The 57,671-nt window shown below is 26.9% G+C and carries 53 protein-coding genes and 8 tRNA genes (1 of these 61 cut by a window edge); 26 read left to right on the top strand and 35 right to left on the bottom strand.

Going from position 1 to position 57,671, the window contains the following annotated elements; genetic code table 11:
• Positions 1 to 48: 48 nt before the first annotated feature.
• The 15 genes from rplL to ileS all read right to left on the bottom strand — a co-directional run bounded on the left by rplL (position 49) and on the right by ileS (position 9,224).
• Positions 49 to 426: a 50S ribosomal protein L7/L12 gene (rplL, locus tag H0H47_RS02320; protein WP_185865882.1), complete on the bottom strand. Its 378-nt coding sequence runs from the start codon at positions 424 to 426 to the stop codon at positions 49 to 51.
• Between the two features lie 42 nt (positions 427 to 468).
• Positions 469 to 1,020 (bottom strand): 50S ribosomal protein L10, encoded by a 552-nt coding sequence (gene rplJ, locus H0H47_RS02325; protein ID WP_185865883.1) that lies wholly within the window; start codon positions 1,018 to 1,020, stop codon positions 469 to 471.
• Positions 1,017 to 1,712, bottom strand: a complete 696-nt coding sequence (gene rplA / locus H0H47_RS02330; RefSeq protein ID WP_185865884.1) for a 50S ribosomal protein L1 — start codon at positions 1,710 to 1,712, stop codon at positions 1,017 to 1,019. The genes rplJ and rplA overlap by 4 nt, the downstream gene beginning before the upstream one ends.
• 22 nt (positions 1,713 to 1,734) lie before the next feature.
• Complete coding sequence (gene rplK / locus H0H47_RS02335) at positions 1,735 to 2,172, bottom strand: 50S ribosomal protein L11 (RefSeq protein ID WP_185865885.1); 438 nt, start codon at positions 2,170 to 2,172, stop codon at positions 1,735 to 1,737.
• A gap of 9 nt (positions 2,173 to 2,181) precedes the next feature.
• A complete protein-coding gene (gene nusG / locus H0H47_RS02340; RefSeq protein ID WP_185865886.1) occupies positions 2,182 to 2,736 on the bottom strand; it encodes a transcription termination/antitermination protein NusG in 555 nt (184 codons plus the stop codon).
• A 9-nt stretch (positions 2,737 to 2,745) separates the two neighbouring features.
• Positions 2,746 to 2,931 (bottom strand): preprotein translocase subunit SecE, encoded by a 186-nt coding sequence (secE, locus tag H0H47_RS02345; RefSeq protein ID WP_185865887.1) that lies wholly within the window; start codon positions 2,929 to 2,931, stop codon positions 2,746 to 2,748.
• A 39-nt stretch (positions 2,932 to 2,970) separates the two neighbouring features.
• A tRNA-Trp gene (locus H0H47_RS02350) sits at positions 2,971 to 3,043 on the bottom strand.
• Between the two features lie 16 nt (positions 3,044 to 3,059).
• Positions 3,060 to 4,247: an elongation factor Tu gene (gene tuf / locus H0H47_RS02355; RefSeq protein WP_185865888.1), complete on the bottom strand. Its 1,188-nt coding sequence runs from the start codon at positions 4,245 to 4,247 to the stop codon at positions 3,060 to 3,062.
• 31 nt (positions 4,248 to 4,278) lie between these two features.
• Positions 4,279 to 4,350 (bottom strand) — tRNA-Thr (locus H0H47_RS02360).
• Positions 4,351 to 4,372: 22 nt separating this feature from the next.
• Positions 4,373 to 4,445 (bottom strand) — tRNA-Gly (locus tag H0H47_RS02365).
• A 17-nt stretch (positions 4,446 to 4,462) separates the two neighbouring features.
• A tRNA-Tyr gene (locus tag H0H47_RS02370) sits at positions 4,463 to 4,546 on the bottom strand.
• Between the two features lie 11 nt (positions 4,547 to 4,557).
• Positions 4,558 to 4,631 (bottom strand) — tRNA-Thr (locus tag H0H47_RS02375).
• 84 nt (positions 4,632 to 4,715) lie between these two features.
• Positions 4,716 to 5,360: a lipoprotein signal peptidase gene (locus tag H0H47_RS02380; protein WP_185865889.1), complete on the bottom strand. Its 645-nt coding sequence runs from the start codon at positions 5,358 to 5,360 to the stop codon at positions 4,716 to 4,718.
• Position 5,361: 1 nt separating this feature from the next.
• Complete coding sequence (locus tag H0H47_RS02385) at positions 5,362 to 5,757, bottom strand: TraR/DksA family transcriptional regulator (RefSeq protein ID WP_185865890.1); 396 nt, start codon at positions 5,755 to 5,757, stop codon at positions 5,362 to 5,364.
• 20 nt (positions 5,758 to 5,777) lie between these two features.
• Positions 5,778 to 9,224, bottom strand: a complete 3,447-nt coding sequence (ileS, locus tag H0H47_RS02390; RefSeq protein ID WP_185865891.1) for an isoleucine--tRNA ligase — start codon at positions 9,222 to 9,224, stop codon at positions 5,778 to 5,780.
• A 63-nt stretch (positions 9,225 to 9,287) separates the two neighbouring features.
• Here ileS and mutS point away from each other — a divergent pair, with 63 nt between their 5' ends.
• The 3 genes from mutS (at position 9,288) to H0H47_RS02405 (ending at position 12,078) form a co-directional block, all read left to right on the top strand.
• Positions 9,288 to 11,861 (top strand): DNA mismatch repair protein MutS, encoded by a 2,574-nt coding sequence (gene mutS / locus H0H47_RS02395; protein WP_185865892.1) that lies wholly within the window; start codon positions 9,288 to 9,290, stop codon positions 11,859 to 11,861.
• A 50-nt stretch (positions 11,862 to 11,911) separates the two neighbouring features.
• Positions 11,912 to 11,984 (top strand) — tRNA-Gly (locus tag H0H47_RS02400).
• A gap of 9 nt (positions 11,985 to 11,993) precedes the next feature.
• A tRNA-Leu gene (locus H0H47_RS02405) sits at positions 11,994 to 12,078 on the top strand.
• Here the strand turns inward: H0H47_RS02405 and guaB are convergent.
• Positions 12,060 to 13,535, bottom strand: a complete 1,476-nt coding sequence (gene guaB / locus H0H47_RS02410) for an IMP dehydrogenase (RefSeq protein ID WP_185865893.1) — start codon at positions 13,533 to 13,535, stop codon at positions 12,060 to 12,062. The genes H0H47_RS02405 and guaB overlap by 19 nt on opposite strands.
• A 205-nt stretch (positions 13,536 to 13,740) precedes the next feature.
• Between guaB and H0H47_RS02415 the strand changes: the two genes are divergently transcribed.
• Positions 13,741 to 14,019 carry a hypothetical protein gene (locus H0H47_RS02415; RefSeq protein ID WP_185865894.1) on the top strand — a complete coding sequence of 93 codons (279 nt, stop codon included), beginning with the start codon at positions 13,741 to 13,743 and terminating at the stop codon, positions 14,017 to 14,019.
• A 73-nt stretch (positions 14,020 to 14,092) separates the two neighbouring features.
• Here H0H47_RS02415 and rplS read toward each other — a convergent pair whose 3' ends face one another.
• From rplS to H0H47_RS02460, 9 genes are read right to left on the bottom strand one after another with little or no spacing between them, the layout of a single operon-like run.
• The gene (gene rplS, locus H0H47_RS02420; RefSeq protein WP_185865895.1) at positions 14,093 to 14,437 is read right to left on the bottom strand and encodes a 50S ribosomal protein L19; all 345 of its coding nucleotides are present in this window, start codon (positions 14,435 to 14,437) and stop codon (positions 14,093 to 14,095) included.
• Between the two features lie 6 nt (positions 14,438 to 14,443).
• Entirely contained in the window at positions 14,444 to 15,832 is a 1,389-nt protein-coding gene (gene glmM / locus H0H47_RS02425; RefSeq protein WP_185865896.1) for a phosphoglucosamine mutase, read from the bottom strand.
• A gap of 56 nt (positions 15,833 to 15,888) precedes the next feature.
• A complete protein-coding gene (locus H0H47_RS02430; protein ID WP_185865897.1) occupies positions 15,889 to 17,127 on the bottom strand; it encodes an ABC transporter permease in 1,239 nt (412 codons plus the stop codon).
• Positions 17,128 to 17,134: 7 nt separating this feature from the next.
• The gene (dnaB, locus tag H0H47_RS02435; RefSeq protein WP_185865898.1) at positions 17,135 to 18,652 is read right to left on the bottom strand and encodes a replicative DNA helicase; all 1,518 of its coding nucleotides are present in this window, start codon (positions 18,650 to 18,652) and stop codon (positions 17,135 to 17,137) included.
• Between the two features lie 47 nt (positions 18,653 to 18,699).
• Entirely contained in the window at positions 18,700 to 19,650 is a 951-nt protein-coding gene (locus H0H47_RS02440) for an acetyl-CoA carboxylase carboxyltransferase subunit alpha (RefSeq protein ID WP_185865899.1), read from the bottom strand.
• 15 nt (positions 19,651 to 19,665) lie between these two features.
• Positions 19,666 to 20,427, bottom strand: coding sequence for a succinate dehydrogenase/fumarate reductase iron-sulfur subunit (locus H0H47_RS02445; protein ID WP_185865900.1), 762 nt, complete (start codon positions 20,425 to 20,427; stop codon positions 19,666 to 19,668).
• A 3-nt stretch (positions 20,428 to 20,430) separates the two neighbouring features.
• Positions 20,431 to 22,467: a fumarate reductase/succinate dehydrogenase flavoprotein subunit gene (locus H0H47_RS02450; RefSeq protein ID WP_185865901.1), complete on the bottom strand. Its 2,037-nt coding sequence runs from the start codon at positions 22,465 to 22,467 to the stop codon at positions 20,431 to 20,433.
• Positions 22,468 to 22,481: 14 nt separating this feature from the next.
• Positions 22,482 to 23,153 (bottom strand): succinate dehydrogenase cytochrome b subunit, encoded by a 672-nt coding sequence (locus tag H0H47_RS02455; RefSeq protein ID WP_185865902.1) that lies wholly within the window; start codon positions 23,151 to 23,153, stop codon positions 22,482 to 22,484.
• 33 nt (positions 23,154 to 23,186) lie between these two features.
• Positions 23,187 to 24,359: a cysteine desulfurase family protein gene (locus tag H0H47_RS02460; RefSeq protein ID WP_185865903.1), complete on the bottom strand. Its 1,173-nt coding sequence runs from the start codon at positions 24,357 to 24,359 to the stop codon at positions 23,187 to 23,189.
• A gap of 223 nt (positions 24,360 to 24,582) precedes the next feature.
• Here H0H47_RS02460 and rny point away from each other — a divergent pair, with 223 nt between their 5' ends.
• From rny to lpdA, 3 genes are read left to right on the top strand one after another with little or no spacing between them, the layout of a single operon-like run.
• Complete coding sequence (rny, locus tag H0H47_RS02465; RefSeq protein ID WP_185865904.1) at positions 24,583 to 26,154, top strand: ribonuclease Y; 1,572 nt, start codon at positions 24,583 to 24,585, stop codon at positions 26,152 to 26,154.
• Between the two features lie 12 nt (positions 26,155 to 26,166).
• Positions 26,167 to 27,141 (top strand): deoxyhypusine synthase family protein, encoded by a 975-nt coding sequence (locus tag H0H47_RS02470; RefSeq protein ID WP_185865905.1) that lies wholly within the window; start codon positions 26,167 to 26,169, stop codon positions 27,139 to 27,141.
• Between the two features lie 40 nt (positions 27,142 to 27,181).
• A complete protein-coding gene (gene lpdA / locus H0H47_RS02475) occupies positions 27,182 to 28,600 on the top strand; it encodes a dihydrolipoyl dehydrogenase (RefSeq protein WP_185865906.1) in 1,419 nt (472 codons plus the stop codon).
• 9 nt (positions 28,601 to 28,609) lie between these two features.
• Here lpdA and ung read toward each other — a convergent pair whose 3' ends face one another.
• On the bottom strand, positions 28,610 to 29,266 hold the full coding sequence (ung, locus tag H0H47_RS02480; protein WP_185865907.1) for a uracil-DNA glycosylase: 657 nt from the start codon (positions 29,264 to 29,266) through the stop codon (positions 28,610 to 28,612).
• A gap of 54 nt (positions 29,267 to 29,320) precedes the next feature.
• The gene (locus H0H47_RS02485) at positions 29,321 to 29,653 is read right to left on the bottom strand and encodes a 4Fe-4S binding protein (RefSeq protein WP_185865908.1); all 333 of its coding nucleotides are present in this window, start codon (positions 29,651 to 29,653) and stop codon (positions 29,321 to 29,323) included.
• Between the two features lie 32 nt (positions 29,654 to 29,685).
• Between H0H47_RS02485 and H0H47_RS02490 the strand changes: the two genes are divergently transcribed.
• Entirely contained in the window at positions 29,686 to 30,735 is a 1,050-nt protein-coding gene (locus H0H47_RS02490) for an acyl-CoA reductase (protein ID WP_185865909.1), read from the top strand.
• Positions 30,736 to 30,748: 13 nt separating this feature from the next.
• Here H0H47_RS02490 and ribD read toward each other — a convergent pair whose 3' ends face one another.
• The 4 genes from ribD to H0H47_RS02510 all read right to left on the bottom strand — a co-directional run bounded on the left by ribD (position 30,749) and on the right by H0H47_RS02510 (position 32,895).
• Positions 30,749 to 31,777, bottom strand: a complete 1,029-nt coding sequence (ribD, locus tag H0H47_RS02495) for a bifunctional diaminohydroxyphosphoribosylaminopyrimidine deaminase/5-amino-6-(5-phosphoribosylamino)uracil reductase RibD (protein ID WP_185865910.1) — start codon at positions 31,775 to 31,777, stop codon at positions 30,749 to 30,751.
• The gene (locus H0H47_RS02500) at positions 31,774 to 32,550 is read right to left on the bottom strand and encodes a shikimate dehydrogenase family protein (protein WP_185865911.1); all 777 of its coding nucleotides are present in this window, start codon (positions 32,548 to 32,550) and stop codon (positions 31,774 to 31,776) included. Before H0H47_RS02500 ends, ribD begins: the two co-directional genes overlap by 4 nt.
• Positions 32,551 to 32,583: 33 nt before the next feature.
• Positions 32,584 to 32,781, bottom strand: a complete 198-nt coding sequence (rpsU, locus tag H0H47_RS02505) for a 30S ribosomal protein S21 (RefSeq protein ID WP_185853231.1) — start codon at positions 32,779 to 32,781, stop codon at positions 32,584 to 32,586.
• A gap of 39 nt (positions 32,782 to 32,820) precedes the next feature.
• Positions 32,821 to 32,895: transfer RNA gene (locus tag H0H47_RS02510), tRNA-Val, on the bottom strand.
• A gap of 62 nt (positions 32,896 to 32,957) precedes the next feature.
• On the opposite strand from H0H47_RS02510, the gene recG reads away from it, so the two are divergent.
• The 7 genes from recG (at position 32,958) to H0H47_RS02545 (ending at position 41,304) form a co-directional block, all read left to right on the top strand.
• Positions 32,958 to 35,024 (top strand): ATP-dependent DNA helicase RecG, encoded by a 2,067-nt coding sequence (gene recG / locus H0H47_RS02515; RefSeq protein ID WP_185865912.1) that lies wholly within the window; start codon positions 32,958 to 32,960, stop codon positions 35,022 to 35,024.
• A gap of 12 nt (positions 35,025 to 35,036) precedes the next feature.
• Entirely contained in the window at positions 35,037 to 37,160 is a 2,124-nt protein-coding gene (locus H0H47_RS02520) for an ATP-dependent helicase (protein ID WP_185865913.1), read from the top strand.
• 17 nt (positions 37,161 to 37,177) lie between these two features.
• Entirely contained in the window at positions 37,178 to 38,188 is a 1,011-nt protein-coding gene (locus H0H47_RS02525) for a cation diffusion facilitator family transporter (protein WP_185865914.1), read from the top strand.
• A gap of 19 nt (positions 38,189 to 38,207) precedes the next feature.
• Positions 38,208 to 38,816, top strand: a complete 609-nt coding sequence (locus H0H47_RS02530; RefSeq protein WP_185866313.1) for a DUF4290 domain-containing protein — start codon at positions 38,208 to 38,210, stop codon at positions 38,814 to 38,816.
• A 2-nt stretch (positions 38,817 to 38,818) separates the two neighbouring features.
• Positions 38,819 to 40,135, top strand: a complete 1,317-nt coding sequence (murA, locus tag H0H47_RS02535; RefSeq protein WP_185865915.1) for a UDP-N-acetylglucosamine 1-carboxyvinyltransferase — start codon at positions 38,819 to 38,821, stop codon at positions 40,133 to 40,135.
• A 289-nt stretch (positions 40,136 to 40,424) separates the two neighbouring features.
• Positions 40,425 to 40,907 carry a transcription elongation factor GreA gene (gene greA / locus H0H47_RS02540; RefSeq protein WP_185865916.1) on the top strand — a complete coding sequence of 161 codons (483 nt, stop codon included), beginning with the start codon at positions 40,425 to 40,427 and terminating at the stop codon, positions 40,905 to 40,907.
• Positions 40,900 to 41,304, top strand: coding sequence for an HIT family protein (locus H0H47_RS02545; protein ID WP_185865917.1), 405 nt, complete (start codon positions 40,900 to 40,902; stop codon positions 41,302 to 41,304). Before greA ends, H0H47_RS02545 begins: the two co-directional genes overlap by 8 nt.
• Positions 41,305 to 41,309: 5 nt before the next feature.
• Here H0H47_RS02545 and H0H47_RS02550 read toward each other — a convergent pair whose 3' ends face one another.
• Positions 41,310 to 42,080, bottom strand: coding sequence for a type III pantothenate kinase (locus tag H0H47_RS02550; protein ID WP_185865918.1), 771 nt, complete (start codon positions 42,078 to 42,080; stop codon positions 41,310 to 41,312).
• 124 nt (positions 42,081 to 42,204) lie between these two features.
• Between H0H47_RS02550 and H0H47_RS02555 the strand changes: the two genes are divergently transcribed.
• Together H0H47_RS02555 and H0H47_RS02560 are read left to right on the top strand one after the other, a co-directional pair.
• Complete coding sequence (locus H0H47_RS02555; protein WP_185865919.1) at positions 42,205 to 43,020, top strand: alpha/beta fold hydrolase; 816 nt, start codon at positions 42,205 to 42,207, stop codon at positions 43,018 to 43,020.
• A gap of 5 nt (positions 43,021 to 43,025) precedes the next feature.
• Positions 43,026 to 43,613 carry a 5-formyltetrahydrofolate cyclo-ligase gene (locus H0H47_RS02560; protein ID WP_185865920.1) on the top strand — a complete coding sequence of 196 codons (588 nt, stop codon included), beginning with the start codon at positions 43,026 to 43,028 and terminating at the stop codon, positions 43,611 to 43,613.
• On the opposite strand, the gene rseP is transcribed toward H0H47_RS02560, so the two are convergent.
• A complete protein-coding gene (gene rseP, locus H0H47_RS02565) occupies positions 43,603 to 44,934 on the bottom strand; it encodes an RIP metalloprotease RseP (RefSeq protein ID WP_185865921.1) in 1,332 nt (443 codons plus the stop codon). The genes H0H47_RS02560 and rseP overlap by 11 nt on opposite strands.
• Before the next feature lie 105 nt (positions 44,935 to 45,039).
• Between rseP and H0H47_RS02570 the strand changes: the two genes are divergently transcribed.
• Both H0H47_RS02570 and feoB read left to right on the top strand, forming a co-directional pair.
• Positions 45,040 to 45,285 (top strand): FeoA family protein, encoded by a 246-nt coding sequence (locus tag H0H47_RS02570; protein ID WP_185865922.1) that lies wholly within the window; start codon positions 45,040 to 45,042, stop codon positions 45,283 to 45,285.
• Positions 45,267 to 47,324 (top strand): ferrous iron transport protein B, encoded by a 2,058-nt coding sequence (gene feoB, locus H0H47_RS02575; protein WP_185865923.1) that lies wholly within the window; start codon positions 45,267 to 45,269, stop codon positions 47,322 to 47,324. The genes H0H47_RS02570 and feoB overlap by 19 nt, the downstream gene beginning before the upstream one ends.
• A gap of 133 nt (positions 47,325 to 47,457) precedes the next feature.
• Here feoB and H0H47_RS02580 read toward each other — a convergent pair whose 3' ends face one another.
• Entirely contained in the window at positions 47,458 to 48,447 is a 990-nt protein-coding gene (locus tag H0H47_RS02580; RefSeq protein ID WP_185865924.1) for a D-alanine--D-alanine ligase, read from the bottom strand.
• A 73-nt stretch (positions 48,448 to 48,520) separates the two neighbouring features.
• On the opposite strand from H0H47_RS02580, the gene H0H47_RS02585 reads away from it, so the two are divergent.
• Positions 48,521 to 49,402 carry a PASTA domain-containing protein gene (locus H0H47_RS02585; protein ID WP_185865925.1) on the top strand — a complete coding sequence of 294 codons (882 nt, stop codon included), beginning with the start codon at positions 48,521 to 48,523 and terminating at the stop codon, positions 49,400 to 49,402.
• Positions 49,403 to 50,428: an RluA family pseudouridine synthase gene (locus tag H0H47_RS02590; protein ID WP_185865926.1), complete on the top strand. Its 1,026-nt coding sequence runs from the start codon at positions 49,403 to 49,405 to the stop codon at positions 50,426 to 50,428. It abuts the gene before it with no gap.
• On the opposite strand, the gene mgtE is transcribed toward H0H47_RS02590, so the two are convergent.
• The gene (mgtE, locus tag H0H47_RS02595; RefSeq protein ID WP_185865927.1) at positions 50,420 to 51,772 is read right to left on the bottom strand and encodes a magnesium transporter; all 1,353 of its coding nucleotides are present in this window, start codon (positions 51,770 to 51,772) and stop codon (positions 50,420 to 50,422) included. The genes H0H47_RS02590 and mgtE overlap by 9 nt on opposite strands.
• Positions 51,773 to 51,892: 120 nt before the next feature.
• Here mgtE and leuS point away from each other — a divergent pair, with 120 nt between their 5' ends.
• The 5 genes from leuS to asnS form a co-directional block, all read left to right on the top strand.
• The gene (gene leuS, locus H0H47_RS02600; RefSeq protein WP_185865928.1) at positions 51,893 to 54,691 is read left to right on the top strand and encodes a leucine--tRNA ligase; all 2,799 of its coding nucleotides are present in this window, start codon (positions 51,893 to 51,895) and stop codon (positions 54,689 to 54,691) included.
• A 111-nt stretch (positions 54,692 to 54,802) separates the two neighbouring features.
• Positions 54,803 to 56,233, top strand: coding sequence for a Glu/Leu/Phe/Val family dehydrogenase (locus tag H0H47_RS02605; RefSeq protein ID WP_185865929.1), 1,431 nt, complete (start codon positions 54,803 to 54,805; stop codon positions 56,231 to 56,233).
• Positions 56,234 to 56,297: 64 nt separating this feature from the next.
• The gene (gene pyrH / locus H0H47_RS02610; protein WP_185865930.1) at positions 56,298 to 57,014 is read left to right on the top strand and encodes a UMP kinase; all 717 of its coding nucleotides are present in this window, start codon (positions 56,298 to 56,300) and stop codon (positions 57,012 to 57,014) included.
• Between the two features lie 5 nt (positions 57,015 to 57,019).
• Entirely contained in the window at positions 57,020 to 57,574 is a 555-nt protein-coding gene (gene frr / locus H0H47_RS02615; RefSeq protein WP_185865931.1) for a ribosome recycling factor, read from the top strand.
• Positions 57,574 to 57,671 carry the 5' end (the start) of an asparagine--tRNA ligase gene (gene asnS, locus H0H47_RS02620; RefSeq protein ID WP_185865932.1) on the top strand. 1,312 nt of this gene lie beyond the right edge of the window, so the window shows 98 of its 1,410 coding nt (coding positions 1-98); it begins with the start codon at positions 57,574 to 57,576; its stop codon lies beyond the right edge, outside the window. The genes frr and asnS overlap by 1 nt, the downstream gene beginning before the upstream one ends.

Genomic DNA, 57,671 nt, shown 5'->3' on the forward strand with positions numbered 1-57,671 from the left:
ATTTTAATTTAATGGATATTTATAAAATTTTAAAACAAACTATATATATTATTTCAATTCAACTTCAGCTCCTATTTCTTCAAATTTATTTTTTAAATCTTCCGCTTCTTTTTTGTTTACAGATTCTTTAAGAATACTAGGAATGTTATCTACTAAATCCTTAGACTCTTTAAGTCCCTTTCCAGTTATTTCTTTCACCAGTTTTACCACGGATAATTTAGAATTACCGGATGATTTCAAAATTATATTAAAAATACTCTTTTCCTCTTTTTTGTTTTTAGATATTTTCTCTTCAAGAAGAGAAATATTTTCAGATTTTTCCAAATTAGATGGCTCTATTCCATATTCTCTTTTTAAAATTGAGGCTAATTCATTAACTTGTTTAACAGTTAAATTCACTAATTGTTCTGCCAGCTTTTCTATCATATTATTATTTTTTAATAGTTCTTTAAAGGAATTCCCAGATTTCTATTCTTTTATCATGGAAGAATTAGAAGATAAAGTTTCTAATATTCCACATATTTTCTGTTTTGTTGAGTTTAAAAAAGATAAAATAATATCTTTCATTGGAAATTGTAAAATATGTAATATCTCAACGAGAATATCTTCTTTGGATTTAATGTTTATCAGAAGATCCAAGTCTTTATTTCCAAAATAAAAAGATTCCTGGACATAAGCTCCTTTTAAATATGGTTTTTCTATTTTTTCTTGAATATGAAAATTTTTTATAATTTTTGAAGCCATATTTTTCTTTCCAAAATTTGTAAATAAAATAGTAGTATTTCCATTCAAGATAGAAAAAAATGAATCAAATTTTTTGTTTTTTGTATTTTCTAAAGCTTTTTTCAACAAATTATTTTTTACTACTTTCATTTTAATATTGAACTCATGAAAATTTTTTCTAAGAACAGATATCTGATTAGAATTTAAATTGGATATATCAAGAAAATATATAGTTTCATTATTGTATAATATAGAAACTAATTCCAACAGTTCTTTTTCTTTTCTTTTTTTATTCATGCGTTAAAAAAACTTTTTGAATCCAATGAAATACTATTACTCATTGTAGTAGATAAATGAATACTCTTAATGTAAACACCTTTGGAAGTGGAAGGTTTATTCCGAATAATTGTTATCATAAATTCTTTTATGTTATCCAGCAAATATTGATTCGAAAAAGAAACTCTTCCTATTGAAGAATGAACAATTCCATAACGATCTGTTCTAAAAGAAATTCTACCAGACTTAATCTCTTTAATGGATTTTCCTGGATTTGTAGAAACGGTATCCATTTTAGGATTAGGCATCAAACCCTTTGGACCTAATATTTTCCCTATAGATCCTAATTTATTCATAACAGAAGGAGTAGCGATAATAATATCAATATCTGTCCATCCAGATTTTATTTTCTCAATAAAATCTAATCCTACATAATCTGCTCCAGCTTCTTTAGCTTCTGATTCTTTTTCTTTATTTACCAAAGCTAAAATACAAATATTTTTACCTGTTCCATGAGGCAATTTTACCGTTCCTCTAACCATTTGGTTGGGTAAACGAACATCTATACCAAGATGTACAGAAATATCAACAGATGCATCAAATTTTACAAAATTTATTTCCTTGATAAAAGGAACTGCTTCTTCCAAAGAATATTTCTTTTTAGAAATTTTTTCTATAATTTTTTTTCTATTTTTAGTTAATTTTTTTGACATACGAAAATAAATGGAATATTTTTTAGAGATCTACTTCTATTCCCATAGATCTTGCAGTACCAGAAACCATAGATATGGCAGATTTAATTGAAATACAATTCAAATCTTCCATTTTATTTATTGCAATCATCTTAATTTTATCCAAACTTATTTTTCCAATTTTGGATCGATTAGATTCTTTAGATCCTTTTTCTTTTTTCATCATGTTCAGTAATTGAACAGAAACCGGAGGTTTTTTGATTATGAAAGAAAATGATTTATCTTCATATACAGTGATCACAACAGGACATATTTCTCCTTTTTTCTCTTGAGTACGAAAATTGTATTGTTTACAAAATTCCATTATATTGACTCCTGAACTCCCAAGAATAGGACCAATTGGTGGAGCAGGACTAGCTTTTCCTCCATTGATCTTTTGAATTTTAATTTTTTTTATAATTTTTTTGTTTTCTTTAACCATGATTCAATTTTAAATTTTTTCTATTTGTGTAAAATTTAATTCCAACGGAGTTTTTCTTCCAAAAATCAAAACAGCTAATTCTAATTTTCTTTTTTCTTCATTAATTTTTTCAATTGTCCCATTAAAACCAGTAAAAGGGCCATCTATAACTTTAATTGTTTCTCCAACAATGAAGGGAATATTAATATTTTCGTAATTTTCAGATAGTTGATCTATTTTTCCCAACATTTTATTGACTTCTTCTTTTCTCATCGGAATAGGAACTGCGTCGCTTCCCTTTCCTTCACTTAAAAAATTAATAACTCCAGGAACATTTTTAATTGCATGAACAGCTTCTCCTTCTAAATTTGCTTCCACCATGACATATCCTGGAAAATGAACTTTTTCTCTGTGAATTTTTTTTCCTTTTCTCATTTGTATAACTTTTTCAATAGGAACCAAGACTTGCCCTATATATTCTTGAAATCCGTTGTCCCTAACTTCATTCTCTATATATAATTTAACTTTGTTTTCTTGTCCACTAACAGTTTTAATTACATACCATTTTCTTTCCAAAACACTCATATAATTTATTTATAAAGAAAACAATCTCTTAATTAAAAAAATAAAAAAAACATCTACTCCATATAAAAATATGGATAGAAATATAGAAAAAATAGAGACTATCATTGTTGTTGATTGTAAATCATTCCATTTTGTCCATGTAATACGATGAAAAAATTCATCATAAATTTCCAAAAAAAAATTATTTTCTTTCATAGTCGTTATATATACGATTTCTTTCCGTAAAAACTCATGCACGGACGGTAAGAATCGAACTTACGACCTTCGGTTTTGGAGACCGACGCTCTACCAACTGAGCTACATCCGTATCAAAAATAAGAATATTAATCCATTATACGAATTACTTGTCCTGCTCCCACTGTTTTTCCTCCCTCACGAATGGCAAAACGTAAATTTTCACTCAATGCAACAGGCTGATGTAATTCCACTTCTATAGAAACATTATCTCCAGGCATTACCATTTCTACTCCATTTGGAAGATGAATTTCTCCTGTAACATCTGTTGTTCTTAAATAAAATTGAGGACGATATTTATTATGAAAAGGAGTGTGTCTTCCCCCCTCTTCTTTTGTAAGAACATACACTTCAGATTTAAATTTTTTGTGAGGTTTTACAGATCCTGGCAATCCAATAACCATACCTCTTCGAATATCTTTTTTTTCTATTCCCCGTAATAATAGACCAACATTATCTCCAGCTTGACCTTTATCCAATATTTTCCTAAACATTTCAACACCAGTTACAGTAGAAGATAGTTTTTTATCTCCCATTCCTATAATATCCACTAAATCTCCTGTGTTAATAATTCCACACTCTATACGACCTGTTGCCACGGTCCCTCTTCCCGTTATGGTGAAAACATCTTCTACAGGCATAAGAAATGGTTTATCCATTTCACGAACAGGTTCAGGAATATAATCATCTAATATCTTCATAAGATCTTTTACCTTATCTACCCACTTTTTTTCTCCATTTAAAGCGCCCAAAGCTGATCCCTGAACAATAGGAATATTTTCTCCATCATATTCATATTTTGAAAGTAATTCTCTAATTTCCATTTCTACTAATTCCAATAATTCAGGATCATCTACCTGATCCACTTTATTCATAAATACTACAATTTTAGGGACTCCTACTTGACGAGCTAATAATATATGTTCTCTAGTTTGAGGCATAGGACCATCTGTGGCTGCTACAACTAAAATAGCTCCATCCATTTGAGCTGCTCCTGTTATCATATTTTTTACATAATCTGCATGTCCAGGACAATCTACATGAGCATAATGTCGTTTCATTGTCTCATATTCAACATGAGATGTATTAATAGTAATTCCTCTAGCTTTTTCTTCAGGAGCATTATCTATGGCATCAAAACTTTTCTCTTCCGCTAATCCTATCTCCGATAATACTTTTGTTATAGAAGCAGTTAAAGTCGTTTTTCCATGATCAACATGACCTGTTGTTCCTATATTTAAATGTGGTTTGTCTCGTTTAAATTTTTCTTTTGCCATGATAAAATTATTATAATAAGTTCAAAAAAAAAGCCAACGGCGGGAATTGAACCCGTGACCTCTTCCTTACCAAGGAAGTGCTCTACCACTGAGCTACATTGGCCATGACGATTGATTTTTTTTAGAGCGGAAGACGGGATTCGAACCCGCGACATTCAACTTGGAAGGCTGATGCTCTACCAACTGAGCTACTTCCGCTTTATGATTTATGAAAATGGGGAGAGCAGGATTCGAACCTGCGAAGGCAAAGCCAACAGATTTACAGTCTGTCCTCGTTAACCAAACTTGAGTATCTCCCCTCCCCTAAAAAAGCCGGTAGAGGGATTCGAACCCACGACCCCGAGATTACAAATCACGTGCTCTGACCAACTGAGCTACACCGGCAAATCAAATTTATTCCTCACAATGGAAATCAGGGGAGTACAAATCTATAGAGATTTTTATAATTCTCAAAGAAAATAATAAATGTCACAAAATTTTTGCATTTTTGATTCTGTTTTTAAATATGAATAATAAAATAACACCAATAAATATAGACATGTCGGATAGATTAAAAACTGGTTTGAAAAATTGAAAATTTGTTCCTCCCAAAAAAGGAATCCAGTTAGGAAAATGAGTGTCTATTATAGGAAAATAAAACATATCGACTACACATCCTTTCATAAAGGATGCATATCCACCACCAACAAAAAAATTATTGATTTTAGATATTCCTAAATAAGGAATCCATTTATGATATTCTTTACTATAAACTGTCCCTGTGTTAAATAACAATCCATATAAAGCACTATCTAAAAAATTCCCCATGGCTCCTGATAAGATCAAACCAGTAGGAATAGTTAAATAACTAGAAGATCCCTTTTTTACATTTTTATAAAGAAAAAGAAATATTAAGCTAACTAAAAAAAAACGAAAAAAACTTAATAATATTTTTCCATAATATCCAGTTCCAAGATAAAAACCATAAGCCATTCCAGGATTTTCCACAAAAAAAATACAAAAAAAAGGAAAAATGAATACTCCACTCCCCAATTCAAAATGGGTTTTGATATAAATTTTTAAAATTTGATCTATTAATAAAATAGAAAAAACAACTAAAAAAATTTTTTTCAAATTACTTATCTCTTTTTTCTACAAGTCTTTTTCCTTCTATACTTAAAGTAGTATGGGGGACAGCCATAAGACGTCCTTTAGGAATTAATTTTTTTGTTATCCGGCAAATTCCATAATCTTTATTTTCTACTCTAATTAAAGCAGCATTTAAACTTTTTATAAATTTTTGTAAGTGTTCCATAATTTGAGCATTCTGTTCCTTACTTAAAGTTTCCGATCCTTCCTCAAAAGCTTTAAAAGTAGGATAAGTATCATCTGTTCCATTATCCTGACTATTAGAAAAAGAATCTTGAAGAATCAAGAAATCTTTCTTTGCTTTTTCTAATTTTTCAAGTATAAGTTTACGAAACTCTTTTCTCTCTTCCATAGAATACCTTTTTTCTCTTTTTTCCTCCATTTCCTATATATTTTCAACTCCTATATATTTTCGACTTTTCGAATTTGTATATATAACATTAATTTTTCTCCAAAATTTTCTACGAAAAAAAATTCCATTTCCTTTCTTCTCATATTTTTTTCTTGTAAAAAAATATCAACAGAAAGAGTTTCTTGACAAAGAAAATCTTTGTTTTTTTGTACAATCGATTGTATTTTTTGAACAGTTTTTATATATATAAATATTTTTTGAACCACATCATAGTTACGTTTTTTTCTCAATCTTTGTATATACCTAATTAATTCTCTTATAAAGCCTTCCTCCAAAAGAGAATCTGTAATACGTAAATCTAATGCTATTGTTAATTCGTGATCAAATAAAATAGACCAGTTTTTAATATATTCAGTAGTAATTTTTACATCTTCTAAAAAAAGATGAATTTTTTGATTTTGCAAAAAAATCACACATTTTTTATTCTTTTCTACTTCTCTAATTTTTTCTTGAGTAAATTTTTCTATAATATTGGAAATACTTCTAGTTAATTTTCCAAATTTAGGTCCCAAAGATTGATAATTCGGTTTAATATGTTTCACCAATTCCAAGTTTTTATAAGAATCAGAAAATTCTATTTTTTTCACATTAGCTTCTTTCATAAGAATTTCGGATGATTTTTCCAATTGAAAACGTATTTTTTCATCAGAAATAAGAATGATTCCCTTTTGCAAAGGCTGACGAATTTTAATTCTATTTTTTTTTCGAATAGAAAAAACCATGCTAATTATTCTTTGAATCAAAAACATTCTATTTTCTAATTCTATATCAATTAAATTTGGATTATAGTTAGGAAAACTAGTTAAATGAACGCTTTTCCAATTTTCTTTATTAGTAATAGAATTTAAATCCAAATACAATTTTTCAGAAAAAAATGGAATAATAGGAGAAGTCAACTTTGCTACAACAATCAAACATTTATAAAGTATTTGATATGCAGAAATCTTATTTTCTGTGTATTTCTCTTTCCAAAATCTTCTTCTACACAATCTTATGTACCAATTACTCAATTTATCTAATACAAAAGATGAAATCAAACGAGCAACTTTAGTTGGATTATAATTAGCATAATAATCATCTGATTTTTTTATCAAATTGTTTAATTCAGAAAGAATCCAAAGATCTAATTCCGTATAATTTAAGCTCTCTTCTTCTTTGTATGAAAACCCATCAATATTAGCATACAAAGCGAAAAAAGAATAGATATTATATAATGTTCCGAAAAATTTGTTAATTACGGTATAAATTTTCTCTACATTAAATTTGAGATTATCCCAAGGTTCAGAATTAAATATAATATACCAACGTATTGCATCAGGACCATAATTACTGATTAAATCAAAAGGATTTATAGTGTTTCCTTTACTTTTAGACATTTTATGTCCATGTTTATCCAAAACTAATCCTGTTGATATTACATTTTTATATGATATAGAATTAAACAACATACTACTAATAACATGCAAAGTAAAAAACCATCCCCTTGTTTGATCTATCCCTTCAGAAATAAAATCAGCAGGGAATAACAAATTTTTATCGATATATTCTTTATTTTCGAAAGGATAATGAAATTGAGCAAACGGCATAGCTCCAGAATCAAACCATACATCTACTAAATCTGACTCTCTTTTCATAGCTTCACCTTTGGAAGACACTAATATAATTTCATCTAGAATATGTTTATGTAAATCTATCTTATCATAATTCTCATTACTCATATCATCCAATATAAAATCTTTAAACACATTAGAAGACAAGAATCCATATTTAATAGATTTTTTAATTTCCATAATCAATTCTTTAATTGATCCAATAACGATTTCCTCGTCTCCTTTCTCTGTCCTCCAAATAGGAAGTGGCGTTCCCCAATATCTAGTACGAGATAAATTCCAATCTTTTGTATTTTTTAACCAAGAATCAAAACGTTTTTTACCCGTAAATCCAGGATGCCATTTTATTTTTTGATTTAAAAGAATCATTTTACTTTTTATCTCTGTAGTTTTGAAAAACCATGAATTTAAAGGATAATATAATATTGGTTTTTCTGTTCTCCAACAATGTGGATAAAAATGAACATGCTTTTCTGTTCTAAATATTTTTTGTTTTTTTTCCAAAAAAAGGATTATTTCTTGGTCTGCTGAAAAAAGATTTTCTCCTTCTGGATTCAAATCTCTTTTCACATATTTCCCACCAAATCCATGAGGAAAATTTTTTAAAAATCGACCTTGCAAATCTACTAAAGGAACAGCTACATTTTCTTCATTTAAAACTAACATTGGAGGAACTTTATATTTTTTAGCTATCATAAAATCTTCTATCCCAAATGTAGGAGATATATGAACAATTCCTGTCCCTTCATCTACGTTTACAAAATCTCCATCTATAACTTGAAATGCATTTTTTTCATTATAATAAGGTTTAAACCAAGGTAATAATTGTTCATACTTACTAAAGATTAATTTTTCTCCTTTAAATTCTTCCACTATTAGATAAGGAATTTTATTATGTTTTTTATCATTTGATATATCTATGTCTAATTCAAGATTATTTGAAACAGAATAAAATTTATTTGATGGTAGTATTCTATGAATTAATTTTTTAGAAAAGACGATGTTTTCTTTACAATAAGTATAAGCATTATAGGTACTGACTAAAACATAATCTATATCATATCCAACGGCTAATGCTGTATTTGAAGGGAGAGTCCATGGAGTAGTCGTCCATGATAAGAAATAGATATCCCCTAAAACATTATTTAATTTTTTTGGTAAAGTATTTTTTTTAGCTTTAAATTTTAAAAATGGAGATATTTGTTCCACTTTTTTGTAGCTTCCAGGCATATTTAATTCATGGTGACTCAGTCCTGTTCCTGCAGCAGGAGAATAAGGTTGAATAGCAAGCCCTTTATAAATAAAATTTTTATAATAAAAATTTTTAATCAACCACCATACACTTTCTATATATTTTGCATCACAAGTTAAAAAAGAATCATCTAAATCTATCCAATAACCTATTATTTCTGTAAATAATAACCATTCTTTTAATGATTTATCGACAAAATTTTTGCAAATTTGATTATATTCTTTTACACTAATTTTTTTTCCTACATCATTTTTAGTAATTCCCATTTCTTTTTCAACATTCAGTTCTATAGGAAGTCCATGAGCATCCCAGCCTGCTTTTTTAAATACTTTTTTCCCTTTTAAAGTATGATATCTGCAAAAAATATCCTTTATAGTTCTAGATAATATGTGATGTATTCCTGGTTTCCCATTTAAAGAAGGAGGCCCTTCATACAAAACATATAAAAATGATTCTTTTTTATTAGAAAAATTAAAGTTATTTTGAATAATCTTATTTTTTTTCCAGTATTGAGATATTTCTATGGTTATCTTATTAAGATCCAGCTTTTTATATTCTCTAAATCTTTTTAACATAAGGGGTTTATTGTAATAATAAATTAAAAATCTTCTATTTTACTCTAAATAAATACATTTTGTATGAATAAAAATAAAAACGATAACTTTTATTGTGAAAAAAAAGAAGAAACACCATTAATCAAGCAATATAATGATATAAAAAATAAATATCCAAATACAATTTTATTATTTCAAGTTGGAGACTTTTATGAAATTTTTGGAAAAGATGCTGTTAAATGTTCTAAAATATTAAATATTATTTTAACGAAGCGATCTTCTATTCATCTAGCAGGGTTTCCTTATCATTCATTAAATACTTATTTACCAAAATTAATACGTTCAGGATTACGCGTAGCAATTTGTGATCAATTAGAAGAACCAAAAAAAGGAAAAAATATAGTTAAAAGAGGAGTTACTGAACTTGTAACTCCGGGTATAGCTATAAATGAAAATATTCTAAAAACAAAATCGAATAATTTTTTAGCTTCTATTCACGTGGGGATAAACAACTTAGGATTAAGCTTTTTAGATATTTCTACAGGAGAATTTTTTATAACGGAAGATAAAAAAAATAATGTATTACAATATTTAAAACTTTTTAACCCCAGCGAAATTCTTTTTCAAAGAAAAGAAAAGAAATTTTTTGAACAATTATTAAAAAATAAGTATTATACTTTTTTAATGGAAGATTGGATATTTGATTATAGATTCGCATATGAAAAATTAATATCCCATTTTAAAACCAATTCTCTAAAAGGGTTTGGAATTGATGATTTAAAATTGGGCATTGTTTCTTCTGGAGTAATATTGTCTTATTTACATAATACACAACATTTTAAAATTAAACATATTTCTAACATACGAAGGATAAAAAAAGAAGAACATATGTGGATTGACGACTTTACTTTTCAAAATTTAGAAATATTTCATTCTTTGAACAAAGAAGGAGTCCCTTTAATTAACGTTCTTGACCATACAATCACACCCATGGGAGGAAGATTATTGAAAAATTGGATTATTTTCCCTTTAATAAATGTATTTCATATAAAAAAACGTCATAAAATAGTTCAAGAATTATATTCCAATAATTCTATCCGAAATTTTATAAAAAAAAAACTTAAAGAGATTCATGATATCGAAAGAATGATTTCTAAAATGGTTATTGGGAAAGTCTCTCCTCGTGAGATATATGCACTTCATAAATCTTTGATTTCTATCTCTAAAATAAAAAAAAATTTTTTATCTCAGAAATCAAAAGTCCTTGTAGATCTTGCAAATTCTTTTCAAGAATGCAATATTATATCTGAAAAAATCGTTAATACCATACAGAAAAATCCTCCACATCAAATTGAAAAAGGAAAAGAAAATGTAATCATTAAAGGGTTTTCTAAAGAATTAGATGAAATTCGTCTTCTATATTTTTCGCAAAAAGAATATTTGGAAAAACTTTGCAAAACAGAACAATTAAATACAGGAATCAATAATTTAAAAATTGGATACAATAATATTTTTGGATATTTTTTTGAAGTGAAAACTTCAAAAAAATATAAGGTTCCATCTCACTGGACTCAAAAACAAACGTTAGCTAATTCTGTTAGATATATAACCGAAGAATTAAAAAATTATGAATTAAAAATTTTGAATGCTGAACAAAAAATATTCTCTTTAGAAAAAGAAATATTCAATAACTTAATTGATCAAATTCTAGAAAAAATAAAACATCTGCAAAAAAATGCAAAAGCAATTGCAGAATTAGATGTTTTATGCTCTTTTTCTAACCTAGCATTAGAAAACAATTATATCAAACCAAAAATTAATCACTCTTTAAAAATAGACATTAAAAAAGGAAGACATCCAGTAATTGAAAAACAGTTTATCTCAAAAATATCTTACATTCCAAATGATATTATTTTAAATAAGTTAGATCAACAAATTATGATCATAACAGGGCCAAATATGTCCGGTAAATCTGCTATTTTACGTCAAACAGCTATTATCATACTAATGGCTCATATTGGAAGTTTTATTCCAGCTGAATATGCAGAAATAGGATTAATAGATAAAATATTTAGCCGAGTAGGAGCTTCCGATAATATTTCTTTGGGAGAATCCACTTTTATGGTAGAAATGAACGAAACAGCAAGTATACTCAATAATATTTCTAAAAGAAGTTTTCTTATATTAGATGAAATAGGAAGAGGAACAAGCACTTATGATGGAATTTCAATAGCGAAATCTATTGTTGAATTTTTACACGAAAATAGTTTCCGACCTCTAACTTTATTTGCTACACATTATCATGAGTTAAATGAAATGAGTTCTCTTTTTAAAAGAATAAAAAATTATCATGTTTCCGTTAAGAAAATTGATGAGAACATTATTTTTATGCGGAAATTGATGGTTGGAGGAAGTGAGCATAGTTTTGGAATTCACGTGGCAAAGATATCTGGAATGCCCATAAAAATCGTTGATAGAGCAAAAAAAATATTAAAAACATTAAGAAACGAAAATAATAAAAAAATAAACAAAAAAAAAGCTTTCTTTTTATTAAAAAAAATTCTTTTTTCCTTAAAAGAAATAGATCACATAAATTCTCTTTCTCTTGAAGATGCATATGTCAAAATGAATGAAATTAAAAATTTATTAGATCATTAAAATAATTTGTTCTATGTAAAAAACTATTTTTAAATTAGTTTATACAATTGGCGAGAATAGCTCAGTTGGTAGAGCACGACCTTGCCAAGGTCGGGGCCACGGGTTCAAATCCCGTTTCTCGCTTTCAAAAAAATCCGGGTGGTGGAATTGGTAGACACACAGGACTTAAAATCCTGTGATCATTGCGATCGTACGGGTTCAAATCCCGTCCCGGGTATTTAGATAATAATTTGGAGTTTCTTTTGTAATTCTGACACTGTGTGGATGGTTTTCTTTTAACCCTGAATTAGTTATTCGTACAAATTTTCCTGTTTTCATTAACTCTGTAATGGATGAAACTCCACAATATCCCATACCAGAACGCAATCCTCCACAAATTTGATAAATAGTATCTTTCATTTTCCCTTTGTAAGGAACTATAGCTTCTATTCCTTCTGGAACAGATTTTTCACTAAATTGAAAATAACGATCTTTACTTCCTCTTTTCATAGCAATTAAAGACCCCATTCCAACATAAGTTTTAAATTTTCTTCCTTGAAAAATAACTTCCTCTCCAGGAGCTTCATCTGTCCCTGCAAATAAACTTCCAATCATCACAGAACTAGCCCCTGCAGCAATAGCTTTTACTACGTCTCCTGAATATCTAATCCCTCCATCAGAAATCACATTAACATTTCTTCTCTTTGCGTATTCATACACATCATTAATGGCTGTTATTTGAGGCATTCCTACTCCAGCTATTACTCTTGTTGTACAAATAGAACCAGATCCTATTCCTACTTTTAAAACAGTAGAACCAGCATCTATTAAACATTTAGCACCTTCTTTTGTTACTACATTACCTGCTAGTAATGGAATTCTTGGAAAAAAAGAACGAATTGATTTAATAACTTGTAATATCCTAGAAGAATGACCATGAGCTGAATCTATAGTGATGAGATCTGCTCCTACTTTAACTAAAGATTCTACTCTATCTAAAGTTTGTTTATCTATCCCCACTGCCGCTCCTACACGAAGACGGCCTCTAGAATCTTTGCAAGCATTAGGGTACTCAATTAAATTATCTATATCTCTAATTGTGATTAACCCTACCAATTTATTATTATCATCTACAATAGGCAATTTTTCTATTCTCTCTCTCAATAAAATATTTTTTGCTTTTTCCAGAGTAATATTCTTTTTAGAAGTAATCAAATTTTCTCTTGTCATTACTTCTTCTACTAAAGAATCCAAATTTGTTCGATATTTGATATCTCTTCTCGTAATAATTCCTACTAATGAATGATCTTTTTCGATAACAGGAAGTCCAGATATTTGATATCTTTTCATAAGATATTGAGCATGTTTCAGTGTAGAATTTCTGGAAAGAGTGATAGGATCATCTATCATTCCACTTTCACTTCTTTTTACCCTGTAAACTTCTTCTGATTGATTTTTTATACTCATATTTTTATGAATGATTCCTATTCCTCCTTCTCTAGCTATAGATATAGCTAAAGAAAATTCAGTTACAGTATCCATGGCTGCACTCAATATGGGAATGTTTAGAGAGATATCAGGAGTCAGATAAGTTTTAAGAGAGACTTCTGATGGAAGAATTGAAGAAAAGGAAGGAACAAGCAAAACATCATCGAAAGTTAGAGCCTCTTTTAAAATCTTTTTGTTTAAGGACATAATTTTTTATTTGTTTATAAAAATATATAATTTTGTTTAGTTCAATAAAAAAACGTAATTTTATAATGTTCTTATTTTCAAACTTGAAAAGTTGGTTCTATTTGGTTCTATTTTGAGTAAAAAATACAAATGATGATATATTTTTTCATTCCAAATTTTTATATAAATTTGCCCAGAATATGTAATAATTGAAATACTATTGATTATGATGAAAAAATTAAGAATTACTGTTACTACGATCCTATTGGCAATATTTTTGTTTACTATCAGTTGTAATAACAAAAATAAAAATGAAAATCCCTCTACTACAACAGAAGAGGAAAAAACAGCTAATAATAATGAAAGTCAAACAGATTCCAGTAATACAAACACCCCTCCTGCAACTTCTAGTGAGGAATCCTCAAAAAATAATAATGAGGAAAACGGACATACATCTGAAAAAGAAAAAGTAACTACTGAAGAAAACGGAAAAAATAATAAATAATTAGGATTGATTTTAAAAAAAAAGCAAAAAAGAGAGACTTATTGTGCGCTCTTTTTTGCTTTTCATTTTTCAGTTAGCTTTTAACTCTTGCTTTCTTTCCCTTAAGAAATCTAAAATAATAAATTTTAGATCTACGAACTTTTCCTTTTTTGTTAACTTCTATTTTTTGTATGTTTGGTTGATTGAAAATAAATATACGTTCTATTCCTATCCCAATACTTATTTTTCGAATAGTAAATGTTTTAGTTAATCCTTTTCCCTGTTTTTTTATAACTACTCCTTTAAAAGATTGTATTCTTTTTTTTTCTCCTTCTTTAATTTCAAAAAAAACAGTAATTGTATCTCCGGAATTAAATAACGGAAATTTATTTTTAGAAATAAATTTATTTTCTGTGTATCTAATAAGATATTGTAACATAAATTTTTATAATTTTTTTACTTCAAACACAATTTCTTTTGCTAAGAAATCAGCTCTTGTTTTTGAAAAACTTTCTGTATGTATTCTAATAATATTTTCAGTATTAGATTCTCTTATATGTATCCATTCATTATTTAATAAATCAATTTTAATTCCATCACTCAAATTCATTTTTTTTCCTTTATACTTTTTCTTTATTCTTTTTAGTAGCATTTTAATTTTTTCATGAGAAGAAAGTTGTATTTTCTTTTTCGACATAAAAAAATTAGAATATTTTTTCTTCAATTTAGATAATGAAATATTATAGAGTTTAGCTATTTGAGTTAAAAACAAAGCAATTCCTACTAATGCATCCCTCCCATAACGTAATTCAGGATAAACAATTCCTCCATTTCCTTCTCCTCCAATTACAGCATGAACTTCTTTCATTTTTTTGATAACATGAACTTCTCCTACAGAAGTAGAATGATAAGGAACTCCTTTTTTTATAGCAAGATCTTTTAATGCATGAGAAGAAGAGAATGTAGAAACAACAGGACCCAATTTATTTTCCAATACATAATCAGCTATGGATACTAAAGTATATTCTTCTCCAAAAAAATCTCCATTTTCACAAATAAATACCACACGATCAACATCTGGATCCACAGAAATCCCCAAATTTGCTTTGATTTCCGGAACTTTATTGCATATTTCTTTTAAATTTTTTTTAATAGGTTCAGGATTGTGAACAAAATCACCGTGAGGATCGCAATGCATCTCAATGACATGAACTCCCAAATGTTTTAAAAGAATAGGAACTGCTATTCCTCCTGATGAGTTAATTCCATCTATTACAATTTTTAATCTTGCTTTTTGAATAATATTTCTATCTATAATAGGTAATGAAAGAATTTTTTCTATATGTTTTTGAATATAATCCTTTCTATGAAAAAGATTTCCTAATTTTTTATAAGAGGAAAATCTAAAATTTTCTTTTTCTGTTATATAAAATAATTTTTGAAAATCCTCTTCAGATAAAAACTCTCCACAAGAATTAAACATTTTTAATCCATTCCAATTTTTAGGATTATGGCTAGCCGTTAACATGACTCCTCCATCAGCTTTCTCATTCATAACGGCTATTCCAACAGTAGGAGTTGTAGATAAACCAATATTTATAACATCTACTCCAAGACTTCTAAAAGTAATTATTAAAAACTCTTGGAATAAAACAGAAGTAACTCTACCATCTCTACCAAAGATTATGACATATTTTTTTTTTCTTTTATATTTCCTTTTCATCCAGGAAACATATCCTGCAGAAAATTTAATTATATCTATAGGAGAAAAACCTTCTCCTGCTTTTCCTCCCAATGTTCCCCTTATTCCTGATGAAGATTTTACAAGTGTCAAGAACTAATTGAATTTTTTTTTATCATAAACAAAAATACAAAATTAAATTTTGAGATTTATTCAAATTCTACTACTTTAATAACAGGAATTTTATTAATAATAAATAAAGTAGGAAAAAATATTGTCAAAAAACAAATAAAAGTAATAGATAAATTTATAATGAAAATATGGCTTATATTAATACAAATTGGGACAAAATCCACAAAATATTGTATTTTGTCTAGTAATACTAAATGAAATTTTTTTTGAAGAATCAATAAGGTTATCCCTATAGTATTTCCTATGATTAATGATGGAATAAATGTTTGCAGAACATAAAACAAAAATATTTTTTGTATAACCTTATTTTGAGCCCCCAAAGTTTTTAAAATACCTATAGTTCTGATTCTTTCCAAAAGAAGGATTAGAATAAATACAATCATATTTATGACTAATGATATAAAAATAATAAAACTAATAACAAGTATATTTTTATCAAATACATTTATCCATTCTGTAATATCACGATTCTTTTTATCATAGATAGTTTTAACTAAAAAATTACTAGGTATTTTTTTAAAAATTTTTTTCTTAATATTTTCTTTTTTGTAAAGAAAAGAAGATAAAAAAATTTCAAATTTCTCTGAAAAATCTTTTTTCCATCCATAAATATTTTGAATAGATTTTATATTTCCAATAACGTATAGATCATCAAATTCTGGAATTCCTGTTTCGTATAAACCAGAAACTATAAATTTTTTGGATACAAAAGAAGGAACCCCATTTTCTTTAAAAAAAAGGAAATCTATTTTCACATTTGATCCAATATTTAATCCTAATGATAAGGATATTTTTTTGGATAAAATAATGTTTTTATTGCAATCGTAATTTTTTTTTTTGTCAAAAAAATTTCCCTCGACTAAAAAATATTTAAAAAAAATAGGATTATAATCTTCATATAATCCTTTATATATATACCTTTCTGTTTTCTTATTTGTTCCAATAATTATGTTTTTTTCAAAAATTTTATAAACTTTTTCCACATAATTCAAGTTAATATATTTTTTTTTAAAAAAAAATATATTTTCATCATGAAAATCTGAATTTTTCTTTTCTAAGAAAACTTGTCCTCTAATATTTAACAATTTATCTTTTACAATATTTTTGAATCCAAATCCTATAGAAAAAGTTAAAATAGAAAGAATTAAACCGAAAGTTATTGTTGTTTGTGTTATTATAACTATTGTTCGAAAAGTTCTATTTTTACTAGAATCTTTCCAAATTGTTTTTTTAGAAAAAAACCATTCAAAATTCAATATACTTTCATTTTATGTCCTCATCCAAATAATTTTCATTATCAAAATCACCATAAGGCGATAAAAATAAATTTTCTTGATCAAGAATATTTTTTTTATAATCCTCTTCCCAAATTAATGAGGTCCGTTCTTTTTCTTCCAAATTGATAAATTTGGCTTGATCACTTATAAATTTTAAACGAAATTTATCCAACCCTCCATTTCTATGTTTAGCTATTATAATTTCTGCTTGACCAATACAAGAATCATTCTCTTCATCAGAATCCCAAGTTTTAAATCCATAATACTCTGGTCTATATATAAATAAAACTATGTCTGCATCTTGCTCAATCGCTCCTGATTCACGTAAATCAGATAATAAAGGACGTTTACTTCCTCCTCTTGTTTCAACAGCTCTAGAAAGCTGTGATAAAGCTATAATAGGAATATCAAGTTCCTTAGATATAGACTTTAAATTTCTAGAAATAACTGAGATCTCTTGCTCTCTATTTTGCAATTTAGAACCATGATCATTGATCACCATTAATTGCATATAATCTATCAATATTAATTTTATTCCATTCTGAGATATAGAACGACGGCATTTTGCACGAAAACTAAATATAGATAAAGAAGGAGTATCATCTATAAATAAAGGGGCATTCTTCAAATTTTTTGTTTTATTAATCAAGCACTCCCAATCTGAACTAGACAAACTAGCTCTTTTTATTTTTTCTGAAGAAATACCGGTTTCTGATGAAATCAGTCTTGTTATTAATTGAATAGAAGACATTTCTAATGAAAAAATTAAAACTGGAATCTTTTGTTGTACTGCAATATTTTTAACCATGGACAACATAAAGGTTGTTTTTCCCATACCAGGCCTAGAAGCTAGTATTATTAAATCAGAATTTTGCCATCCGGAAGTAATATGATCCAGATTGTGAAATCCAGAAGAAATTCCACTTAATCCTTCTTTTTCTGCTTTTTTTATTTTATCAATAGCTTTTTTGATAAGACATTGAGTAGTTTCATATTTTTTTGTGATTAAATATTTCTGGTTAATCTCAAAAAGTTTTGATTCTGCATGATCTAAAAGATCAAATACATCTGTACTATCCTCATAACATTTTTGAATTATATCAGAAGATATACTGATTAATTTTCTTAAAAAGAACTTTTGTAATATTATTCGACTATGGTACTCTATATGTGCAGAAGAAATAACTTTTTGTGTTAATTCTATCAAATAAAATTCTCCTCCTACTAATTCCAATTTTCCAATCTTACGAAGTTCGTTCGAAACAGTATATAAATCAATTGGTTTAGAATGATGATATAATCTTTGCACAGCACCAAATATTTCTTGATGTGCTTTTTTATAAAAAACTTCAGGAAAAAGTATATCAATAATTTCATCTAACCCCTTTTTATCTATCATTATTGCTCCTATTACGGCTTCTTCCAAATCTAATGCTTGAGGTGGTATTTTTCCTTTTTGAAAATTATTATCTTCTCCTTGTCTGATCCAATTCATATGATTCATAAAATCATTTTAAATAAAGCACTACTATACGTAAAAAAAATTTACGGTTATTCATCAAAATAACCCATGGAAATATACTTATTTTTTCTTTTTCTAATAAGAGATTCTATATCAATAATAGATAATTGTTTATCATATTTTATGATCTTTTTTTTAACTATCTTATACGCTTTTTTTGGACAAAAATGAGCTCCTCCTAAAGGTTCTTTAATAATATCATCTATAAGATTTAACTTATACATATCTTCTGCCGTTAATTTTAATGCTTCTGATGATTTTTCTTTTTTTTCCCATTTTCCCCAAAGAATTGTGGAACAACTTTCAGGAGAAATAACAGAAAACCATGAATTTTCCATCATAGAAACTTTATCACCTATTCCAATTCCTAAAGCGCCTCCACTAGCCCCTTCACCTATAATTAAAACAATAATCGGAACTTTTAAACACATCATTTCATAAATATTTTTTCCAATAGCTTCTCCTTGACCTCTTTTTTCCGCTTCAATTCCAGGAAAAGCTCCTGGTGTATCAACAAGAGTAACAACAGGTTTTCGAAATTTTTCCGCTAGTTTCATAAGACGCAAAGCTTTTCTATATCCTTCAGGATTAGGCATTCCAAATCTTCTGTATTGTCTGTCCTTAGTGTTTTTTCCTTTCTGTGTTCCTATCAACATAAAAGTCTTATCTTCTATTTTCCCAAAACCTCCAACTATGGCTTTGTCATCTCCAAAATGACGATCTCCATGTAACTCGACAAAAGATTTCGTTATAGACTGTATATAATCTAAAGTATAAGGTCTATTTGGATGTCTAGATAATTGAACTCTTTGCCAAGGAGTTAAATTTTTGTGCAACTTTTTAATTGTTTTTTCCAATTTAGATTGTAATTGGGCACAAACTTCTTTCATGTCTATTCCACTTTTCTTTTCTATAAGAACACATTTAATATACTGATCCTTAATTTCTTGTATAGGTTTTTCAAAATCTAAGTATTCCATTATCAAGAAAATTAATTAAGTAGTGAATGAACAAATGTATTCTTTATTCATCAAAGAAATATACTCTGTCGATATTCCTTTTGGACATTCTCCTTCACATGCTCTAGTATTAGTACAAGAACCAAAACCTTCTTCATCCATTTTATTCACCATATTTAATACTCTCTTTTTTCTTTCTATTTTCCCTTGAGGAAGAAAGGAAAATTGTGAAACTTTTGCTGAAACAAATAACATGGCTGATCTATTTTTACATGCAGAAACACAGGCTCCACAACCAATACATGTAGCCGCGTCAAAAGCTTTATCTGCTTCATCTTTTGGAATAGGAATCATATTTCCATCTATTGTTTTTCCTAATGTGTTTACAGAAATAAAACCACCTGATATAATTATTCTATCAAAAGATGATCTATCTACAACAAGATCCTTAATTATAGGAAAAGGTTTAGCTCTCCAAGGTTCAATATATATAGTCTCTCCATTCCGAAAACGACGCATGTGTAATTGACAAGTAGTAATTAAATTATCTGGACCATGAGCTCTTCCATTGATATATAAAGAACACATTCCACAAATTCCTTCACGACAATCATGATCAAATGCTATAGTAGAAGATTCCTTCTTCTCACATATAATTTGATTGTTCAAAAGATCTAGCATTTCTAAAAAAGAACTGTTAGGAGATATATCATAAACTTGATAAGTTTTAAAATAACCTTTTTCTTTATTATTTTTTTGTCTCCATATTTTTAATTTGAAATTCAGAAGTTTTTTCATATTCTATTTATAAGAACGTGATTGCACTTTCACAAAAGTATAATTTAAATTTTCTTTATGCATAATTTCATTACTAACAGACTTATTTTCTATATATTCCCATACGGATACATATTTATAATGAAGATCATCTCGAAGAGCTTCTCCTTCTTTCGTTTGATATTCTTCTCTGAAATGACTTCCACAAGATTCTTTTCTATTTAAAGCATCCATAGCCATCAATTCCCCCAATTCTAAAAAATCAGCTACACGTCCAGCTTTTTCTAATTCAGAATTTAATCCATCCTCTATTTTTCCAGGAACAAAAACATTTTTCCAAAATTCATCACGAAGTTCTTGTATCCTTTTTATGGCTTTAGATAATCCAACATGATTTCTGCTCATTCCTACATGTTCCCACATAATATTTCCAAGTCTTTTATGAAAAAAATCAACAGACATGCTCCCATTGTTTTGAACAAGTTTTTTAATTCTGTCTTTTACTTTCTTTTCTGAATTATCAAATTCTTTATGTTGTGTAGATATTTTTTTTGAAACTATTATGTATCTAGATAAATAATCTGCAATGGTGTATGGCAAAATAAAATATCCATCAGCTAATCCTTGCATTAATGCAGATGCTCCAAGTCTATTAGATCCATGATCAGAAAAGTTAGCTTCCCCTATAACATAACATCCAGGAATGGATGACATTAAATTGTAGTCTACCCACAAACCACCCATTGTATAATGAACTGCAGGATAAATCTTCATAGGATTTTTGTAAGGATTTTGATTGGTAATTTTTTCATACATATGAAATAAATTTCCATATTTAGATTCTAAGACCTCTTCTCCAAAATTCATTTTTTCTGACTCCCTAGGGTTTATAATTCCAAGTTCATTCGCTTTTTCTTTTCCATATTTCTTTATGGAAGAATGAAAATCTAAAAACACACCTTCTTTGGCCTCATTTTCTTCTATTCCAAATCCTTTGTCACAGCGTTCTTTAGCAGCTCTGGAAGCAACATCTCTTGGGACAAGATTTCCAAATGAAGGATAACGTCTTTCTAGGTAATAATCTCTTTCTTCTTCACTTATATTTTCAGGCTTTTTAATTCCATTTCTAACAGAAATAGCGTCTTCCAATTTTTTGGGGACCCATATTCGTCCATCATTTCTCAATGATTCAGACATCAACGTTAATTTAGATTGATAACTTCCATGCACTGGAATACAAGTAGGATGTATTTGTGTGTAACAAGGATTAGCAAAAAATCCTCCTTTTTTATGAACTTTCCATATAGCGCTTGCATTAGATCCCATTGCGTTAGTGGATAAGAAAAATACATTTCCATAACCTCCTGATGCTATTATTACAGCGTGTGCTGTATGCCTTTCTATTTTTCCAGAAATCAAATCTCTAGCAATAATCCCTCTAGCTACACCTTCTATAATTACTAAATCAAGCATTTCATGACGATTATACATCTTAATTCTACCTTTTCCTATTTGTCTAGACATAGCAGAATAACAAGATAATAACAGTTGTTGACCTGTTTGTCCTTTTGCATAAAAAGTTCTGGAAACTTTTGTTCCACCAAAAGATCTAGTTTCTAAATATCCAGCATAATCACGAGCAAATGGAACCCCTTGAGCTACACATTGATCAATAATATTAGAAGAAATTTCCGATAAACGATAAACATTAGCCTCTCTAGATCTGTAATCCCCTCCTTTAATTGTATCATAAAAAAGTTGATAAATAGAATCATTATCTCCTTTATAATTTTTAGAAGCATTGATTCCGCCTTGAGCTGCTACAGAATGTGCTCTTCTAGGAGAATCTTGATAACAAAAAGCTTTAACCTTATAACCCAATTCAGATAATGAAGCACAAGCAGAACCTCCAGCTAATCCAGTTCCTACAACAATAATTTCCATATTAGATCTGTTATTAGGAGATACTAATTTTAAAGTTGACTTGTGATTTTCCCATTTTTGATTGATAGTCCCACGTGCTGGAACTTTTGAATTTAACTTCAAATAATTTTTAGTCATTAACAAGAAAAGTATTAATTACCATTGAAAAAAAACCAAATAGCGATAATAGAAAATCCAGAACAAATGATCCAAAAATAAAAAGAACCAAATTTCTGTATCCAAATCAATCTCTTTTTATTGGACAATCCTAAAGATTGGAAAGAAGACTGAAATCCATGATTCAAATGAATTCCTAAAATAAAAAAGGAAAATACATATATGAATGTGTACAAAGGATTTTTAAATAAAGAAATAACTATATTATAATCCGAAGTTAAATGATGATTTGAATATTTCATGGGGATCATGAAGTTTATGAGATGTAAAATTAAAAAACATAAGATCAAAACTCCTGTATATATCATTGTCCGGCTGCTAAATGAAGTAGTTAAATGAGTATTCATAGCATAATCTACTTCTCCTTTTACTCTCTTATTTTTAAAATGCAATTTTACTCCAAATAAAATGTGAATCAAAAAACCTGTAGCAAGAGCATATTCCATAATTCGAACAAATAAATTTTTTCTCATAAAAGAAACAGCTTCATTAAAAGATTCTTCTCCTGAAAAAAGAAAAAGATTGACACACAAATGCAATAGTAAGAAAATCATTAAAAAAATCCCTGTAGTTGCCATAACCACTTTTTTTCCAATAGAAGATCTAAAGAAATTACCCTTATTCACTGACTGAACTGACTTGATCATCGTTAGGTAGTAAATATAATAAGATATTTGAATTTACGATAAATTTTTTTGTTTTCTGATTTTTTGTAGGGCTTCTATTAATAAATCTATATCTTTTTTTTCATTAAAAATTCCAAAAGAAATTCTAATAGGCATCATTTTATTTAGTAATTTTTCATTTGTGATCGATTGAATGACATGAGACATTTTCTTCACGTTATTATTACAAGAACTTCCGTTAGAAACGGAGACCCCCATTAAATCCAAATGAAAATATAATAAATAATCTTTTTTTTTTGTTGGATATAAAAAATTTAATATGGAAGGAATACTTTGATCAGGACAAAATGATAGTCCGTTGAAAATAATATTTGGGATAATTTTTTTCAATTCTGAAATACAATAAAGTTTTAAATCTTGTATTTTCTTCGTGTGATGTAAAAAATTACAAGAAGATAACTGCAAAGCTTTTGAAAGGCCTGCTATTCCATATGTATTTTCTGTTCCAGAACGAATTCCATATTCCTGAAACCCTCCAGTAATAAAATGTTTTATTTTTTTTATAATATGATTTCGAATAAAAACAAAACCTACTCCTTTTGGTCCATAGAACTTATGGGCACTTGCAGTGGCAAAATCGAAAGATAATTTTTTCATATCAATAGGAAAATTCCCGATAATCTGAATCGTATCTGAATGAAAATAAGCATTGTATTTTTGACATAAAAATATAACTTTATCGACCTCCAACAAATTTCCAATTTCATTGTTTGCATACATTAAACTTACAAGTGTTTTTTTAGAAGAATTTCTTTTTAAAAGATCTTCCATATGATTTAAATTAAGAACTCCTTTTTCTTGAATTTGAATGAAATTCACACAGACTTTATCTTTGTTAGATAAATCTAAAACAGTTTTTAAAACAGAAAAATGTTCTAATTGAGAAGTCAAAATATGCTTTACTCCTAAGTATAATATAGAAGATCTTAATACAAGATTATTTGCCTCAGTTCCTCCAGAAGTAAAAATAATTTCAGAAGGAGATGCCATAATGTTCTTTGCTATACGAATTCTAGATTCTTCTATTATAGAAAAAGCTTCTCTTCCATAACTATGTTGTACGGAAGAAGGATTTCCGAATGAATACTTTAATGCATTTACCATGACTTTTATGACTTCATTCCTGACAGGAGTTGTAGCCGCATTATCTAAATATGCTCTTTTCATTAAAAAATTTCATTTTTACATACAAATATATAATGTATTCAAATTCCGTTTGTTAAAAATGTGTTTAAAAAAAACTCATCTTTAATTTCGTATATTTATCATAGTAATCCTTGATTCAGTTAAAGTATTTTTGAAAAAGAAATTTTATAGTTTCTATTAAGTATTTTTTGTTTTAAAAATGTTATTAAAATGTCTATTTTATTTTTATTTAAATTGAGTAAATATGAAAATAAATGTTGGATTTTCGGTTTTCATGGGGTTTGTGATTGGAATTATTATATCTTATTTTTTTGGAAAAAAAACCATATTAAGAAAATATATTCAATTATTAGATAAAGCTAATTTTCAATCTAAAAAAATCATAAAAAATGCGGAAAAAGAAGGTGAATCCATAAAAAAAAAGAAAATGCTTCAAGCAAAAGAAAAATTTATAGAACTTAAATCAAAACATGAAAAAGATGTTCATCTTAGAGAGAGAAAAATAATAGACATAGAAAATAAAACAAAAGAAAAAGAAAATAGATTGTCTAGAGAAATAGAAATTTACTTTAAAAGAAACAATCGTTTAGAAACACAAATCCATGATTATGAAAAAAAGTCTAAGTTTCTGAAAAATAAACAAGAAGAATTTAAAAATATGCACATAAAGCAAATAGAATTGCTTGAAAAAATATCTAACTATTCTTCTGAAGAAGCTAAAAACGAATTGATTGAAATTCTTAAAAGTGAAGCAAAAATCAAAGCACAATCTCACATTCAAAATATTATAGAAGAATCACAGTTAACTGCAAAAATAGAAGCTACAAAAATTGTGATTCAAGCTATTCAAAGAATTGGAACAGAACAAGCCGTAGAAAACGCTGTATCTGTTTTTAATATAGGATCAGATGATGTTAAAGGTCGTATCATTGGTAGAGAAGGAAGAAATATAAGAGCTTTAGAAAAAGCAACAGGAGTAGAAATTATTGTAGATGACACTCCAGAAGCTATTCTTTTATCTTGCTTCAATCCTATTCGTAGAGAAGTAGCTAGATTAGCTCTTCACAAATTAGTGATTGATGGACGAATCCATCCTGCAAGGATAGAAGAGATAGTAGCAAAAACGGAAAAACAAATTGAAGAAGAAATAGTAGAAATAGGAAAAAAGAATATAATAGATTTAGGAATTCATGGGATTCATCCAGAATTAATAAGAATGATAGGAAGAATGAAATATCGATCTTCTTATGGTCAGAACCTGTTACAACATTCTAGAGAAGTAGCACATTTGTCAGGAATATTAGCTTCTGAATTGGGGTTGAATGCAAAGTTAGCGAAACGTGCAGGTCTATTACATGATATAGGAAAAGTTCCTGAAAGCGAATCAGAACTTCCTCATGCTATTTTAGGAATGCAATGGGCAGAGAAATATGGAGAAAATATGGAAGTTTGTAATGCTATAGGATCACATCATGATGAAATAGAGATGAAAGTTCTAATATCTCCTATAGTACAAGTTTCAGATTCCATTAGTGGAGCTCGTCCTGGAGTAAGAAGGAATACTTTCGAATCCTATTCAAAAAGACTAAAAAACTTGGAAAATATAGCCTTTAGTTTTGATGGAGTTAATAAAGCCTTTGCTATACAAGCAGGAAGAGAATTACGTGTTTTAGTAGAGAGCAATAAAATTGATGATAAAAAAGCTTTTCAGTTATCTTGTGATATAACAGAAAAAATAAAGAATGAGATGACTTATCCTGGTCAAATAAAAGTAACAGTGATTAGAGAAACAAGAGCCGTGCAAATAGCTAGATAAAAAATAAAAATTATGAAAGAATCTTCTATTACTTCTTTTATTGAAAAATACTTTCTTCATTTTAACGCTTTAACTTTATCAGAAGCTGCTAAGGCATATAAATATCATATTAAAAATAATGGAAAAATGATGATTACACTAGCGGGGGCAATGAGTACTGCAGAATTAGGTAAGATATTAGCTGAAATGATTCGAAAAGATAAAGTTCACATTATTTCTTGTACAGGTGCTAATTTAGAAGAAGATATATTAAACTTGATAGCTCATTCTCATTATAAAAAAATACCTAATTACAGAGATTTAACCCCGGATAATGAAAAAGATTTTTTAAAAAAAGGGTATTATAGAGTTACAGATACCTGCATTCCAGAAGAACAAGCTTTTAAAAAATTACAAAGGTATATTTTCCAAGTATGGAAAAAAGCTCAAGAAAAATCAAAACGTTATTTTCCTCATGAATATATTTATCAATTGTTATTAGAAAATTTTTTAGAACCTTATTACAACATAAATCCGGAAAATAGTTGGGTATTAGCTGCTGCAAAAAAAAATATCCCCATGATAGTTCCAGGTTGGGAAGATAGCACCATAGGAAATATTTTTGCTTCATATTGTATGAAAAAACAATTTCAAACTTTTCTTGTCAAAAATGGAATAGAATATATGATGTATTTAGCTAAATGGTACCAGAAAGAATCTATGAAACATAAAATAGGTTTTTTTCAGATTGGAGGAGGAATATCTGGAGATTTTCCTATTTGTGTAGTCCCTATGCTCTCTCAAGACATAGGATTTTATCCTACTCCTTTTTGGGCTTATTTTTGTCAAATTTCAGATTCTACTACGAGTTATGGGTCTTATTCAGGTGCTATTCCAAATGAAAAAATAACTTGGGGAAAACTTGATAAGGATACTCCAAAATTTATTATAGAATCAGACGCAACCATAGTTGCTCCACTTGTTTTTGCATATGTGTTAGATATGTAATTATGTATGTAAATTTGAATATAATATAAAATATTTTATAATGAATAATGTATATGATCTCGTTGTTATTGGATCTGGTCCAGGGGGTTACATTTCCGCTATTAGAGCTAGTCAATTAGGGCTTCGTACTGCAATTGTAGAAAAATACCAAGAATTAGGTGGAACATGTTTGAATGTAGGATGCATTCCTTCTAAATCTCTTTTAGATTCTTCTAAATATTTTTTTTTAGCTAAAAATCATTATTCTTCACACGGAATTTTTTTTGAAAAATTATTTTTTGATTTCAAAAAAATGATGAATAGAAAAAATGATATCGTCAAAAATATTAATAGAGGAATTAAATTTTTAATGAAAAAAAACAAAATTATTTTGTATCAAGGAATCGGTTCATTTAAGACAGTGAATTCACTTTCTGTAAAGGAAATCAAATCATTAAAAGAAAAACAAGAAATAAAATTTAAATATTGTATAATATCTACAGGTTCTATTCCTTCATGTTTTCCAAATTTAAATTTTGGAAATCAAATCATTTCTTCTACAGAAGCTCTTTCTTTGAATGAAGTTCCCAATAAATTAATAATCATTGGAGGAGGGATCATTGGATTGGAATTAGGTTCTATTTTCAATCGACTAGGAAGTCAAATAACTATTATAGAAGTTATGGACAAAATCATATCAAATATGGACGATTCATTAAGTCAAGAAATTAGGAAAATTCTAGAAAAATCTTCTATCCAAATAGAAACATCTTTATCCATTACCAATATTCTTGTGGAAAAGAACAAAAAAGAAATATCAGTTTTTGTGAAGTCTAAGAATGAAAAAGAAATGAAATTTACAGGAGATTATTGTTTATTATCAATTGGGAGAACCCCATATACGAAAAATCTAGGATTAGAAAATATAGGAATTCATCAAGATCAAAAAGGATTTATCCTAGTGAATGATTCGTTGCAAAGTAATATAAAAAATATATATGCAATTGGAGACGTTATAGGAGGAAAAATGTTGGCACACAAAGCTGAAGAAGAAGGTTTATATGCAGTAGAACACATTATTGGACAAAAACCAAATAAACTAAATTATGATTTAATCCCATCAGTAATTTATACATATCCTGAAGTAGCTAGTGTTGGACGTACAGAAAATGAAATTAAAAAAGAAAAAATGGAATATAATGTAGGGACTTTTCCTATGAAAGTCTTAGGAAGAGCTCACACAAGTGGCTGTACAGAAGGTTTTTTAAAAATGATTACCCATAAAAAAACAGATGAAATACTAGGAGTTCATATAATAGGAGATCATGCTGCAGATATGATAATGGAAGCATCCATTGCTATGGAATTCCGTTCCTCTTCAGAGGATATCTATAGAATTTGCCATCCTCATCCTACTTTTAGTGAATCCTTTAAAGAAGCAGCTTTACTAAATTTTGAAAACCGTTCTATCCATATGTAGAGATATGTGTTATCTCCAAATAATGGGGGGGACCCCTTTATTCTCCAAAAACTCATTGGTTTTCAAAAAATGTTTAGAACCCAAAAATCCAAGATGAGCAGAAAAAGGAGACGGATGTGAAGTTTTTAAAATATAATGATTATGAAAAGAATTAATTAAAAATATTTTCTTTTGAGCATATTTCCCCCATAGAAGAAAAACAATATTTTTTTTCTCATTAGAAACAGTTTTTATAATTTGATCTGTGAAAAATTCCCATCCCATATTTTTATGAGAACCAGGATAACCTTTTCTAACTGTTAATATAGAATTAAGCAATAAAACTCCTTGTTTTGCCCAATGAATTAAAGAACCACTAGAAGGAAATGAACAGTCAAAACAACTCTTGATTTCTATAAAAATGTTTCTTAATGAAGGAGGGAAAGGAATTCCATTTGGAACAGAAAAACAAAGCCCATCAGCTTGATTTTCTTTGTAATAAGGATCTTGTCCTAAAATTACTACTTTTAATTCTTGAAAATGACAGTATTTTAAAGAAGAAAATATGTTGTCTTTTTTTGGGAAACAAATAAATTTATTGTATTCTATATGAATGGATTTCATTAATCTTCTAAAATAAGGTTTTCCCCATTCTTTTTTTAGAAAAAACCTCCAATCATAATTCATAGTTTTTTTATATTTTTATTTAATCGTTATCTATTTATGTTATGCATAAATATTTTAATTGATTCCATGCAAAAAATTCTTTTTTTCAATAAGTTTTTCTTTAGTTTCCATCTTATTTTTATCTGGGACGCAGCAATGTACTGGGCAAATCACAATACATTGTGGTTGATCATAAAAACCAACACATTCTGTACATTTTTCTGAAACAATAAAGTATATATCCTTTTCTTTCGGTTCTTGATCCATAGATAGAAAAGTTTCCTTTTTTTTTAAGGAAGTTCCATCTGACATTCTCCATTTTTTTCCCCCTTCATAAATTGCATTATTAGGACATTCAGATTCACAAGCCCCACAATTAATGCATTCTTCTGTAATTTTTATGGACATTGGATTATACTTTAAAATTAAATTAAAAAATAATGATTAAAACTTTTGATGAATTAGGTTCTTTCTTAAGAAAATTTAAGAAATTTTATGCACATAAAAAATATATTGCTCTACGTTCTAAAAAGTTATTTTCTGACTTACAAAAAATTATTCAAAAAATAACTATTGTAAATAGTTGGTTTAGAGAAGAAGATTTATTAATAGCCATAGATCAATGGGGAAAAATTCTTAAAAAAGAAAAATTAGAATTTTTGATAAAAAAATACTCTTTGAATAATAATAAAAAAAAAGAATCAAAAAAAGTTCTTGTCATTATGCCTGGAAACATTCCAATAGTAGGATTTCATGACTTTATATGTGTTCTTTTATCAGGACATAATATCATAATTAAATTATCTAAAGAAGACAATTTACTACTTCCTTTTTTATGCAAAATAATAACACATAAAAAACCTATTTTAAAACATAAAATAAAATTTACCAATAATATTTTTCATGAAAAATTCGATTATGTAATAGCCAGTGGAAACAACAATACCGCTCGTTATTTTGAGTATTATTTTAGAAAACATCCTCTACTACTTAGAAAAAGAAAAACATCCATTGCTGTATTAAAAGGAAATGAAAAAGAAAAAGAATTAATTGCTTTAAACAAAGATATCCTTACTTATTCTGGAAGAGGATGTAGAAATGTAGGAAAAATATTTGTTCCTTATAATTATGATATTCAATTGATTTTAGAAAAATCATTTGTATCTGAATATGTCACAAACAATTACAAATATATAGACAATTATAAATATTGTCTTTCTATTTATACCATGAACAAAATATCTATTCAAAAAAATCACTTTCTTATTTTCAAAGAAGAAAATGATTTTCATAGTCCAATATCTGTAGTTTATTATGAATTTTATGATGATTTAAATCAATTGAGAGAAATTATTATAAAAAATGATCAATATATACAATGTATAGTATCTAAAAATTTTTTAAAAAAAGAAGTTTATTTTGGAAAAACACAATATCCAGAATTAGAAGATTATGCAGACGGAATTGATACAATTCAATTTTTGAATTGATCTTTTTAATTCTTTAATAAGAAATTTTGATAAAAAGTTGATCCTTTCCAATATCCATTTTTTTTAATATTTTTCCACCTATTCTAGGTGCTCTGATTCCATTTTTCAATGTAACATCACATATGAAAATTCTACATTCATCCCAAATATTTTCTTTTATAAAACTTTCCAAGGTTTTTTTTCCTCCTTCCACTATTAAGGATAATATATTTTTTTTATACAAAAAATCTAATATATGATTGATTATTCTTTTGTCAAAAGAGATTTGAACATATTCTGTATTTTTTTTATTCTCTTTTTTTTTTTCTGTAAAAACAATAGTTTTTTGTGAATCGTCTAAAATAAAATAAGAAGTAGATATATTTAGTTCTTTATCAAGAAAAATTCTAATAGGATTGGATCCAAACCATTCTCTAACATTTAATTTTGGATTATCATTTAATACAGTATTTTTCCCTACTAAAATACTATCTTCTTCAGATCTCCATTTATGATTCAATTGTCTAGCATATATTCCACTAATCCAATCATTTTTTTTATTTTTAGAATCTATAAAACCGTCATGGCTTTGAGCCCATTTTAAGATAATATAAGGACGATTTTTTTCATGAAAAGTAAAAAATCGTTTATTTAAAATACGACATTGATCTTTTAAAATGTCTTCTATGACTTCTATTCCAAATTCTTTAAGCTTCTGGATTCCAGTTCCTCTAACTTTATTACATGGGTCTTGTATTCCAATCACTACTCTTGGTATATTATTTTTAATTATTAAATCAACACAAGGAGGTGTTTCCCCAAAATGAACACACGGTTCTAATGTAACATAAAGAGTTGAATCCAAAAATAAGTATTTATTTTTTATTCTATTGATTGCATTAACTTCTGCATGATTCATTCCCTTTTTATAATGCCACCCCTCTGAGATGATGAATCCATTTCTTTCTATAACACAACCAACCATAGGATTAGGAGAGGTCACACCTAATCCATTTTTAGCTAATTGAATAGCTCTTTTCATAAAAATTTCTTTATCATTCATTCATCAATTAGTGAATTCCATATTTTCCAAGATTCTTCCGCTTGAAGATACAACATTTCCAATCCATTTTTAATTAAAGCTCCTTTTTTTTCGGCTTTTTTTAAGAATAAAGTTTTATTTGGATTATAAACTAAATCATAAAAATAATGTTCTGAAGAAATATATTGATAAGGTAAAGAAGGACATGAATTGATATTAGGAAATGTTCCTAAAGGTGTGCAATTGATAATTATTTTATATTTTTTTAACAAATCTTCATTTATGTCTTCATAAACGATGAAGCCCTTTTTTCTGGTTCTAGAAACATATTGATATGAAATTCGTAATTTGTTTAAAACAAAAGAAATAGTTTTGGATACTCCTCCAGTTCCTAAAATTAATGCTTTTAAGTTATTTTTATGAGATAACCTATTGAGATCCTTTTTAAAGGATGACTCAAAACCTAAAAAATCTGTGTTATATCCAATTCTATGTCCATTTTTATCAATTTTTACAACATTCACAGAATGTATAGATTCTGCTTCTGCAACTATTTTGTTTAAAAAAGGAATAATGCTTGTTTTATAAGGAATAGTCACGTTACATCCTTTCAGACAAGGATTCTGAAATATTCGTGAAACATTCTCTATTTTTGGAATATCAAAAATTTTGTAATCTGCATGAAAAATGGATTCTTTTTCAAATTTTTCTAAAAAAAACTTTCTCGAAAAAGAATAATTGATCCCTCTTCCAATTAATCCAAAAATAAATTTACAATTTCTTATTTTTTTCATATAGAAAATCAATATTTTATAAGAAGAAAAAACTTATTCTTCTTTTTTGAGTTTCATACGTTCTCTATATATTGCTCTCAATATTTCATTTCTTCTTCCTTCAGAAGGTTTTATATATTGTTGTTTCTCTCTAAACTCTTTTAATATGCGAGTTTTATCAAATTTTTTTTTACACTTCTTTAAAGCTTTATCAATAGACTCTCCTTCTCTAACTGTAGTAATTAAAACCATAAAAAATAAATAACTAATTAATTGAAATAATAATTTTTGTGGACATTATCGGATTCGAACCGACGACCTCTACTCTGTCAAAGTAGCGCTCTAAACCAACTGAGCTAAATGTCCTTTTAAATCAACAAAATTAAGTATTTTTTAAAAATAGAACGGATCATAATCTATTTTAAAATATGTCCTGCAATATTTTTCAAAAATCTATAGAACATTTAAAAGGATTAAATTTAAAAAAGGCTCATTTATTTAATAATGAATTAAAACTTCACACATACGAAGATTTATTATTTTTTTATCCAAAAGGATATATACATCTACCTTCATTAAAAAACATATCAGAATTATCAAAAAATAATAATAATAATTATGTACAAATATTAGGAAAAATAACAAATATAGAAGAAATAAATTATAAAAATAAAAAAGGGAAAATATGGAGAGCCCGTTTAGAAGATCAAACAGGGGGAATCGAATTAGTATGGTTTAAAAAAATCAATTTATTAAAAAATGTAAAAAAAAACATTACAATAATAGTTTCCGGTAAAATAAAATGTTTTCAAGAAAAAATTCAGATCATTCATCCTAATATCCAATATTCAGAAAAAAATTATTCCATATATCCAGTCTATTCTATTCCCAGTAATTTGAAAAAAAAAGGAATTAGTAATTCTTTCATGATCAATTTATTAAAAAATCTGATAGAAGAATCAAAAAATGACATAGATGAATTTTTTTTCCAAGAGTTTCTTGAAAAAAAATTAATGTCAAGAAAAAAGGCTTTGATTCAAATTCACTTTCCTGAATCTTTAGATAGCTTATTCAAAGCACAATATTCCTTAAAATTTGAAGAATTATTTTTGTTGAAATTATTCTTTTTATCGAAAAGAAAAACAGCATACAGTCGTCCTTTTTCAAAATTAGGAAAAAATTTTCATAATTTTTACAAACATTTTTTGCCTTTTTCTCTAACAGAAGAACAAAAAAAAGTACTTAAGGAAATATGGAATGATTTGAAAAAACCTATTCAAATGAATAGATTGTTACAAGGAGAGGTAGGATGTGGAAAAACTATAATAGCTATATTATCAATGCTAATTGCTTTAGACAACGGATTTCAATCTTGTTTAATGGCTCCTACTGAAGTCTTAGCTATACAACATTATTTTTCTATAAAAAAAATGTTTTCAAAAATTGGAATTAAAATAGCTTTGTTAACAAGTTCTACTTCTGATTCTATACGAAAATGTCTTTATCATGAGATTTTCACAGGAAAAATTTCCATTTTAATAGGGACTCATGCTTTGATTCAAGAAAAAGTTCAATTTAAAAATTTGGGATTAGCAATTATAGATGAAGAACAACGTTTCGGAGTGGAACAAAGAGCTAAAATTTGGAAAAAAGAAGATAATCTTCCTCATATTCTGATTATGACTGCTACACCTATTCCTAGAACCCTAGCAAAAATTATTTATCATGATTTAAACATTTCAATAATCAAAGAATTACCTTTAGGAAGAAAACCTGTTAAAACCATCCATTTTTTGAGAAAAGACAGAGATAAAGCTTTTGAAATAGTAAAAGATCAAATTTCAAAAGGGAGACAAGTATATATTATATATCCCACTATAAATACTTCTTTAAAAAATAAGAATATGAATTTAATGAAAGGATATCAAGAAATTAAAGAAAAATTTAAAAAATTAGGAAACAGAATTGGAATTCTGCATGGAGAAATGAATTTTCAAGAGAAAAATATACAAATGAGCCGATTTTTACGTGGAGAAACTAAAATTATGATAGCTACTACAGTTATAGAAGTCGGAGTAGATGCCCCCAATGCGTCAGTTATTTTAATAGAAAATGCAAATTTTTTTGGACTATCTCAATTACATCAATTAAGAGGAAGAGTAGGAAGAGGAATCCATAAAAGTTATTGTCTTCTTATTACTGATCAAGAAATAAGTATAGAAGGTTTTTTTAGAATCAAAAAAATGTGTGAAACAAATGAAGGTTTAGAAATAGCAAAAGAAGATCTGAAATTGCGTGGAGGAGGAGATTTAATAGGAACTCAACAAAGCGGAAAAAATTATTTTCGTATTGTAAATCTTATAAAAGATTATAAATTGATAAAAGATGTTTTTCCAATTGCTAAAAATTTTTTTCACAAAAATCCTGATTTCTTAAAAAAGACAAAAAATATTTTTTATAAATATTATAAAATGAATGGAAAAGACAAAAAATAATAAGTTTTTTTTATGTGTCTAAATAGTTTTCAACGGAAAATTATAGAAACCATAAGTGGCCCTATTCTCGTTATTGCTGGGGCTGGGTCTGGAAAAACTCGTGTAATTACATATCGTATTGTTCATATGATTCAAAATATAGGAATTAGTCCTTCTAATATATTGGCTTTAACTTTTACTAAAAAAGCTGCTAAAGAAATGAAGGATAGAATTTCTAATCTGATAGATCCAAAAAATATGGATCAAATCACATTGGGAACTTTTCATTCCATATTTTCTATTCTTTTGAGAAAAGAATCTCATTGGTTAGGATACAAACCAAATTACACTATTTATGATCAGAGAGATTCAGAAAATGTGATAAAAAAAATATTAGAGGATATTAATTTTGACATCTCTTTGACTCCTAAAGAAATAAGAAGAATAATATCTGAATACAAAAACAACTTATACATCAAGAAAAAAAATAATAGAGAATCAGAATGTTTAGCAAAAATATACAAATGTTACACAGAACGTTGTTTACAAGCAGAAGCATTAGATTTTGACGACATTTTGTTACACACTAATCGTTTGTTCTCTCATTTTCCAAATGTCCTAAAAAAATACCAAGATAAATTTAAATACATATTAATTGATGAATATCAAGACACTAATTTTTCTCAAAATACAATCATAAAAAGTTTAGCTTCTCAACATCAAAACCTTTTTGTAGTAGGAGATGATGCTCAAAGTATTTATGCTTTTCGTGGTGCAAATATTTTGAATATTTTAAATTTTCATCTTGATTATAAAAATGCTAAGATTTTTCGTTTAGAGCAAAATTATCGTTCTACCCATCACATAGTTCAAGCTTCTAATAATATTATTTCTTTTAACAAAAATCAAATTTTAAAAAAAATATGGACAAACAATGAAAAAGGAGAAAAAGTAAAAATATATTGTGCTTTTTCCGAAAAAGAAGAAGCACAATATATTGCTTCTTCTATTCTTTCAATCAAAGAAAAAACAAAATATCATTATAAAAACTTCGTTGTTCTTTATAGAGCAAATGTTCAATCAAATATTATAGAATATGCACTGAAAGAAAAAAATATACCTTATAAGATTTATGGTTCCATTTCATTTGAAAAACGAAAAGAAATCAGAGATTTATTGGCTTATTTGAGGATTATTACTAATTCAAATGATGAAGAATCTTTATTACGAATTCTTAAAAAGGTAAATAAAAAAACTATAAAAACTATATTAGATTTATCTAAAAAGATAAAAATAACAGTTTACAAAATAATAAAGAATATAGAGAACTATCAATATTTATTGGATATAAACAAAAAAACAAAAGATAAACTTAAAAATCTAATTCTTATAATAGAAAAATTACATCTAAAGATAAATAAAAAAGATGCATATACAATAGCAAAAGAGATTGTGGATTTCTTATTAGTAGAAGATCCGAAAAATTACAAGAGTCAAGATTTCCAATATATACTTAACAATATATTTTTTTACGTAAAGGAACAGAAAAAATTAAAAAATAATGGAAATATCAGCATATATGGATTTTTACAATATTTTTATTTGGAAATTGATGAAGACATAAATCATGATGAAAATGAAGGAAATAAGGTTTCATTAATGACGGTTCATTTATCTAAAGGATTAGAATTTTCTATTGTTTTTATTGCAGGATTAGAAGAAAATCTATTTCCTTCAAAATCCAGTTTTTTAGACAAAAAAAAAATAGAAGAAGAACGTCGTTTATTCTATGTAGCTTTAACTAGAGCTCAAAAAAAAGCTGTTCTTACTTATGCAAAATCTAGATTTTTATGGGGAGAAAGAAAAAAGAATATTCCTAGTCGTTTTATTAATGAACTGGATAAAAATTTTCTTGATATAGAAAATCAGAATTCTATATCTTCAGAAAAAGAAGAAAAAAATACTCTATTGAATCAAAAATGTTCTGAAGAAAAAGATTTCAAAATAGGAGTAAAAGTTTTTCACAAAAATTTTGGAATTGGTCTAATTTTAGATTTACAAAATGGAAAAAAAATAGCTCTAATTAAATTTAAAAAAACAGGAGAAAAAAGAATACTACTCAAATTAGCATTAGATAAATTGATTGTTTATTCATAAAATGATATTGATAGATTATGGATGATTCAAAAAAAATTAAGCTGAATCTTAATTTGCAGAAAATAATTTGTTTTGTAGCTATTGTTTTCTTTTTGATAAAATTAATTAGTTGGTATATGACTTCTTCACTTTCCATATTTAGTGACGCAATGGAAAGCTTGATCAATATAATTAGTGGATTTATTGGATTATGTAGTCTTTATATATCTTCTTTACCTAAAGATCAAAATCATCCATATGGTCATGGAAAAATAGAATTTATATCAACTGCAATAGAAGGTGTATTAATTTTTATTGTAGGGATAACAATTTTTATAAACACTTTTATACGTGTTAAACATAATATGCATGGAGTTTTTTTATCTAGATTAAATTATGGAGTGATTTTAATGTCTTTTACAGCTATTATTAACTATTTTTTAGGATTTTTGGCATGTAAAATAGGACATAAAAATGGAGCTTTAACATTGGTAGCCAGCGGAAAACATCTTCAAATCGATACTTACTCTACTTTTGGGATTGTTATAGGACTAATTTTATTAAATATCACTAAATGGATATGGATAGACCCTATTATTTCTATTATTTTTTCATCCGTAATTTTGTATACGGGATTAAAATTATTAAGAAATGCTACAGCTGGAATTATGGATGAATCCGATAAAAAACTTTTAAAAAAGTTGTCTTCCTATCTCAATGAAAAAAGGGATGTTAATTGGATAGATCTTCATCATTTAAAAGTTATTAAATACGGTAGTGCTTTGCATGTTGATTGTCATCTAACTGTTCCATGGTTTTTTAATATAAAAGAGGCGAATCAAGAAGTGAATAAATTGACTCAATTAACTAAAAATGAATTCGGATCTAAAGTAGAATTGTCTGTTCATGTAGAAGCTTGTTCCAATAATCATTGCATATTTTGTTTTAATCATTCTTGTCAAGTAAGACAAGCTTTTTTCCAAAAAAAAATTCTTTGGACTTTAGATAAAACATCATATTATAATAATGACAACACTAAATCTTATTAGATCTTTAAATATAAATAATATGGAATATAACACTAGTCGTTTCAAATTGGTGATACCAGAATATGGTAGAAACATTCATAAAATGATAGACTATGCAATCCAAATAAAAAATAGAAAAAAAAGAAATCTTTGTGCATGGAGTATTATAAAATTAATGACAGATTCTACTCATCCTAGGCTCAACAAATCAATTCCTTATTTTCAACATAAATTGTGGAATCAATTATTTATAATGTCTAATTATCAGCTAGATATAGATCCTCCTTTCCCTAAACCAAGTCCAGAAAAAATAAAAATTTTATCTTATAAAAGAGTAGTGTATCCTGAATATTTAACTGATTTTAGATATTATGGAAAAATAATTAGAAACATGATCCATGTAGCAATACATTGTAAAAATGGGCAAAAAAAAGAAGGATTGTTTTATGCAATAGCTAATACAATGAAGAAAAATTATTTGAGATGGAATAAAAATATAGTAGAAGACGATATAATATTTAAAGATTTAAAAGAACTTTCTAAAGGAAAGATATGTTTAATGAATACAGATCCATTGCTACAATGTTCTCATATTTTTAAGTCTAAAAGAAAAAAATCATTAAAAAAACAAAAAGAAAAAGTTGTATAATAATGGGAACTTTTAAAATTAAAGGAGGGTTTCCTTTAAAAGGAGAAATAAAACCACAAGGAGCTAAGAATGAGTCTTTACAGGTTTTATGTGCCGTATTATTAACTCAAGAGAAATTAAGAATCAAAAATATTCCAGAAATAGGGGATGTAAAGTGTTTAATGCTAATTCTTAAAGATTTAGGAGTTTTAATAAAGAAAAATGATATTGGAGATTACACTTTTCAAGCTAAAAACATAAATATTGAATATTTAAACACAAAAAAATTTCGTGAATATGGAAAATCAATTAGAGGTTCAATTATGATAGCAGGCCCTTTACTTGCTAGATTCGGTAAGGTTTGTATTCCTATTCCTGGAGGAGATAGGATAGGAAGAAGACGTTTGGATCCTCATTTAACAGGATTAAAATCATTAGGAAGTCATATATTTTATCATAATGAATACAAATACTTTAATTTGCATACAAATAATAAAATTTTGAACGGAAGTTATATTTTAATGGAAGAAGCTTCTGTGACTGGAACAGCTAATATTATAATGGCTGCAACTTTAGCTAAAGGGGAAACTACTATTTATAATGCTGCTTGTGAACCCTATATTCAACAATTATGCAAATTGTTAAATAAAATGGGAGCTAAAATAAGAGGAATAGGATCTAATTTGATTAATATCATCGGAGTGAAAGAATTAGGAGGATATTGTACACACACCATATTACCGGATATGGTAGAAATAGGGAGTTGGATAGGTTTAGCTGCTATTACTTGTTCTGAAATACGAATTAAAAATGTGAGTTGGAAAAATTTAGGGATCATTCCAAAAACATTCCAAAAAATGGGAATCAAATTAGAAAAAAAAAAAGATGATATTTATATACCATCACAAAAATCTTATCGAATTAAAAAATTATTAAATAATGCGATATTAACAATATCTGATTCTCCATGGCCAGGTTTGACTCCCGATCTATTAAGTATTTTGACTGTGGTCGCTACTCAAGCTAAAGGAAGTGTTTTAATTCATCAAAAAATGTTCGAAAGTAGATTATTTTTTGTGGATAAACTTATTGAAATGGGAGCACAAATCATACTATGTGATCCTCATAGAGCAACTGTTATTGGATTAAATCATAAATCTCATTTACGAGGATCCATACTAAATTCTCCAGATATAAGAGCAGGAATATCTCTTTTGATAGCGGCTCTTTCTGCTAAAGGAACTAGTCTAATTAAAAACATAGAACAAATAGATAGAGGATATGAAAATATAGATAAAAGACTACGCATTTTGGGTGCGAATATTTTAAGAATGGAATAAAAAACGTTTTTTATATTCTCCAATCATACATAGTATGATAATAAAATTTGATAGATTTTTGGACAATAATTTTTGATGAAAACAATGAAAAAAGAAGAAAAAAAATGAAACAAAAACACAAAAATTCGTAATTTTAGAACATAAAAATCTGAATATAAAACAATCAAAATCAATGTCATTATAATAAAATAAAATGTTGTATTTTTTGTTCATAAAATCACATAACTTTATGTTTTATATAATAAACAGATAAATGAAAAAGATCCGGAAAAAATAATAATGAAAAATTATGGCAAAATTTGAATATATAACTAAAGAAGGATTAAAAAAATTGCAAAAAGAAATAGAACGATTAGAAAATATAGAACGTCCAAAAATATCTATGCAAATCGCAGAAGCAAGAGATAAAGGGGATATTTCAGAAAATGCAGAATATGATGCAATAAAAGAAGCACAAGGATTCTTAGAAATGAATATAGCTAAGTTAAAAAAAAAACTATCCAATGCACGTATTATAGACGGGTCACAAATAAATAGGACCAGAGTCTCTATTCTTTCTACAGTAAAAGTGAAGAATTTAACTTATGGAGGTGAACAAATATACACTTTAGTTCCAGAAGGAGAAGCTGATTTAAAATCAGGGAAAATATCCATAAATACTCCTATATCCACAGGATTACTTGGGAAACAAGTAGGACAAATTGCTCATATTAAATTGCCTAATAAAATGATACTTGATTATGAAATTTTAGAAATAGCATTTAGTGAATGATAATATTTTTCATAAAATAATTAATAACGAAATTTCTGCTTACAAAGTAGCAGAAAATTCCGATCACTTGGCTTTTTTAGATATTTATCCTATCAAAATAGGACATACTTTAGTAATCACCAAAAAAAGCAATAGAGATAAAATCTTTTCTCTTCCCGAAAAAGAATTTATCTCTATTATGTCTTTCACGAGAAAAGTAGCTGTTGGGATAGAAAAAATTATTCCTTGCAATCGTGTAGGTATATTTGTTATGGGATTTGAAATTCCTCATGTACACGTTCATCTCATACCTATGGATCAAGAAAGCGATGGTAATTTTTCTAAAAGAAGAATGATTTTATCTGCAAAAAAATTTCAAGTTTTGTCCGAAAAAATAAAAAAATCTATTGATATATAATTTTATTAATGATTCCAATGGAATAAAATTTTTAAACCTTTTATTGTATGTAATTTATCTTTAAGATGAATTTTTTTTGTTAAAGGGGTATATATATGGGAAAGACCTCCAGTTGCAATCACAAAACAATTTATTCTCAACTCTTTATTGACTCTATTAATTAATCCTTCAACCATACTTAAGTACCCATAAATAATTCCACTTTGAATACATGTCTCTGTATACTGTCCTAATACGCTAGGAGGTTTTTTTAATTCTATCTGTGATAATTGAGCAGTGTTTCCAATTAATGCTGTTAAAGAACTATTTACTCCTGGAGCAATAATAACACCTTGAAGGATTCCATATTTATCAATACAAGTCAAACTTAATGCAGTTCCAAAATCTACTACTAAAGTAGTATTCTTATTATTATATAATGTATATGCAGCTATAGCGTTGGCATATAAATCTGTTCCTAATTGGTGAGAAGAATGTTTTATAGGAGAAGATGAATATCTATCTACTATTAGAGGTTTTATTTTATGTATTTCATATAAAGATTGTTCTACAATATTTGTAAGTGGAGGAACTACTGATCCTATTACAATATTTTGTATTAATTTAGAGAAAATCCCATACTGTTGATATATATTCCTAAATAATAAAATATATTCATCTAATGATCTATGTGGATTACTATTAATAATCCACGAACAATTACATTTTAAATTATAATTATTATTAAATAGTCCAAAACGAATACTGGAATTTCCAATATTTATTGTTAACAACATGATTCATTTCATTTTTGAAAAATAAAAACGTATTTTGAATCAAACAATTGTTTTTTCACAATTTATTATATCTATAAAAAATTTATAATTTATAAAAGTATTTAACTTTCATAGTTATTATCATATGAGCATAGATAATATTTACTACAAAAAAACAAATTTTAAGATAGAAGGGAAAGGAGTCCCAATTGTACTATTACATGGATTTATGGAAAGTTTAGAAATATGGAATTATATATATTCCGACATTTCTAATAAATATAAAGTTCTTTCAATTGATTTCCCAGGTCATGGAAAAAGTTTTTCTACATTAAATCATGATACCATTTTTACTATGGAAAGAGCTGCAGAAATTGTGAAAAAAATTGTAGAAAAAGAGAACATCCAAAAAGCAGTTTTTGTTGGTCATTCTATGGGAGGTTATATTGCCTTAGCTTTGGCAGAAAAATATCCAGATATTTTTTTTGGATTGTGTTTGCTTCATTCTACAGCAGAATCAGATTCTGATGATAAAAAGAAAATTCGTATGCAATCTATACGTCTATCTATTAATAATTATCCCATGCTTGTCGATACAAGTGTAAATAAATTATTTAATATTAAAGAATTATCTTTTTTGCAAGAAAAAATTTTTTTTGTCAAAAAAATAGCTTTATCCACTTCTGTGAATAGTGTTATTTCTTTTTTAAAAGGAATGAAAATTCGTAAAGATAGAAGATTTTTACTAAAAGAAACTACTTTTCCAAAGTTACATATAATTGGTTTATACGATTTAATTCTTGATCCAAAAAAAATTCGTGAAGAAGCTAAAAATGGAAATAAAACTAATTTCATTGAAATTCCTACAGGTCATATGGGACACATAGAAAAACCTAAAAAAATAACAAAAATATTAGAAAATTTTATGGATCACGTGATTCTAAAAAACTATCGAATTTGACAATAATGAATAAAAAAAAATTGCGTAAAAAATATTTTTTTTACAGAAAAACTCTGTCTCAGAAAGAAGTCTTTGAGAAGAGTTATGAAATTTTTTTTCATCTGAAAAAAATATCTTTTATCTGGGAAAAAAAATATTATCATATTTTTTTACCTATACGTGAATATAAAGAAGTGGATACATTTATTATTGTCAATTTTTTATTAAAAATAGGGAAATATGTAACTATTCCTTATTCTAATTTTCATATAATTTCTATAGATAATTGTTTATTTGATAAAAAAACTTTATTAAAAAAAAACAAATATGGAATTTTTGAACCGATTTCTACACATAAATATGTAGTTTCACCTTATTTTATTGAAGTAATGTTTATCCCATTATTAATATTTGATTTAAGAGGTTATCGTATTGGTTATGGAAAAGGTTTTTATGACAGATTTATTCCTTTCTGTAAAAAAAATGTTATTAAAATAGGTTTGAGTTTTTTTACTCCTATAAAAAAGATTGTAGATATTCATGAAAACGATCTATCCCTAGATATAGGGATCACTCCCGATAATATTTTTTTATTTGATGATATCAAGAAATAAATACTTTGAAAATATCCCAAATAATAATAAAAATCATAATTAAACTAATTATTACAAATCCAAAAATAGTACAACGTTCAAGAATCTCTTCATGAACTTTCTTTCTTGTGATCATTTCTATCAAAATAAATAATATGTAACCTCCATCCAATGATGGAATGGGAAATAAATTCAAAAAAGCTAACCAAATGGACAAAGTAGCAGTTAAAGTCCAAAAAATATCCCAATTCCATTTAGAAGAAAATTCTTTTGCCATAGAAAAAAAACTCCCTATTTGTTTATAAGCTTTGGTTTCTATATGAAATACATTTTTGAAAAAAAATATTTGGTTTTTTAAAACTTCCAAAGATTTTGTGACTCCATGAGGAATACTTTCAAAAAAAGAATAATTCATTTTTTCAAATGAAAAAATTTTATCCAAATCCATAAAATTTTTTAAGTAAATTCCCAAGATTCCTTTTGAATCTATAAAAACATTTTTTTGAATTAATTTTCCATTTCTATTAATCGATATTGCTATATTTTCATTATTATATTTTGATAATAAATCCTTTAATTGATCAGAAAAAAGAATGGATTCAGAATTTATAGATAATATTTCATCATTATTTTTTAAACCATATTTTTCCGCTTCAGAATTTTGTATGACATGATTTATAATAGGAGGGACACGAGGTTTAATAAAGAAACTGATTTTTTTTCTGTCAAAAAGAAATCTTTTTTTATCGTTATTTAGTGACAATTTTATAATCTTTCCCATCCTATCTACAGTCACAGAATTTCCCAAAAGGATTGCTTTAGGAATATCATTGAAATATGGAATATATTTTTCATTTACAAATAAAATTTTATCTCCATTTTTGAATCCTATTTTTTCTCCTAAAGAATCAACTTCTATCCCATATTTAACATTTTTTGTGGGAAGATATGTTTCTCCATATTTAAATAATAAACAAGTAAAAATAAAAATAGATAATAATATATTGGAAATAATTCCTCCAGAAATAATTAATAGCCTTTTTATTGCTGATTTTGAACGAAACTCCCAATTTTTTTCAGTTTCTTTTGAAGAAACATTTTTTTCATCTATCATCATTCCAGATATTTTTACGTATCCTCCTAAAGGCAACCATCCTATTCCATAAATAGTGTGTCCAATCTTTTTTTTAAAAAGTGAAAACCAAGGATCAAAAAATAAAAAAAATTTTTCAACTCTTACTTTAAATATTTGAGCTAAAGTAAAATGACCTAATTCATGAATAACGATTAATATAGAAATGCTAAGAAGCAATTGTATAGATCTAACCAAAATAGATGTCATTTCCAAAACTTAAAAAAATAAAAGAAATAAATTTAAACCTTTATTTCATTTTTTTTCATTACTAAAAATTTATTTTTTATTTTTCTAATATAAAATATATAAATTTTGAATTTATCTAACCTTAAAAAAGGAGAAAAAGGAATTATCAAGGGATATAAAAACGAAGATTTTCCTATCAAATTATTAGAATTAGGTGTTTTACCTGGAGTAGAATTCGAGATACTTTTTGTTTCTATTTTTTATGATCCATTATGTATAAGTTATAATCAGTCTTGTTTAGCATTACGTAGAAAAGAAGCAGAAAACATTATAATAGAACCTAAAATTTTAAAATGCAAAGAAGAAGAATAAAATTAGCGCTTATTGGAAATCCAAATGTAGGAAAAACTTCTTTGTTCAATAAATTGACTGGACTTAACCAAAAAGTAGGCAATTATTTAGGAGTTACAGTAGACAAAAAAATAGGATATTTCTATTATGAAAATAGATGTTATCAAATTATAGACCTTCCTGGAACTTACAGTATATATCCTTCATCTGAAAATGAAGAAGTAGTCAGCAAATTGCTTATTAATAATAAGGATTATTTGGATTATCCTGATAAAATTATGGTTGTAGCAGATTATTCTAATATAAAAAAAAGTCTTCTTTTATTTAGACAAGTGCAAGATTTAGGATTTCCTGTTTTATTTATCCTAAATATGTTGGATGAAGCAAAAAAAAAGGGAATCTCTATTGAGATAGAAAAACTAAAAAAATTTCTTATAACAGAAATAGTCTTGATCAATGCAAGAGAAGGAATAGGATTGGAAAAAGTTAAAAAAGAAATCAAAAATTTAAATAAAAAAACAAAAAAATTGGATTTTTTCAATCCAGGATTACGTTATTCTATTGCTGTTAATGATGTAAAAAAGAATTACAAAGTAAATACTTATAAGGCTTGGTGTTATTTAGCTTATAATGGAAAATTTTTGAAAGAAGATTATTTATTAAATAAAATAAAAAAGAAACACAATATTATATCCAAAAGATTACAAATTAAGGAAACATTAGATAGATATGAAGAAATAGGAAAAATTTTTATCGAAACAGTTTCCGAATTGGTTTCAGATAAAGAAAAAAATTATTTAGAATTTTCAAAAAAAATAGATAATAATTTAATTGTTCATCCTTTTTGGGGTTATTTTATTTTTTTCTTTTTTTTATTTTTTATTTTTCAATGTGTTTTTTTCTGGGCAGAAAAACCTAAAGAGATTATAGAATTTTTTTTTTCTTTTCTTCAAAAAAAACTAGAAAATATTTATCCAGGTCCTTTAAATAATTTTTTATTGCAAGGAATATTGCCTGGAATTAGTACTATTATCACTTTTATTCCACAAATTTTTATTTTACTATTTTTTCTTCTTCTTATGGAAGAAAGTGGTTACATAAGCAGAGTAATATTTTTAATGGATAGAATTATGAGACCCTTTGGGTTAAATGGAAAAAGTGTTGTTCCTCTTATTTCTAGCATAGCTTGCGCTATTCCAGCTATCATGTCAGCTAGACATATTGAAAATCCAAGAGATCGTTTAATTACTATTTTAGCCACTCCTTTTATGACCTGTTCTGCAAGATTACCTGTTTATACTTTGATTATATCTCTTGTCATACCAAATTATAGATGGTATTTCATTCAATTAAGAGGGCTAGTCCTTATGATTATGTATTTATTAGGGATAGTCTCTGCTCTAGGTGTATCGATGATTTTACATCAATTTTTGAAAAAAAATTATCAAAGTCATCTGATTATGGAAATCCCTACTTACAAATTTCCTATATTTAGAAACATTTTGATTACCTTATGGATTAATCTAAAATCATTCATTATCAATGCAGGAAAAATGATTTTATTGATCAATATATTAATTTGGGTTTTAGGATCTTTTGGTCCTTCAGAAAATTTATCATATCAAAACTCAATCGTATTAAAATATATGCAAAAAAAAGAATTATCTCATTCATATTTGGGTTTGATCGGTAAGAAAATAGAACCTATAATTCGTCCATTAGGATACGATTGGAAAATTGGAATAGGATTGCTATCATCTCTTGTAGCGAGAGAAGTCTTTGTTAGTACTATGGCTTCTGTCTATAAGATAGAAGGAAAAGAAAATTTTTTGAAAGAAAAAATGAAAGAAGAAGTGTTTAATAGCACCAAAAAACCTATTTATAATTTATCAACAGGAATTTCTTTGCTATTTTTTTATGCATTATCTATGCAGTGTATGAGTACTTTATCTATAATAAAAAAAGAAACGAAATCTTGGAAATGGCCAATAATACAATTTTTTTTTATGACTTCTCTAGCTTATATCGCTTCATTTTTAACATATCAAATTTTAATATAAAATGTGTCAATATCTAATAATAGGAATATTTTTTTTGATATCAATTGCATTTTTGATCAAAAAATTTTTGAACTTTTTTTCAGACGAAAAAATTTTTTGCAAAAAAAAATGCAATTGTAAATTATAAAAATTTTTACGATTTTCTTTTCACTCTTTCAATAGAAAAATTAATAGAATCTTTAAATAAATCAGACAAAGATATACCTGCTATTTTCAATTGCTTTGGAAAAATACTTTCTTCCGAAAGTCCTGGAACTGTATTAATTTCCAAAAAAAAAGGGTTCCCGTTTACAATGATATACTCTGATCTAGAGATTCCTGATAGATTTAAATAATTATATACTTTTTTTGCAATTTTTTGTATTCTATTTTTAACATTTGGAAGCAATTTTGCCGGTGTTATTTCTTGAGATTTTCCAGAATATTTAGATTCAAAATCAAAAAAATCATTTTGACTAATTATTTCTGTTATAGGCAAAACAAAAATTTCATTTTTGAATGAAAAAACTCCTACTGAGACTTCCCTCCCTTCAAGAAAAGATTCAATAATAATTTCCTCATCTTCTTTAAAAGCGTTTTCCACTGCATTGAATAAATCTTTTTTTTCATAAACTTTACTGATTCCTAAACTAGATCCAGATCTATTAGGTTTAACAAAACAAGGAAGTCCTACTTTTTTTAAAATTTTTTCCTCATCAAAAATTTGATTTTTATTTAAAAAAATAGATACGGCAGTATTAATTCCAAAATGTTTCAATAAAGTTAAACAATACTTTTTGTTAAAAGTCACATTAGCATGATTAAAATTACATCCTGTATATGGAATTTTTAATAATTCAAAATAGGCTTGTAATATCCCGTCTTCTCCTGGAGTTCCATGAATCGCATTAAAAATACAATCAAACTGTATACGCTTTATTCCCACTTTGACGGAAAAATCACATTTATCAATAATATATTCTTTGTCTTTTTTATCTTTCATAAACCATTTTTCTTTGAAAATATACACTTTATAAGGTTCAAATTCTTTTCTGCACAAATTTTCATAAACTACTTTTCCGCTTTCTAGTGAAATTGCAGACTCTTTTGTATATCCACCCATAATCACAGCTATTTTTTTCATGATTTATTTTTTATTAATGAATGTAGAAATGAATGTAGAAATGATTCTTTATATTTAAATAAATATTTTCTTCATGAATTATTCAAAGTATTTTGTAATATTCATCATAAATTTATTAATTTCCATATTTTTTTTATACAAGATCACTCAACTTGCATTAAAATGGGTTGATGGTTACACAAAACATGGATCTTATGTTGTTGTGCCAAATTTGCGTTATTTAACTTTATCTCAATCTATATCTATTTTAAAAAAGTTAGGGTTAAAATATGATATAGATACATCACATTATGATCCAAATTTGAAAAAAAATCAAATTATTTCTTTTTCCCCAGAAGCTGGAGGTTCTGTAAAAGAAGGAAGACATATATATCTAAAAGTCAATTCTCAATCTCAATATACTACTTCTCTGCCCAATATTATAAATAAAAATAAATACATTGCCATGAAATTACTTCATGATAATCATATTCCCGTCAAAGAAATCAAGAGTATTAATGATTTGACTAAAGATACAGTGTTAAAAGTTTTTTATAATAAAAAATCAATTCAATCTGGATACAGATTCCCTTCTCCATCCATTCAAAATGGAATAACTTTGATAATTGGAAAAGGATATGAAAAAAATAATTTAGTGGTTCCAAATGTAATTGGAATGTCATTGCATACTGCAACTTTAACTTTAAAAAACAAATTATTTCGTGTTATTAATTTTTACTATGATCATCCAATAATAGATCCTGATAGAAATGCAAAAGTATATCGTCAAAAACCTTCTCCTGGAGAAATTCAGGATAAAAATAAATCTATTGAACTTTGGTTGACTCCAAAAGAATTATTGGACAACTTAATAAAAACAGAAGAAAAAGATAAAGAAATTGACAAGAAAACAGAAGAAAAAGATAAAGAAATTGACAAGAAAACAGAAGAAAAAGAAATGAACCCTACGAATTAAATGAACAGTTCTACATCTAAAATTAAAATTATTACAGACAAAAATCAAAAAGAAATTCGCATTGACAAATTTTTAAAAAATTATATACAAAATATCAGCAGAAATCAAATTCAAAAGTGGACAAATTCAGGAAAAATTTTAGTAAACAGAAACATTATAAAAAAAAATTATAAAATAAAGCCTTTAGATTTTGTTGAAATAGAAATTTATAGACCAACTGTTCTAGATCATTTAGAATATAAAAATATTACTGCAGAAAAAATAAATCTAGATATTCTTCATGAAGATGAAGACGTAATTGTAGTTAATAAGCCTGCAGGAATGGTAGTTCATCCTGGGTTTGGGAATGAAACAGGAACATTAATTCATGGAATTAAATATCATTTAATAAATTCAAATTTTAATAAATTCAACCTCTATAGATGTGGATTAGTTCATAGATTGGATAAAGATACATCAGGTTTACTGGTTTTAGCTAAAAATGAATATTCTCAAAAACATTTATTTCAACAATTTTATTCTAGAACAATTCAAAGAAAATACATAGCTTTAATATGGGGTGATTTAATTGAAAAAGAAGGAATCATAACTGGATTCATTGGAAGAGATCCTAGAAATAGAAAAAAAATGACAATTTTTAAACAAAATCAAGAAATCAATAAAAATAAAGGAAAGTATTCTATTACACATTACAAAGTATTAGAAAGATTTAAACATTTAACATATATATCTTGCTATATAAAAACGGGAAAAACTCATCAAATAAGAGCTCATTTCAAACATTTAGGACATCCATTATTTCATGACTCAATTTATGGAGGAAATAGAATTTTTATGAAAAAAAAATGCTCAAATCAAAATATAGAATTTTTTAAAAATTGTTTAAAAATTTTACGAAGACAAGCGTTGCATGCCATTTCTCTTTCTTTTATCCATCCTAAAAATGGAAAATGTTATTTTTATTGTCCAATTCCTGAAGATTTTAAATCTGTTTTGAAAAATTGTAGAAATATGTTATCACAATAAGGTCCCACGTAAAAGAATATAAGACATAGAAAAATATATAATTAATCCAATAACATCTACTAATGTAGCAACAAAAGGAACAGAGGAACTAGCGGGATCTCCTCTAAACTTTTTAATTATAAAAGGTAACATAGAACCGCTCAACGTCCCCCATAACACAACTCCGACCAAAGAGAAAAAAACAGTTAATCCAACTAATATCCAATGAGGACCATAATTAAATAAATTGATCTTATGCCAAGCTATCACACGGATAAAACCAGTTAATCCTAAAATACTACCTAAAAAAAACCCACAAATAATTTCTCTCTGCATGACAATCCACCAATCTTTTATTTTAACCTCTCCCAAAGCCATTGCTTGAATAATTAAACTTGCAGCTTGAGCCCCACTATTTCCTCCACTTGAAACAACCAAAGGAATAAACAAAGCAAGAACTACTGCTTTTTCGATAACGCTTGAAAATTCTTGCATCACTGTTGTTGTTAACATTTCTCCTATAAACAACAAGATTAACCATCCGGCTCTTTTTTTAATTAATCGATATAAAGGTTCATTAAGATAAGATTGATTTAATGCTTCCATCCCTCCTATTTTTTGAAGATCTTCTCTATAATTTTCATTTAAAATCAATAAAAGATCGGACACAGTTACTATTCCTAATAAAAAATTATGATCATCAATAACTGGAAGTGATACTCTATTATTCATAGAAAATATTTTAGAAGCTTTTTCTTCTGTATCTTTTAGATTTAAAGCAGAAGAAGATTGACTTTCCATTAAATCTGAGACTCTTGTATTTGGATCTACTAATAAAAAATCCCTGAGTTTGATATCATCGACCAATTTTCCTTTTTGATCAACTATATATACAATTTCTACTATATCACTATTTTTCACCTCTTTACGGATATAATCAAAAACTTCTTGCACTTTCCAAGTTTTTTGAACCGAAAGATAATATGGAATCATCAAACAACCTATGCTATTTTCTGGATATCCTAATGATACTAATATTTTTCTTTTTTCTTCTGGATTTAAATATTTAATTAGATCTTTTAATAGATTTTTAGGAATCTTTTCTAAAAAAGAAAAACGATCCTTTACTGACAAATTATTTAATAACTCCATCCTTTTAATTGAAGAAAACTCTTCTATAATTTTTTTTTTTATAGAAAAATCCAATTCATTAAAAACAGAAATAGCTTTGCATAATTTTAACAAATTAAATATTTTGACAACATCATTTGGATGATGATGAATAATTTTCATTAAGCTATTAATAGTTTGATTATTTAGAAATTTATCATCGTTTATCAAATAATAATGATGCTCATTAAACATTTTTTTCTTTTTTTGTAGATACTTTTTTTGAATATTTATATGATGGTTTCATTTCATCAGTATAAAAGTTAAAATTACGTAATCATTGCAATTTTTGTATAAATAAAGTTTAAAATAGAAATGGAATATAATTTTAGAGAAATAGAAAAACGTTGGCAAATATACTGGAAAAAAAATAATGTTTTTCATACTAAGGAAAACGGAAAAAAGAAATACTACATTCTAAATATGTTTCCTTATCCTTCTGGAGCAGGACTTCATGTCGGACATTGTTTAGGTTATATTGCATCAGATATTTATGCCAGATATAAACGTTCAAAAGGATATAACGTTTTAAACCCTATCGGATTTGATTCTTTTGGATTACCTGCAGAACAATATGCAATTCAAACAGGGAAACACCCTTATGATACCACTCGTCAAAATTCACAAAAGTATAGAGATCAAATGAATAAAATAGGACTTTCTTTTGACTGGAATCGTGAATTGTGCACTAGCAATCCAAATTATTATCGTTGGACTCAATGGATGTTTATTCAAATTTTTAATTCTTGGTACGACAAAAACTGTGAAAAAGCCAAACCTATAGATCTTTTAATTGAAGAATTTAATAAAAACGGAAATGATTTTATCAATGCAAAGACTTCTTTTAATTATAGATTTAATTCAAAAACATGGAATGAACTAAGTATTCATGAAAAAGAATCTATTCTTTTAGATTATCGTTTAGCTTATTTATGCAATAATATAGTAAACTGGTGTCCAGATTTAGGGACTGTTTTGGCTAATGATGAAATAAAAAATGGAAAAAGTCAAAGAGGAGGATATCCAGTCTATAAAAAAAAAATGTTACAATGGCACATAAGAATTAGCGCATATGCAGAAAGACTCATAAAAGGATTAAATTTGATTGATTGTTCTCAATCTCTAAAAAAATTACAATTTAACTGGATAGGAAAATCTATTGGAATTGATATTTCATTGAATATAACACATCCCACTAATAACATCAACAAAATAAAATTATTTATTTCTCGTCCAGAAATGATATTTGGAATAACTTTTATTGTATTATCTCCAGATCATCCACTTGCAGATCAAATAGGTGTTTTTTCCCATAAAAAAAGTGTTTTAACATATCTTATGCAAGAATTTTCTATTGATGAAAATAGAAAAAATGTTTCCGGTGTTTTTACAGGAAATTATGTTTTTCATCCTTTTATTCAAAAAAAAAAAATTCCTATTTATATTAGTACCTATTTTACAGTAGATAATCATACAAAATCAATGATAGGAATTCCTGGGTATGAAGAAAGAAGTAAAAAATTTTCTCAAAAATTTGGATTAGATATTATTCCAATTTGTGAAAAAAAGAACATAAACATAAATACGAATGAGTATATCTGTATTAATTCTGATTTTTTAAATGGATTAAATAGAAAAGAGGCAAGAGAAAAAATAATAGAAATATTAGTGGAAAAAAAAATAGGAAAAATAAATACAAGTTACAAAATACGTGATGCTATTTTTTCTAGACAAAGATATTGGGGAGAGCCAATTCCTATTTATTTTAAAAATAGAATTCCAAAAACAATTCCTATAGATCAATTACCTATTCTTCTTCCTAAAATAGATAATTATCATCCTAAGGATGGAAAATCTTCATTAATTAGAGCAAAAAATTGGGCTTGGGATGAAATAAATATGAAAATTGTTTCAAAAAACCTTATTGATTATATAAATGTATTTCCTATAGAAACTAGCACAATGCCAAGTTGGGCAGGATCTAGTTGGTATTTTCTTAGATATATGGATGTTAATAATCATCAATTTTTTCTTGATAAAAGAAAAGAAAATTATTGGAAGAATGTTGATTTATATATTGGAGGATCTGAACATAGTACTGGACATTTAATTTATGCAAGATTTTGGCACAAATTTTTGAAAGATAGAGGATGGATAACAACTGAAGAACCTTTTAAAAAGGTATTAAATCAAGGAATGATCCTCAGTTATTCTGCTTCTATACTAAAGATTATAGGAGAAAATATCTTTGTATCTTATGGATTAAGAAATCAAAAAAATTATTCATTTCAAGAGGTATATGTAGATCTATCCTTAATAAAAAAGAACAACGAATTGAATATAGAAAAATTTCAAAAAACACGACCAGAATTTAATTCTTCTGTTTTTCTATTAGAAAAAGGAACTTTTCTTTGTAAGAGAAAATTGGAAAAAATGTCTAAATCCAAATATAATGTCATAAATCCTGATGATATATATGAAAAATATGGATCAGATGTATTTCGAATTTATGAAATGTTTTTAGGTCCTATTACTCAATCTAAACCTTGGGACGAAGAAAAAATAAATGGGATAAAAAATTTTATAAACAAATTCTGGCGTCTCTTTCATAAAAATGAAAAATTTAAAGTCAGTGAAGTCAATCCAACATTTAAAGAACTACAAATTTTACATCATACTATAAAGAAAATACAGGATAAAATGCAATCTTTTTCTTTGAATACATCTATTAGTTCATTTATGATTGTTGTGAATCAATTAACAATGTTAAAATGCAATAAAAGAAAAATATTAGAACCTTTAGTTCAATTGATAGCGCCATTTGCTCCTCATATAGCTGAGGAATTATGGTATAAATTAGGAAAAAACAAATCTATTATTCATTATCCAATTCCTTTTTTAAATTCAAAGTATCTAATAGTAGATCAAATCACATATCCAATTATGTTTAATGGTAAATTAAAATTTATAGAAAAATTTGATTCTAATATTTCAATAAAAGAAATAAAAAATAAGATTTTAAATCACCCCAAAACAAAATCTTTTTTAAGAGAAAAAATTTTTAAAAAGTTAATTTTAGTCCCAAAAAAAATAATAAATATTTTATACTATTGATTTTTTAAACTCAAACAAGTTTTGTATTAAAATTTGTACATAAAACGTAGATTTGCATTCGATAATATAATTGTATTTTTTCGTTCTATAGAAATGTGTAAAAACTTTTTTATGTCAAAAAACAACCAAAATAAAACTGGTAAATATAGTTTTTTTAATTGTATAGAAAAAAATTTTGATAAAGCGGCACAATTTCTTTCTATTGAAAAAGGTCTTTTAGAACAAATTAAAGCTTGTAATGCTGTATATCGAATGCATTTTCCTGTAAAAATAGGAAAAGAAATCAAAGTGATTGAGGCTTATAGGGTTCAACATTCTCATCATAAACTTCCCTGTAAAGGAGGTATTAGATATAGCATAAAAGTTAATCAAGATGAAATTATGACTTTGGCTGCTTTGATGACTTACAAATGCGCTATAGTTGATGTTCCTTTTGGAGGATCTAAAGGCGGTATTAAAATTGATCCACAAACTATATCAATAGAAAATATAGAAAAAATAACTCGTCGTTATACTTCTGAATTAATTAAGAAAAATTTTATTGGTCCAGGAATAGATGTTCCTGCACCTGATTATGGAACTGGAGAAAAAGAAATGAGTTGGATTTTTGATACATTTCTATCTATTCGTCCTGGAGATGTGGACGCATTAGCTTGTGTTACAGGAAAACCTGTATCTCAAGGAGGGGTTAGAGGAAGAAAAGAAGCAACAGGATTAGGTGTTTTTTATGGTATTAGAGAATTATGTAGTCTGAAAGAAGATATGTTATCTGTAGGTCTTGATGTTGGACTAGTTGGAAAAAAAATTATAATACAAGGTTTAGGAAACGTTGGTTATCATGCTGCTACTTTTTTTCATGAAGCAGGAGCAATTATTGTGGCTTTAGCAGAAAGAGAAGGAGCCATTTATAATCAAAAAGGATTGAATGTTTCCAAAGTTATTCTCCATTTGAAAAACACTGGATCTATATTAAATTTTCCAGAAGCAAAGAATATTGAGAATACAGAAAATGCTTTAGAATTGGAATGTGATATTTTAATCCCTGCAGCATTAGAAAATGTAATCCATAAGAATAATGCGAATCGTATTAAAGCTAAAATTATTGGAGAAGCGGCAAATGGACCTATCACTCCAGAAGCGGATGAAATATTAGAAAAAAAAGGAGTTATTATAGTTCCTGACATTTATTTAAATGCAGGAGGAGTCACTGTTTCCTATTTTGAGTGGCTAAAAAATTTAAGCCACGTACGTTATGGACGTATGGAAAAGAAATTCAGCGAAAATATGAATGCAGAATTACTACAAGTTATTGAAAATGTTTGCAAAAAACAAATTTCAACAAAAGAAAAAAAAATTATATTGAGAGGGCCAAGGGAAATAGACCTAGTGCGCAGTGGTTTAGAAGATACAATGATTAGTGGATTCCATAAGATTAGTGATCTCAAAAAATCATCAAGAATAGAAAACATGCGAACTGCAGCATTTGTACTTGCTATAAATAAAATTGTAGATTCTTATGAAAAATTAGGAATTTTTCCATAACATCCTTTTTATGATTTTTGAAAAAAATGTTAAAAATATATTTTTTGAATAAATATCTTTTTTCATGAAGTACAAAAGATCATTATTGAAATTAAGCGGAGAAGCTTTGATGGGAAACAACGAATTTGGACTTCATTCTACTTGTCTTCAACAATATGCTGAAGAAGTAAAAAAAGTAGTAGATATGGGGGCTCAAGTAGCTATAGTAATTGGAGGAGGAAATATATTTAGAGGTTTTTCTAGAATAAAAGAAAAAACAATAAATCGTATAGAAGGAGATTACATGGGCATGTTGGCCACCGTTATCAACGGAATCGCTTTTCAATCGTATTTAGAAAATTTAGGAATATGTTCTTATATTCAAACAGCTATTAGAATGGATCAAATAGCAGAACCTTTTGGTAAAGATAGAGCTATTCATCATCTTGAAAAAGGAAGAGTTGTAATATTTGTAGCAGGATTAGGAAATCCTTATTTTACTACAGATACAGCTGCTGTATTACGTGCTATAGAAATCAACGCTGATGTATTATTAAAAGGAACTAGAGTGGATGGTATTTATACCACAGACCCGGAAAAAGATAAATATGCTAAAAAACTTAAAAATATATCCTTTGACATGGTATACAAAATGGGGATCAAAGTTATGGATCAAACTGCTTTTATTTTGGGAAATGAAAACAATTTACCGATTATTATTTTTGATATCAACAGAAAAGGGAATTTTCAAAAAGTAATTTCTGGAGAAGAAATAGGGACTCTAGTTTCCAAAAAAAAATAAAAATTATGGATGAATTAAACGATATTTTTTTTTCTTGTAAAAAAAATATGGAAAAAATTTTTAAACAACTAAAGGAAGAAATTCATCGTATTCGATTAGGTAGCAAATCTATAGTTTCTATTTTGGAAAAAATAAAAATAAAGTGTTATGGAAGTACTTTTCCTCTTATAGAAATAGCAAATATTACTATTGTAGATAACATGAATATTACGATTCTTCCTTGGGATCGTTCTACCATTACACATATAGATAAAGCGATCATAGATTCTAATCTAGGTTTTATGCCAACTAATAAAGGAGAATCCATTCATATACATTTACCCATTATTACAGAAGAAGGAAGAAAAAATTTGATGAAAAAAATCAAATTGCAAACAGAAAACGCAAAAGTACTCATAAGGAATGTCCGAAAAAAAAATAATCAAAATATAAGAAAATTAAAAATATCCGAAGATTTTTCTAAGTCAGGAGAAAACCGTATACAAAAAATAACAAGTGAATATATACAAAAAATAGAAGATTTATTCCTTTATAAAGAAAAAGAAATACTGAGAATATAATGATAAAAAAATATTCAATTAAAGAATTATTAAATAAAGGAAAATTTTTTATAAACAAAAAAGTATTGGTTGAAGGATGGATTCGTTCTTTTCGTTA

Origin of the sequence: Blattabacterium cuenoti (assembly GCF_014252075.1) — a bacterium.
GTDB classification, from domain to species: Bacteria; Bacteroidota; Bacteroidia; order Flavobacteriales; family Blattabacteriaceae; genus Blattabacterium; species Blattabacterium cuenoti_AC.

Coding starts and splice junctions, on each gene's coding strand:
- rpsU (WP_185853231.1), bottom strand. CDS start 32,781: ATGGTTTTAATTACTACAGTTAGAGAAGGAGAGTCTATTGATAAAGCT.
- frr (WP_185865931.1), top strand. CDS start 57,020: ATGGATGAATTAAACGATATTTTTTTTTCTTGTAAAAAAAATATGGAA.
- H0H47_RS02490 (WP_185865909.1), top strand. CDS start 29,686: ATGATTAAAACTTTTGATGAATTAGGTTCTTTCTTAAGAAAATTTAAG.
- guaB (WP_185865893.1), bottom strand. CDS start 13,535: ATGTCCTTAAACAAAAAGATTTTAAAAGAGGCTCTAACTTTCGATGAT.
- nusG (WP_185865886.1), bottom strand. CDS start 2,736: ATGAGTGTTTTGGAAAGAAAATGGTATGTAATTAAAACTGTTAGTGGA.
- H0H47_RS02445 (WP_185865900.1), bottom strand. CDS start 20,427: ATGAAAAAACTTCTGAATTTCAAATTAAAAATATGGAGACAAAAAAAT.
- pyrH (WP_185865930.1), top strand. CDS start 56,298: ATGAAGTACAAAAGATCATTATTGAAATTAAGCGGAGAAGCTTTGATG.
- H0H47_RS02530 (WP_185866313.1), top strand. CDS start 38,208: ATGGAATATAACACTAGTCGTTTCAAATTGGTGATACCAGAATATGGT.
- H0H47_RS02590 (WP_185865926.1), top strand. CDS start 49,403: ATGAACAGTTCTACATCTAAAATTAAAATTATTACAGACAAAAATCAA.
- H0H47_RS02455 (WP_185865902.1), bottom strand. CDS start 23,153: ATGATCAAGTCAGTTCAGTCAGTGAATAAGGGTAATTTCTTTAGATCT.
- mgtE (WP_185865927.1), bottom strand. CDS start 51,772: ATGTTTAATGAGCATCATTATTATTTGATAAACGATGATAAATTTCTA.
- ribD (WP_185865910.1), bottom strand. CDS start 31,777: ATGAATGATAAAGAAATTTTTATGAAAAGAGCTATTCAATTAGCTAAA.
- H0H47_RS02460 (WP_185865903.1), bottom strand. CDS start 24,359: ATGAAAAGAGCATATTTAGATAATGCGGCTACAACTCCTGTCAGGAAT.
- H0H47_RS02525 (WP_185865914.1), top strand. CDS start 37,178: ATGGATGATTCAAAAAAAATTAAGCTGAATCTTAATTTGCAGAAAATA.
- H0H47_RS02500 (WP_185865911.1), bottom strand. CDS start 32,550: ATGAAAAAAATAAGAAATTGTAAATTTATTTTTGGATTAATTGGAAGA.
- rny (WP_185865904.1), top strand. CDS start 24,583: ATGAAAATAAATGTTGGATTTTCGGTTTTCATGGGGTTTGTGATTGGA.
- H0H47_RS02605 (WP_185865929.1), top strand. CDS start 54,803: ATGTCAAAAAACAACCAAAATAAAACTGGTAAATATAGTTTTTTTAAT.
- H0H47_RS02440 (WP_185865899.1), bottom strand. CDS start 19,650: ATGGAATACTTAGATTTTGAAAAACCTATACAAGAAATTAAGGATCAG.
- rseP (WP_185865921.1), bottom strand. CDS start 44,934: ATGACATCTATTTTGGTTAGATCTATACAATTGCTTCTTAGCATTTCT.
- H0H47_RS02450 (WP_185865901.1), bottom strand. CDS start 22,467: ATGACTAAAAATTATTTGAAGTTAAATTCAAAAGTTCCAGCACGTGGG.
- feoB (WP_185865923.1), top strand. CDS start 45,267: ATGCAAAGAAGAAGAATAAAATTAGCGCTTATTGGAAATCCAAATGTA.
- dnaB (WP_185865898.1), bottom strand. CDS start 18,652: ATGAATCATATGAATTGGATCAGACAAGGAGAAGATAATAATTTTCAA.
- recG (WP_185865912.1), top strand. CDS start 32,958: ATGTCCTGCAATATTTTTCAAAAATCTATAGAACATTTAAAAGGATTA.
- rplA (WP_185865884.1), bottom strand. CDS start 1,712: ATGTCAAAAAAATTAACTAAAAATAGAAAAAAAATTATAGAAAAAATT.
- leuS (WP_185865928.1), top strand. CDS start 51,893: ATGGAATATAATTTTAGAGAAATAGAAAAACGTTGGCAAATATACTGG.
- H0H47_RS02415 (WP_185865894.1), top strand. CDS start 13,741: ATGATGAAAAAATTAAGAATTACTGTTACTACGATCCTATTGGCAATA.
- H0H47_RS02560 (WP_185865920.1), top strand. CDS start 43,026: ATGAATAAAAAAAAATTGCGTAAAAAATATTTTTTTTACAGAAAAACT.
- H0H47_RS02585 (WP_185865925.1), top strand. CDS start 48,521: ATGAATTATTCAAAGTATTTTGTAATATTCATCATAAATTTATTAATT.
- H0H47_RS02555 (WP_185865919.1), top strand. CDS start 42,205: ATGAGCATAGATAATATTTACTACAAAAAAACAAATTTTAAGATAGAA.
- ileS (WP_185865891.1), bottom strand. CDS start 9,224: ATGTTAAAAAGATTTAGAGAATATAAAAAGCTGGATCTTAATAAGATA.
- H0H47_RS02580 (WP_185865924.1), bottom strand. CDS start 48,447: ATGAAAAAAATAGCTGTGATTATGGGTGGATATACAAAAGAGTCTGCA.
- H0H47_RS02520 (WP_185865913.1), top strand. CDS start 35,037: ATGTGTCTAAATAGTTTTCAACGGAAAATTATAGAAACCATAAGTGGC.
- secE (WP_185865887.1), bottom strand. CDS start 2,931: ATGAAAGAAAATAATTTTTTTTTGGAAATTTATGATGAATTTTTTCAT.
- H0H47_RS02385 (WP_185865890.1), bottom strand. CDS start 5,757: ATGGAGGAAAAAAGAGAAAAAAGGTATTCTATGGAAGAGAGAAAAGAG.
- rplK (WP_185865885.1), bottom strand. CDS start 2,172: ATGGTTAAAGAAAACAAAAAAATTATAAAAAAAATTAAAATTCAAAAG.
- H0H47_RS02550 (WP_185865918.1), bottom strand. CDS start 42,080: ATGTTGTTAACAATAAATATTGGAAATTCCAGTATTCGTTTTGGACTA.
- greA (WP_185865916.1), top strand. CDS start 40,425: ATGGCAAAATTTGAATATATAACTAAAGAAGGATTAAAAAAATTGCAA.
- tuf (WP_185865888.1), bottom strand. CDS start 4,247: ATGGCAAAAGAAAAATTTAAACGAGACAAACCACATTTAAATATAGGA.
- rplJ (WP_185865883.1), bottom strand. CDS start 1,020: ATGAATAAAAAAAGAAAAGAAAAAGAACTGTTGGAATTAGTTTCTATA.
- murA (WP_185865915.1), top strand. CDS start 38,819: ATGGGAACTTTTAAAATTAAAGGAGGGTTTCCTTTAAAAGGAGAAATA.
- ung (WP_185865907.1), bottom strand. CDS start 29,266: ATGAATTATGATTGGAGGTTTTTTCTAAAAAAAGAATGGGGAAAACCT.
- mutS (WP_185865892.1), top strand. CDS start 9,288: ATGAATAAAAATAAAAACGATAACTTTTATTGTGAAAAAAAAGAAGAA.
- H0H47_RS02485 (WP_185865908.1), bottom strand. CDS start 29,653: ATGTCCATAAAAATTACAGAAGAATGCATTAATTGTGGGGCTTGTGAA.
- rplL (WP_185865882.1), bottom strand. CDS start 426: ATGATAGAAAAGCTGGCAGAACAATTAGTGAATTTAACTGTTAAACAA.
- H0H47_RS02470 (WP_185865905.1), top strand. CDS start 26,167: ATGAAAGAATCTTCTATTACTTCTTTTATTGAAAAATACTTTCTTCAT.
- lpdA (WP_185865906.1), top strand. CDS start 27,182: ATGAATAATGTATATGATCTCGTTGTTATTGGATCTGGTCCAGGGGGT.
- rplS (WP_185865895.1), bottom strand. CDS start 14,437: ATGTTACAATATCTTATTAGATACACAGAAAATAAATTTATTTCTAAA.